The organism is Ramlibacter aurantiacus (assembly GCF_016722895.1).
GTDB lineage: Bacteria > Pseudomonadota > Gammaproteobacteria > Burkholderiales > Burkholderiaceae_C > Ramlibacter > Ramlibacter aurantiacus.
Genome location: NZ_JAEQNA010000007.1, coordinates 109908 through 166807, shown reverse-complemented (window position 1 = coordinate 166807; position 56900 = coordinate 109908). Strand labels below are relative to the sequence as shown.

Annotated in this window: 51 protein-coding genes and 1 other RNA gene (2 of these 52 cut by a window edge); 42 read left to right on the top strand and 10 right to left on the bottom strand. The window is 69.3% G+C overall.

The genetic code is table 11. The features are described from left to right. The 6 genes from JI739_RS17960 to htpX form a co-directional block, all read left to right on the top strand. Positions 1-390: the 3' portion of an amino acid ABC transporter permease gene (locus JI739_RS17960; protein ID WP_201685311.1), read on the top strand. It extends 279 nt beyond the left edge of the window; the window shows 390 of its 669 coding nt (coding positions 280-669); its start codon lies off the left edge, out of view; it ends in the stop codon at positions 388-390. Positions 391-411: 21 nt separating this feature from the next. Beyond that, positions 412-1149 (top strand): amino acid ABC transporter ATP-binding protein, encoded by a 738-nt coding sequence (locus tag JI739_RS17955; RefSeq protein ID WP_201685310.1) that lies wholly within the window; start codon positions 412-414, stop codon positions 1147-1149. An 87-nt stretch (positions 1150-1236) separates the two neighbouring features. Further along, on the top strand, positions 1237-1860 hold the full coding sequence (locus tag JI739_RS17950) for a hypothetical protein (RefSeq protein WP_201685309.1): 624 nt from the start codon (positions 1237-1239) through the stop codon (positions 1858-1860). Positions 1861-1941: 81 nt separating this feature from the next. Next, entirely contained in the window at positions 1942-2985 is a 1044-nt protein-coding gene (gene pyrC / locus JI739_RS17945) for a dihydroorotase (protein ID WP_201685308.1), read from the top strand. Continuing rightward, positions 2970-3713: a DUF3025 domain-containing protein gene (locus JI739_RS17940; RefSeq protein WP_201685307.1), complete on the top strand. Its 744-nt coding sequence runs from the start codon at positions 2970-2972 to the stop codon at positions 3711-3713. The genes pyrC and JI739_RS17940 overlap by 16 nt, the downstream gene beginning before the upstream one ends. Before the next feature lie 63 nt (positions 3714-3776). Then, positions 3777-4643 carry a protease HtpX gene (gene htpX, locus JI739_RS17935; protein ID WP_201685306.1) on the top strand — a complete coding sequence of 289 codons (867 nt, stop codon included), beginning with the start codon at positions 3777-3779 and terminating at the stop codon, positions 4641-4643. A 52-nt stretch (positions 4644-4695) separates the two neighbouring features. On the opposite strand, the gene JI739_RS17930 is transcribed toward htpX, so the two are convergent. Beyond that, positions 4696-6339, bottom strand: a complete 1644-nt coding sequence (locus JI739_RS17930; RefSeq protein ID WP_201685305.1) for an NAD(P)/FAD-dependent oxidoreductase — start codon at positions 6337-6339, stop codon at positions 4696-4698. Positions 6340-6433: 94 nt separating this feature from the next. Next, positions 6434-7135, bottom strand: coding sequence for an RNA pseudouridine synthase (locus JI739_RS17925; RefSeq protein ID WP_201685304.1), 702 nt, complete (start codon positions 7133-7135; stop codon positions 6434-6436). A 55-nt stretch (positions 7136-7190) separates the two neighbouring features. Here JI739_RS17925 and rnpB point away from each other — a divergent pair. Then, positions 7191-7549: RNase P RNA component class A (gene rnpB, locus JI739_RS17920), an RNA gene on the top strand. Between the two features lies 1 nt (position 7550). Here rnpB and JI739_RS17915 read toward each other — a convergent pair. Beyond that, positions 7551-9185 (bottom strand): MBL fold metallo-hydrolase, encoded by a 1635-nt coding sequence (locus tag JI739_RS17915; RefSeq protein ID WP_201685303.1) that lies wholly within the window; start codon positions 9183-9185, stop codon positions 7551-7553. A 39-nt stretch (positions 9186-9224) separates the two neighbouring features. Here JI739_RS17915 and dapF point away from each other — a divergent pair, with 39 nt between their 5' ends. The 26 genes from dapF to JI739_RS17785 all read left to right on the top strand — a co-directional run bounded on the left by dapF (position 9225) and on the right by JI739_RS17785 (position 38226). Further along, positions 9225-10085 (top strand): diaminopimelate epimerase, encoded by an 861-nt coding sequence (gene dapF, locus JI739_RS17910; RefSeq protein ID WP_201685302.1) that lies wholly within the window; start codon positions 9225-9227, stop codon positions 10083-10085. Between the two features lie 20 nt (positions 10086-10105). Then, entirely contained in the window at positions 10106-10783 is a 678-nt protein-coding gene (locus tag JI739_RS17905) for a DUF484 family protein (RefSeq protein WP_236589836.1), read from the top strand. Beyond that, positions 10783-11709, top strand: coding sequence for a tyrosine recombinase XerC (locus tag JI739_RS17900; protein ID WP_201685300.1), 927 nt, complete (start codon positions 10783-10785; stop codon positions 11707-11709). The genes JI739_RS17905 and JI739_RS17900 overlap by 1 nt, the downstream gene beginning before the upstream one ends. Positions 11710-11730: 21 nt before the next feature. Beyond that, entirely contained in the window at positions 11731-12912 is a 1182-nt protein-coding gene (locus tag JI739_RS17895) for a class I SAM-dependent rRNA methyltransferase (RefSeq protein ID WP_201685299.1), read from the top strand. A gap of 112 nt (positions 12913-13024) precedes the next feature. After that, positions 13025-14089, top strand: a complete 1065-nt coding sequence (locus JI739_RS17890; protein ID WP_201685298.1) for a CobW family GTP-binding protein — start codon at positions 13025-13027, stop codon at positions 14087-14089. A 574-nt stretch (positions 14090-14663) separates the two neighbouring features. Next, positions 14664-15386 (top strand): RNA polymerase-binding protein DksA, encoded by a 723-nt coding sequence (gene dksA / locus JI739_RS24870; RefSeq protein ID WP_435531620.1) that lies wholly within the window; start codon positions 14664-14666, stop codon positions 15384-15386. Between the two features lie 59 nt (positions 15387-15445). After that, positions 15446-17248: an STAS domain-containing protein gene (locus JI739_RS17880; protein ID WP_201685297.1), complete on the top strand. Its 1803-nt coding sequence runs from the start codon at positions 15446-15448 to the stop codon at positions 17246-17248. Positions 17249-17313: 65 nt separating this feature from the next. Beyond that, positions 17314-17871, top strand: coding sequence for an ATP-dependent protease subunit HslV (gene hslV, locus JI739_RS17875; protein WP_201685296.1), 558 nt, complete (start codon positions 17314-17316; stop codon positions 17869-17871). Positions 17872-17996: 125 nt separating this feature from the next. Beyond that, positions 17997-19307, top strand: a complete 1311-nt coding sequence (gene hslU / locus JI739_RS17870; RefSeq protein WP_201685295.1) for an ATP-dependent protease ATPase subunit HslU — start codon at positions 17997-17999, stop codon at positions 19305-19307. 304 nt (positions 19308-19611) lie between these two features. Beyond that, on the top strand, positions 19612-20040 hold the full coding sequence (gene mraZ / locus JI739_RS17865; RefSeq protein ID WP_201685439.1) for a division/cell wall cluster transcriptional repressor MraZ: 429 nt from the start codon (positions 19612-19614) through the stop codon (positions 20038-20040). Positions 20041-20051: 11 nt separating this feature from the next. Continuing rightward, on the top strand, positions 20052-20972 hold the full coding sequence (gene rsmH / locus JI739_RS17860; protein ID WP_201685294.1) for a 16S rRNA (cytosine(1402)-N(4))-methyltransferase RsmH: 921 nt from the start codon (positions 20052-20054) through the stop codon (positions 20970-20972). Further along, positions 20969-21265, top strand: coding sequence for a cell division protein FtsL (gene ftsL / locus JI739_RS17855; RefSeq protein ID WP_201685293.1), 297 nt, complete (start codon positions 20969-20971; stop codon positions 21263-21265). Before rsmH ends, ftsL begins: the two co-directional genes overlap by 4 nt. Next, positions 21262-22992, top strand: a complete 1731-nt coding sequence (locus JI739_RS17850) for a peptidoglycan D,D-transpeptidase FtsI family protein (protein WP_201685292.1) — start codon at positions 21262-21264, stop codon at positions 22990-22992. Before ftsL ends, JI739_RS17850 begins: the two co-directional genes overlap by 4 nt. Further along, positions 22992-24473: a UDP-N-acetylmuramoyl-L-alanyl-D-glutamate--2,6-diaminopimelate ligase gene (locus JI739_RS17845; protein WP_201685291.1), complete on the top strand. Its 1482-nt coding sequence runs from the start codon at positions 22992-22994 to the stop codon at positions 24471-24473. The genes JI739_RS17850 and JI739_RS17845 overlap by 1 nt, the downstream gene beginning before the upstream one ends. After that, a complete protein-coding gene (locus JI739_RS17840) occupies positions 24470-25852 on the top strand; it encodes a UDP-N-acetylmuramoyl-tripeptide--D-alanyl-D-alanine ligase (protein WP_201685290.1) in 1383 nt (460 codons plus the stop codon). The genes JI739_RS17845 and JI739_RS17840 overlap by 4 nt, the downstream gene beginning before the upstream one ends. Further along, entirely contained in the window at positions 25852-27030 is a 1179-nt protein-coding gene (gene mraY / locus JI739_RS17835) for a phospho-N-acetylmuramoyl-pentapeptide-transferase (protein ID WP_201685289.1), read from the top strand. The genes JI739_RS17840 and mraY overlap by 1 nt, the downstream gene beginning before the upstream one ends. A gap of 8 nt (positions 27031-27038) precedes the next feature. Continuing rightward, a complete protein-coding gene (murD, locus tag JI739_RS17830; protein ID WP_201685288.1) occupies positions 27039-28604 on the top strand; it encodes a UDP-N-acetylmuramoyl-L-alanine--D-glutamate ligase in 1566 nt (521 codons plus the stop codon). Between the two features lie 65 nt (positions 28605-28669). Next, positions 28670-29860: a putative lipid II flippase FtsW gene (gene ftsW / locus JI739_RS17825; protein WP_236589855.1), complete on the top strand. Its 1191-nt coding sequence runs from the start codon at positions 28670-28672 to the stop codon at positions 29858-29860. Further along, positions 29857-30921 (top strand): undecaprenyldiphospho-muramoylpentapeptide beta-N-acetylglucosaminyltransferase, encoded by a 1065-nt coding sequence (gene murG / locus JI739_RS17820; protein WP_201685286.1) that lies wholly within the window; start codon positions 29857-29859, stop codon positions 30919-30921. Before ftsW ends, murG begins: the two co-directional genes overlap by 4 nt. Continuing rightward, positions 30918-32330: a UDP-N-acetylmuramate--L-alanine ligase gene (gene murC / locus JI739_RS17815; protein WP_201685285.1), complete on the top strand. Its 1413-nt coding sequence runs from the start codon at positions 30918-30920 to the stop codon at positions 32328-32330. Before murG ends, murC begins: the two co-directional genes overlap by 4 nt. 212 nt (positions 32331-32542) lie before the next feature. Further along, complete coding sequence (locus JI739_RS17810; protein WP_201685438.1) at positions 32543-33508, top strand: D-alanine--D-alanine ligase; 966 nt, start codon at positions 32543-32545, stop codon at positions 33506-33508. Between the two features lie 2 nt (positions 33509-33510). Continuing rightward, positions 33511-34308 carry a cell division protein FtsQ/DivIB gene (locus tag JI739_RS17805; protein WP_201685284.1) on the top strand — a complete coding sequence of 266 codons (798 nt, stop codon included), beginning with the start codon at positions 33511-33513 and terminating at the stop codon, positions 34306-34308. A gap of 11 nt (positions 34309-34319) precedes the next feature. Then, entirely contained in the window at positions 34320-35549 is a 1230-nt protein-coding gene (gene ftsA / locus JI739_RS17800; protein ID WP_201685283.1) for a cell division protein FtsA, read from the top strand. Between the two features lie 151 nt (positions 35550-35700). Next, entirely contained in the window at positions 35701-36930 is a 1230-nt protein-coding gene (ftsZ, locus tag JI739_RS17795; RefSeq protein WP_201685282.1) for a cell division protein FtsZ, read from the top strand. Between the two features lie 191 nt (positions 36931-37121). After that, positions 37122-38045, top strand: a complete 924-nt coding sequence (gene lpxC, locus JI739_RS17790) for a UDP-3-O-acyl-N-acetylglucosamine deacetylase (protein WP_201685281.1) — start codon at positions 37122-37124, stop codon at positions 38043-38045. A gap of 4 nt (positions 38046-38049) precedes the next feature. Further along, a complete protein-coding gene (locus JI739_RS17785; protein WP_201685280.1) occupies positions 38050-38226 on the top strand; it encodes a hypothetical protein in 177 nt (58 codons plus the stop codon). Between the two features lie 3 nt (positions 38227-38229). Here JI739_RS17785 and ruvC read toward each other — a convergent pair whose 3' ends face one another. Then, the gene (gene ruvC, locus JI739_RS17780; RefSeq protein WP_201685279.1) at positions 38230-38769 is read right to left on the bottom strand and encodes a crossover junction endodeoxyribonuclease RuvC; all 540 of its coding nucleotides are present in this window, start codon (positions 38767-38769) and stop codon (positions 38230-38232) included. A 67-nt stretch (positions 38770-38836) separates the two neighbouring features. Here ruvC and JI739_RS17775 point away from each other — a divergent pair, with 67 nt between their 5' ends. After that, positions 38837-39244, top strand: a complete 408-nt coding sequence (locus JI739_RS17775; RefSeq protein WP_201685278.1) for a group II truncated hemoglobin — start codon at positions 38837-38839, stop codon at positions 39242-39244. 163 nt (positions 39245-39407) lie between these two features. On the opposite strand, the gene JI739_RS17770 is transcribed toward JI739_RS17775, so the two are convergent. Then, positions 39408-40058, bottom strand: coding sequence for a Smr/MutS family protein (locus tag JI739_RS17770; RefSeq protein ID WP_201685277.1), 651 nt, complete (start codon positions 40056-40058; stop codon positions 39408-39410). A 308-nt stretch (positions 40059-40366) separates the two neighbouring features. Between JI739_RS17770 and ychF the strand changes: the two genes are divergently transcribed. The 4 genes from ychF to JI739_RS17750 all read left to right on the top strand — a co-directional run bounded on the left by ychF (position 40367) and on the right by JI739_RS17750 (position 46647). Then, complete coding sequence (gene ychF / locus JI739_RS17765) at positions 40367-41461, top strand: redox-regulated ATPase YchF (RefSeq protein ID WP_201685276.1); 1095 nt, start codon at positions 40367-40369, stop codon at positions 41459-41461. 270 nt (positions 41462-41731) lie between these two features. Further along, complete coding sequence (locus JI739_RS17760; protein WP_201685275.1) at positions 41732-43420, top strand: hypothetical protein; 1689 nt, start codon at positions 41732-41734, stop codon at positions 43418-43420. Positions 43421-43680: 260 nt separating this feature from the next. Further along, positions 43681-45549: a hypothetical protein gene (locus tag JI739_RS17755; protein WP_201685274.1), complete on the top strand. Its 1869-nt coding sequence runs from the start codon at positions 43681-43683 to the stop codon at positions 45547-45549. A gap of 36 nt (positions 45550-45585) precedes the next feature. Further along, positions 45586-46647 (top strand): serine hydrolase domain-containing protein, encoded by a 1062-nt coding sequence (locus tag JI739_RS17750; RefSeq protein ID WP_201685273.1) that lies wholly within the window; start codon positions 45586-45588, stop codon positions 46645-46647. A gap of 1 nt (position 46648) precedes the next feature. Here JI739_RS17750 and JI739_RS17745 read toward each other — a convergent pair whose 3' ends face one another. Then, positions 46649-46921: a YkvA family protein gene (locus JI739_RS17745; RefSeq protein ID WP_201685272.1), complete on the bottom strand. Its 273-nt coding sequence runs from the start codon at positions 46919-46921 to the stop codon at positions 46649-46651. Between the two features lie 78 nt (positions 46922-46999). Continuing rightward, positions 47000-47956, bottom strand: a complete 957-nt coding sequence (locus JI739_RS17740; RefSeq protein WP_201685271.1) for a Tim44 domain-containing protein — start codon at positions 47954-47956, stop codon at positions 47000-47002. Between the two features lie 148 nt (positions 47957-48104). Here JI739_RS17740 and JI739_RS17735 point away from each other — a divergent pair, with 148 nt between their 5' ends. Beyond that, entirely contained in the window at positions 48105-49001 is an 897-nt protein-coding gene (locus tag JI739_RS17735; RefSeq protein WP_201685270.1) for a LysR family transcriptional regulator, read from the top strand. A 6-nt stretch (positions 49002-49007) separates the two neighbouring features. On the opposite strand, the gene JI739_RS17730 is transcribed toward JI739_RS17735, so the two are convergent. Then, positions 49008-49829: a class I SAM-dependent methyltransferase gene (locus JI739_RS17730; RefSeq protein ID WP_201685269.1), complete on the bottom strand. Its 822-nt coding sequence runs from the start codon at positions 49827-49829 to the stop codon at positions 49008-49010. A gap of 330 nt (positions 49830-50159) precedes the next feature. On the opposite strand from JI739_RS17730, the gene JI739_RS17725 reads away from it, so the two are divergent. Genes JI739_RS17725 through JI739_RS17715 form a run of 3 tightly spaced genes read left to right on the top strand, consistent with a single transcriptional unit; the run spans position 50160 to position 54974 of the window. Beyond that, positions 50160-51947 carry an N-acetylglutaminylglutamine amidotransferase gene (locus tag JI739_RS17725; protein ID WP_201685268.1) on the top strand — a complete coding sequence of 596 codons (1788 nt, stop codon included), beginning with the start codon at positions 50160-50162 and terminating at the stop codon, positions 51945-51947. A gap of 14 nt (positions 51948-51961) precedes the next feature. Then, entirely contained in the window at positions 51962-53734 is a 1773-nt protein-coding gene (ngg, locus tag JI739_RS17720; RefSeq protein WP_236589834.1) for an N-acetylglutaminylglutamine synthetase, read from the top strand. A gap of 7 nt (positions 53735-53741) precedes the next feature. Next, positions 53742-54974, top strand: a complete 1233-nt coding sequence (locus tag JI739_RS17715) for an osmoprotectant NAGGN system M42 family peptidase (protein WP_201685267.1) — start codon at positions 53742-53744, stop codon at positions 54972-54974. A 143-nt stretch (positions 54975-55117) separates the two neighbouring features. Here the strand turns inward: JI739_RS17715 and serA are convergent, their stop codons facing one another. Then, the gene (serA, locus tag JI739_RS17710) at positions 55118-56353 is read right to left on the bottom strand and encodes a phosphoglycerate dehydrogenase (RefSeq protein WP_201685266.1); all 1236 of its coding nucleotides are present in this window, start codon (positions 56351-56353) and stop codon (positions 55118-55120) included. 7 nt (positions 56354-56360) lie between these two features. Beyond that, positions 56361-56900: the 3' portion of an exodeoxyribonuclease III gene (locus JI739_RS17705; protein ID WP_201685265.1), read on the bottom strand. 255 nt of this gene lie beyond the right edge of the window; only the last 540 of its 795 coding nucleotides appear in the window; its start codon lies off the right edge, out of view; it ends in the stop codon at positions 56361-56363.

Here is a 56900-nt window from a genome sequence, read left to right as displayed (position 1 = left end):
TCGGCCATCATCACCTTCATCGCCTTCGAGGCAGCCTACTTCAGCGAAATCATGCGCGCCGGCATCCAGTCGATTCCACGCGGCCAGGTCTATGCGGGGCAGGCCCTGGGCATGAGCTACGGGCAGAACATGCGGCTGGTGATCCTGCCGCAGGCGTTCCGCAACATGTTGCCGGTGCTGCTCACGCAGACCATCATCCTGTTCCAGGACACCTCGCTCGTTTATGCCATCGGCGCGTATGACCTGCTCAAGGGCTTTTCCACCGCCGGCAAGATCTACGGCCGGCCCGAAGAGGCCTACCTGCTCGCGGCCGTGGCTTACTTCGTGATCTGCTATGTCCTGTCATGGTCGGTCAAGCGCCTGCAGGCGCGAATCGCCATCATTCGCTAGAAGTTGCCAGGAGCAACCCTCATGATCGAAATCAACAATGTGTCCAAGTGGTACGGCCCCGTGCAGGTGCTCAACGATTGTTCCGTGAGCATCAGCAAGGGCGACGTGGTGGTCGTCTGCGGTCCATCGGGCTCAGGCAAGTCGACTCTGATCAAGACCGTGAACGGCCTCGAGCCGGTGCAGAAGGGCACCATCACGGTCGATGGCGTGGTGGTCAACGATCCGCAGACCAATTTGCCCAAGCTGCGCAGCCGTGTGGGCATGGTGTTCCAGCACTTCGAGCTGTTCCCCCACCTCTCGGTCACCGAAAACCTCACCTTGGCACAGGTGAAGGTGCTTGGGCGAAGCGCCGATGAAGCGAAGACGCGCGGCCTGAAGATGCTCGATCGCGTGGGCCTGATGGCGCACAAGGACAAGTTTCCGGGCCAGCTCTCCGGTGGCCAGCAGCAGCGCGTGGCGATCGCCCGGGCCTTGTCGATGGACCCGGTGGTCATGCTGTTCGACGAGCCGACCTCGGCCCTCGACCCCGAGATGGTGGGCGAGGTGCTTGACGTGATGGTCGGCCTCGCGCGCGAAGGCATGACCATGATGGTGGTCACGCACGAGATGGGCTTCGCCCGCAAGGTGGCCAACCGCGTCATCTTCATCGACGTCGGCGGCCGCATCCTCGAGGACTGCACCAAGGACGAGTTCTTCGGCAACCCCGAGGCGCGCCAGGCCCGGACCAAGGACTTCCTCAACAAGATCCTGAGCCACTGATCGGCATGGCGACCGCTCTTCAGGGGCGCGAAAGAGTCGAGCCGCGATAGAAAACTAAAGTGTCGCTCCTTTGTTCAGGAGTGACTCATGTCTCGATTCAAGCTTCTCTCGTTGGTCTTCAGCGGCGCGGTTCTCGCGGCTTGCGGCGGTGGCGGTAGTGATAGCCCCGCCGTTGATAGCGGGTCCAGTGCAACTGCCGCTCCTCAGACCACCGCACCCGAAGCCAGTGCCCCGGCCACAACCGCGTCGAGCGATACCGCTGCGCCCACCGCCGAGAAACTTTTCGGTACGTGGGAGCAATGCGAGGTCGAGGGTGGCACCTCAAGCCGTCGGGCCTACTGGTTCGCCAATAACTCGGACAAGTTTGTGACCTTCGCTCTGCTCATAGAGAACTTTTCGAGCGGTGACTGCAGCGGCACGCGGGAGAGCTACTACAGCCATGAAGCTTTTGGTGTCTTGGAGGGCGACAAAAAAGCACAGGACGGTGCCAACGTCGCCAAGCTCCGTCGGACCAAGTTGATCAGCCGAACCGGTGGCCCGCGTGCCAATGGCACCTCAGAGGGGTGGACTATCGGCGGTAAGCCCATGATCGATCCAGACAAGATCATCCTCAGCATTTCCGAAGCCGGTCTGCGGGTCGGTGACCGAGGCAACGCCGACGCCGAAGGCTACTCAGACGAACTGCGCCCGGGCTTCTTCAAGAAGAAGTAATCACGCTCACGCGGCGATTGGCCTCCCAAGCCCCGCCCCGGCGGGGCTTTTTCATTACAGAGCGGGTGCGACAATTCCGCGATGTCCTCCGCTTTCGACACGCTCACGATCACCCGCCCGGACGACTGGCACCTGCATGTGCGCGACGGCGCCGCCATGGCCGCCGTGGTGCCGCACACGGCGGCGCAGTTCGCACGCGCGGTGATCATGCCCAACCTGAAGCCGCCGATCACCACCGCGGCGCAGGCCCTGGCCTACCGCGACCGCATCGTTGCCTGCCTGCCGGCCGGCTCCGATTTCCAGCCGCTGATGACGCTCTACCTGACCGACCGGCTGCCACCCGACGAGATCCGGCGGGCGCGGGAAGCCGGCGTCGCCGCCGTCAAGCTCTACCCGGCAGGCGCCACCACCAACAGCGACGCCGGCGTCACCGACATCCGCCACACCTACCCCACGCTGGAGGCCATGCAGCGCGAGGGCCTGCCACTGCTCGTGCACGGCGAAGTCACCTCGCCCGACATCGACCTGTTCGACCGCGAGGCGGTGTTCATCGACCAGCAACTCATTCCGCTGCGGCGGGAGTTCCCCGGCCTCAGGATCGTGATGGAACACATCACCACCCGCGAGGCCGCGCACTACATCCGCGATGCCGACGCGCTGACTGCCGCCACCATCACCGCGCACCACCTGCTGTTCAACCGCAACGCCATCTTCATGGGTGGCATCCGCCCGCACTACTACTGCCTGCCGGTGCTGAAGCGTGAAACCCATCGGGTGGCGCTGGTCGAGGCTGCAACCTCGGGAAGCGCGAAGTTCTTCCTGGGCACCGACAGCGCGCCGCATCCGGCGCACCTGAAGGAGCATGCGACCGGCTGCGCCGGCTGCTACACCGCGCACGCCGCGATCGAGCTGTACGCCCAAGCCTTCGACGCCGCGGGGGCCCTGGATCGGCTGGAAGCGTTCGCGAGCTTCCATGGCGCCGATTTCTACGGACTGCCGCGCAACTCGGGCACGCTCACCCTGCGCCGCCAGGACTGGACGGTGCCCGGGGCCTATGCGTTCGGCGAGGGTGCTGAACTCAAGCCTCTGTGCGCCGGCGAGACCCTGGCGTGGAAAGCGGACTGATCGACTGGTCCGCGCCCTGGTTCGATCCCTGGCGCGAGGCCGGGGAGCCCGTCGAAGCCCGCATCCAGGCCGGCACCAGCACCTGGCATGCGCTGAATATCCAGGCGGGCGACCGGCCGCCTGTGCGCTTCGTCCCCCAGGAGGAGATGCAAGGCGCCCCCTACGAGCGCTTCATCTTCGAGAGCGGCTGCTGCCCCACCCGCGAGGGCCTGCACGATTTCTTCAACGGGCTGGTGTGGCTGCGGCTGCCGCGCGCGAAGGCCCGGCTCAATGCCCTGCAGGCCGAGCAGATCGCCGCCCGGGGTATCGGACCGGCGCGCGGTCCGGTGCGCGACGCGATCACCCTCTTCGATGAGAACGGTGCGCTGCTGCAGGCGCCGCAGCCGCTTTGGGATGCGCTGCGGCAGCGTCAGTGGCACCGCCTGTTCATCGAGCTGCGGCCGCTCTGGGAGCAGGCCCGCCTGCAGGTCTTCGGCCACGCTTTGCTGGAGAAGCTGGTGTTGCCGCGCAAGGACCTCACGGCCCACGTGTGGTGCAGCGATGCTCCCTTGCGCGATCCGGCGGACACCGATGACTGGCTGCAGCAGCAGTTCACGCAGGCGAGCCTGGCCCGAAAGCCGTTCACGCCGCTGCCGGTGCTGGGTATTCCGGGCTGGTGGCCCGCGAACCGGCACTTTTCCTTTTACGATGACTCGGATGTGTTCAGGCCGGCGCGAAAGCCGGCTTGAAACCGCGGACCTGATCCCCAAGTTCGCGCCGACCCTTCCCTTCCGACGGAGCCTCTGACTCAAATGAAACGCATCTTCCTGTTCGTCGCCACCAACCTGGCCGTGGTGGTCGTGCTGGGAATCGTCGCCAGCCTGCTCGGCGTCAACCGCTATCTCACGGCCAACGGCCTCAACCTGAGTGCGCTGCTGGGCTTCGCGCTGATCATGGGTTTCGGCGGCGCCATCATCTCGCTGCTGTTGTCGAAGACGATCGCCAAGTGGAGCGCAGGGGTGCAGCTCATCGACCAGCCGCGCAATGCCGATGAGCAGTGGATCGTGGACACCGTGAAACGTTTCGCCGACAAGGCTGGCATCGGCATGCCCGAGGTCGGCATCTTCGAGGGGGAGCCCAATGCGTTCGCCACCGGCGCCTTCAAGAACAACGCGCTGGTGGCGGTGTCCACCGGCCTGCTGCAGGGCATGACGCGCGAGGAGGTGGAGGCGGTGATCGGCCACGAGGTGGCCCACATCGCCAACGGCGACATGGTCACCATGACGCTCATCCAGGGCGTGATGAACACCTTCGTGGTCTTCCTCTCGCGCGTGGTGGGTTACCTGGTCGACGGCTTTCTGCGCCGCGATTCCAACAGCTCGGGCCCCGGCATCGGTTACTTCGTCACCACCATCGTGCTGGACATCCTGCTGGGCTTCCTGGCGGCCATCATCGTGGCCTGGTTCTCGCGGCAGCGGGAATTCCGCGCGGACCGGGGCGCCGCCGACCTGATGGGTCGCAAGCAGCCCATGATCAACGCGCTGGCGCGGCTGGGCGGCATGGTCCCGGGCGAGCTGCCCAAGAGCATGCAATCGATGGGCATCACCTCGGGCGTGGGCAAGCTGTTCTCCACGCACCCGCCGATCGAGGAGCGCATCGCCGCGCTGCAGGGCGCCTGAAGCCCGCCAGGCCAGCCCGGAAAGCCGCCGACCAGGCGGCTTTTTTCGTGTGCTATGCCGCGAGCGACCGCGCCACGGCCTCGCCCACCTTGATGCCATCCACACCCGCCGACAGGATGCCCCCGGCATAGCCGGCGCCCTCGCCGGCGGGGTACAGCCCGCGCACGTTCAGGCTCTGGAAATCCTCGCCACGGGTGATGCGCACCGGGGACGAGGTGCGAGTCTCCACCCCGGTGAGCACCGCGTCGTGGCGGTCGAAGCCGCGGATCTTTCGGCCGAAGGCGGGCAGCGCCTCGCGCAGCGCCTCGATGGCATAGGGCGGCAGGCTGGGATGCAGGTCGCCAAGCTTCACGCCGGGCTTGTACGAGGGCAGCACATCGCCGAAGTCGACGGAGGGCCGCCCGGCGATGAAGTCCCCCACCAGCTGGCCCGGAGCGTCGTAGCTGGAGCCGCCGAGCACGAAGGCGCGCGACTCCAGTTCGCGCTGCAGCCGCACGCCGGCGAGCGGATCGGCACCCGGGTAGTCGCGCGGCTCGATGGCCACCACCATGCCCGCGTTGGCATTGCGCTCGTTGCGCGAGTACTGGCTCATGCCGTTGGTCACGACCCGGCCCGGCTCGGAGGTCGCCGCCACCACGGTGCCGCCGGGGCACATGCAGAAGCTGTAGACGGCCCGGCCGTTGCTCGCGTGGTGGACCAGCTTGTAGTCGGCCGCACCCAGTAGCGGGTGGCCCGCGTGGCGCCCCCAGCGGGCCCGGTCGATCATCCCCTGCGGGTGCTCGATGCGAAAGCCGACAGAAAAGGGCTTGGCCTCCAGGTACACGCCGCGCTCGTGCAGCTGCTCGAAGGTATCGCGCGAGCTGTGGCCGAGGGCCAGCACCACATGGTCGGTGCGCAGCTCGTGCGCCTGGCCGCTCGCGAGGTCTTGCACCACCAGGCCGCGCAGCTGGCGTCCCTGGGCGCCGTCATCGATCAGGAAATCGGTCACGCGTTGCTGGAAACGCACCTCGCCGCCCAGGGCGATGATCTGCTCGCGCAGGTTCTCCACCACCTTCACCAGCTTGAAGGTGCCGATGTGGGGGTGGGCCACGTAGAGGATCTCCTCGGGTGCGCCGGCCTGCACGAACTCTGCCATCACCTTGCGCCCCAGGTAGCGTGGGTCCTTGATCTGGCTGTACAGCTTGCCGTCCGAGAAAGTGCCGGCGCCACCCTCGCCGAATTGCACGTTGCTCTCGGGCTGCAGCTCGCGCTTGCGCCACAGCCCCCAGGTGTCCTTGGTGCGCTGGCGCACGGTCTTGCCCCGCTCCAGGACGATCGGCCGCAGGCCCATCTGCGCAAGCACCAGGGCCGCGAAGATGCCGCAGGGGCCGAACCCGATCACCACGGGTCGCGGATCGGGTGCGGAGCTCGCCTGTACCGGCGGGCGCCAGGCCATGTCCGGCGTCGCTGCCACATGCGGCCGACCGGCCAGGCGGGCCAGCAAGCCGGCCTCGGCCGAGGGGTCGGCCAGCTCCACGTCGATGATGAAGACGGCCACAAGCTCGGCCTTGCGGGCGTCGAAGCTGCGCTTGAAAACCTCCACGCGGGTGAGCGCGTTGGCAGGCAGGCCCAGCAAGGCGCTGGCGGCCGCCCGCAGGGCGGGCTCGGGCTGCTCGGCTTGCGACAGCGGCAGCTTGATTTCTGAAAGGCGGATCATGGGTCTTGCGGGCCGTGTTTATCGGGCCAGAGACAGTCGGAAAGGCCGGCATTATCCCGGCGCCGGCTTGCCCCGTCGCGCCGGCCGGATTCGCTCAAAAGCGTTCGTGAGGAAGCAGCGTCCGCCACTGCCCCTGCGGCAGTCCCGCCAGCGGCACCCGCCCCAGTCGCAGGCGGCGCAGCTGCACAAGCTGCAGGCCGACCTGGGCGCACATCCAACCCACATGGACCGGGTCCAGCCCTTTGATGGCCAAGCGCAGGCGCTGCTCGCTTTGCCAGCTCGCGCGGATGGGCGGCAGCGGCTGCCCCCGCAGCACCAGGCCGTGCGAGAGGCGGGCGAGCCCGCCTTCGGCGAGATGCCCGGTCACGTCCACCAGCAGCTCCTGCTCGACGAAGTTGGCGTCCTGGGTGAGCTTGCGCAGCACGCGGCGATCCTGGCTGTACACCGCCAGTCCACCCGCACCGGGCGGCAGGGGCATCAACGGCTGCAACTGGCGCAACTGGCTGGGCGTGACGCGCGGGCCGCTGTCGGATGCCCACCGCTGCTCCGGTGGGGGCAGGACGGGGTCGGCGCCGGCGGGCTGGTGCAGCAGCAGCGTCAGCGGCGCCAGTGCGAGCAGGCTCGCACCGGCATCGAGGCTCACCGCCTGTCCCGGCCGCACGCGCTCCTGCGGCTGGTCCGTGATGACGCCATCGACCCGAACCCAGCCGCCCTCGATGTAGCGCTCGGCATCGGCTCGCGAGCAGGGCACCAGCGCGGCAACGCGCTTGGAAAGGCGAACGGCTTCTTCGGTCATGGGCAGGTGAGTGGGCTGGCAGGCGGTGTGGGGCGGCCGGCGATAATCGCCCCGTGAAGCACGCCAGACCGCCGCTGGTGCAAGCTGAAAAGCCGACGCTTGCGTCGGGCCGAAAGGCCGCACCGGAGGAACGTCCGGACTGCACAGGGCAGCGTAGCAGGTAACACCTGTCCACCGTGAGGTGAGGATCAGAGCAACAGAGACGAGTCGGTGGCATGCCGCAAGGTGGCCGCCGGGTGAAACGGGCAATCTCTACGCGCAGCAATACCAAGTAGGCCAGCGTTGACCTGTGTCCCGGGGAGCTGGCGGGTAGGTAGCACCGAGCCGCTTCGGCGACGAGCGGCCCAGAGGAATGGCGGTCACGTCACGGGCAACCGTGGCGCACAGAATCCGGCGTATCGGCGGGCTTCACAACTCATTCACCCGCAGCGAGGCCTTGCAGCCGCTGCACATGCGCCTGCAGCGAGCGTCGGGCCACCGGCCAAAGGCGTTCGGGTGTGTCGTCGTACACCAGGGGCAGCCAGTCGTCCAGGGTGCCCTCCGGCAAGGCCCGCATGGCTGCGGCCACCTTGGCTTCGCGCTGCAGCCGGTGCCGCTTCAATGTCGCGATCGCCTGCTGCGCAAACCCCAGCACGTGGCCATGCGCCGGCAGGATGAATTCCACGCCCTGCCGTTCGCACAAGGCCGATAGGCGATCCAGCGAGTCGAGGTAGGCGCCCATGTGGCCGTCCGGCGGGTTCACCACCGTCGTGCTGCCGTTGAGGATGTGGTCGCCCGAGAACAGCAGCGCGTCTTCTTCGAGCAGCAGGCAGAGGTGGTTGGCGGCATGGCCAGGCGTGTGGATCGCCTGCAGCGTGTGCGTACGGCCGTTGCCTTCGAGGCACAGGCGTTCGCCGTCGCCGAGGATGCGGTCCGGCTCGAAGGCCGAATGCGGCTCGGCGGTGGGTGCCGACGGCAAGCCCCAGATCGGGGCCGGGCCGGGGCAGCGCGCCTGCAGCGGCCGGGCGGCCGGCGAATGGTCCGGGTGGGAGTGCGTGCAGGCGATCCAGCGGATGTCGCCCTGCGTCGCGGCCAGGATGCGTTCGATATGCGCCGCATCGCTGGGCCCGGGATCGATCACGCCCCAGCCGCAGTCCGCGTCACCGACCAGGTAGGTATTGGTGCCCGGGCCGGTCATCATGCCCCGGTTGCCCGCCGTGAGGCGCAGCAGGTGCCTGAGCAGCGGCACCGGCTTGTCGTGCTGCCAGTCGAGCGCATGCAGGATCTGGCCGTCGGGGCAGACCAGCGCCAGTTCGCCGTAGGCGGCTTCGTGCTCCATGAACCGCGCCTCACGCCCGCCCAGCCAACCCGCACGCGGGCAGCTGGTCCACAAGGGCTGGCCGCTGGCGCAGGCCTGCAGCAGGGAGTCGACACGGTCGAAAGCGGCCAGCCGCTCCAGCGTGCGGATGGTGGGGAAGATCATCGAAAACTGCCCGGCCTGGTGCCGTGCCAGCGCCTCGGCCGGGCGCACCCACAGCGGCTCGAACTGCTCGGCCTCGTCGGCCACCGGCTCCTGCCCCTCGGGCATCCGCGCCACCAGGAACGGCACCTCGAAGCGCTTGGCCATGTCGCGGTCGGTGGTCCAGTGGGCGAGCACGAACACCTCGTCGGCCGCCAGGCGCCAGCCGCGGGTGCGGCACTGCTCGAGCAAGGACGCGTGGCGGTCGAGCCCGGTGAGGTCCGCGCCGCCGACGGGCCGGCCGTCCCCGGTGCGGGCCAGCAGCACGCCCAGCTCCTCGAAGCATTCGCGAATGGCGGCGATCGCCTGGGTCAGGGCCACCCCCTGCTGGCCGTCACGGTGCGTGGCGAGCGCATGCGCGGCGGCGTCGGCCGTATCGATGGCACCGCCGGGAAAGACGTAGGCGCCGGGGGCGAAGCTGGCGGTGGCCGAGCGCCGCGTCATCAGCAGTTCGGGGCCGGCGGACGTGTCACGCATCAGGAGCACGGTGGCCGCGGCGCGCGGCGGCGCCGGTTCTCGCGGGGGGTGCAGCAGTTGGGTGGGGCGGACCATCGGCGGATTATGCGAAGCCAGGGCGGATAATCGCCGCCCATGCGAATCCGCTTCACCAAGATGCAGGGCGCCGGTAACGATTTCGTGGTGCTGGACGAAACCCGCGCACCGCTGAACCTCACCACCGCGCAGTACCGGTGGCTGGCCGACCGGCACTTCGGCGTGGGCGCGGACCAGATCCTCTCGGTGCGGCCGTCGCCCGCACCGGGCATCGACTTCGAATACGTGATCCACAACGCCGACGGCGGCGAGGTGGAGCACTGCGGCAATGGCGCACGTTGCTTCGTGCGCTTCGTGCGCGAGCGCGGCCTCACCGACAAGTCCACGGTGCGCGTGCGCACGGTGAACCAGGTGCTGGAGCTGCGCATGCTGCCCGATGGCCGGGTCACGGTCGACATGGGCGCGCCGGTGTTCGAGCTGCCGCAGGTTCCGTTCGACCCGCGGGGCCTGGACCCGCAAGCGCACGGCGACTGGGCCCGCTGGCCGCTGCCGTTGCCGGACGGGCGGCAGGTGCCGGCCGCGGTGTTGTCCATGGGCAATCCGCATGCGGTGCTGGAAGTCGACGATGCCGAGCGCGCGCCGGTTGCCCAGCTGGGCCCGCTCGTCGAGGCACACCCGGCGTTTCCGCGGCGGGTCAACGTCGGTTTCATGCAGGTGCGTTCCCGCGACGCCATCACGCTGCGGGTGTGGGAGCGCGGCGCCGGCGAAACGCTGGCCTGCGGCACGGGTGCGTGCGCCGCCGTCGTGGCGGGCATCCGCCTGGGCCGGCTCGATTCGCGGGTCGAGGTCCAGACCCGCGGCGGCGTGCTCACGATCGAGTGGCGGGGCATCGGCAGCCCGGTGCTCATGACCGGCCCCGCGGCCACGGTTTTCGAAGGTGAAGTTGAGATACCGCTATGACGAACTTGGGCTCCCCCGACATGAACCCCATCACCGAGGACGACATCGCCAACTACCTGGCGAACACGCCCGACTTCTTCATGCGCCACGCCGAGCTGCTGGCGAGCGTGCAGTTGACCAGCCCGCACGGCAACCGCGCGGTGAGCCTGCAGGAGCGGCAGGCCGAGATGCTGCGCGAAAAGATCAAGGCGCTCGAAGCCCGCATCATGGAAATGGTGCGCAATGGCAACGAGAACATGATCATTGCCGACCGGCTGCAGCGCTGGGCACGCCAGCTGCTGCTGGTGCGCTCCACCGTCGCGCTACCGGCCACCATCGCCGCCGAGATCCGCAGCCAGTTCATGGTGCCCCAGGTGGCGATCAAGGTCTGGGACGTGGATGGCCGCTACGCGCAGGAGCCGTTCGCGATCGAGGTGAGTGATGACGCGCGCACCTTCGCCACCTCGCTCACGCAGCCCTATTGCGGCGTCAATTCCGGCTTCGAGGCCGTGGGCTGGCTCGAGGACCCCTCCATGGCCATGTCGGTGGCGCTGATTCCGTTGCGCGAAGGCGCCGCCACCGGCACCGCCCCCGCGTTCGGCATGCTGGTGCTGGCATCGCCCGACCCCCAGCGTTTTTCCAGCGGCATGGGCACCGATTTCCTCGAGCGCATCGCGGAACTCGCCAGCGCCGCCCTGTCGCGCCTGCGCCTGGAGTGATGGACGCCGGCGCCGCCCTCGTCGAGCGCTACCTGGAGCATGTGCGCGTCGAAAAGCGTCTGGCCGAGCGCACCGTGGAGCTCTACGCGCTCGACCTGCGCAAGCTGCAGGCCGGGGCCGAGGCCGCCGGCGTGCCGCTGCTGCAGGTGCAGGCGGCGCACGTGCGCCGCTGGGTGGCCCAGATGCACGGCGCCGGCCGCAGCGGGCGGGGCATCGCGCTGATCCTGTCCGGTTGGCGTGGCTTCTATACCTGGCTGGGCCGCGAGGGACTGGTGAACGCCAATCCCGTCGTCGACGTGCGTGCGCCGCGTGCGCCGCGGCCGCTGCCCAAGGCCTTGAGCGTCGACGATTCGGTGCGACTGGCCAGCTTCCACCGGGAAGACCAGGATCCCTGGACCGAAGCACGCGATGCCGCCATCGTGGAACTGCTGTACGGCTGCGGCTTGCGCGTGGGTGAACTGGTGGGGCTGGACCTGCAGGCCAGTGCGCAGGCGCGCGGGTGGATCGACCTGGACGCCGCCGACGCCCACGTGCTGGGCAAGGGCGCCAAGCGGCGCAGCGTGCCGGTGGGCGCGCAGGCACTGGCCGCGCTCAAGGCGTGGATCGCCGCACGCGGCCAGGCACTGGAGCCGGCGCTCTTCCTCAACACCCGTGGCCGGCGGCTCTCGGCCCATGGCGTCTGGACGCTGCTGCGCCGGCGCAGCCTGCTGGCCGGCTTGGCGACCCCGGTGCATCCGCACATGCTGAGGCACTCGTTCGCCAGCCATGTGCTGCAGTCCAGCGCCGATCTTCGCGGCGTGCAGGAGCTGTTGGGCCACGCGCACATCGCCACGACCCAGGTCTACACGCGGCTGGATTTCCAGCACCTGGCCCAGGCCTACGACGCGGCCCATCCGCGCGCCCGGCGCAAGGGCGGGGCGGGGTGATCCGCGCATGAGGTCCACGCCATGAAAGTCATTCGCCTGCGCGAGGGCAAGGAGCGCTCGCTGCAGCGCCACCACCCCTGGATCTTCGAGTCCGCCATCGCCAAGGGCGGCGGCGATGCCGGGGAGACCGTGCGCGTCGAGGCGCACGACGGCCGCTTCCTGGCCTGGGCCGCCTTCAGTCCGGCCTCGCGCATCCGGGCCCGCGCCTGGAGCTTCGACGCCGGCCAGCGCATCGATGCGGCGTTCTTCGCCGAGCGCATCGCGCGCGCCGTCCAGGCCCGCCAGTGCCTGGACATCGCCAGTGACGGCTTGCGGCTCGTGCATGGGGAATCCGATGGCCTGCCCGGGCTGGTGGTCGACCGCTACGGCGACACGCTGGTCGCGCAGTTCCTGGCCACCGGGGTCGAGCGCTGGAAGCCGGTGCTGGTCGACGCGCTGCTGGCCGTCACCGGGCTGTCGCGCCTTTACGAGCGCTCCGACGCGAGTACGCGGCAACTCGAAGGGCTGCCGTCGGCCACGGGCTGGCTGCGTGGCTCGGGCGACACCGAGCTGACGATCCACGAACACGACTGGCGCCTCACGCTGGACATCGCCACCGGGCACAAGACCGGGTTCTACCTGGACCAGCGCGACAACCGGCTCAAGTTCAGCCGGCACGTGCGCCGCCTGGGGGCTCGCCGCGTGCTCAACTGCTTCTGTTACACAGGCGGCTTCACGGTGGCTGCTTTGGCCGGGGGTGCCGACGAGGTGTGTTCCATCGACTCGTCCGCCCCGGCCCTGGCGCGGGCCGAGGCCCACGTGAACGGCAACGGCTTCGAGCCGGCACGGGCCGAGTTCCTCGATGCCGACGTCAATGCCAGCCTGCGGCGCTTCATCGACGAAGGCCGTCGCTTCGACGCCATCGTGCTCGACCCGCCCAAGTTCGCCCCGACCGCCGCGCATGCCGAACGCGCCGCGCGCGCCTACAAGGACATCAACCGGCTGGCGCTCAAGCTGCTGGAGCCGGGTGGACTCCTCTTCACCTTTTCCTGCTCGGGCGGCATTCCGTTCGACCTGTTCCACAAGATCGTCGCCTCGGCGGGCATCGACGCCGGGGCCGACGCCTTCGTGGTCGAGCGCCTGGGCGGCGCGCCCGACCACCCCATGACGCTGTTCTTCCCGGAGGGCGAGTACCTCAAGGGACTGGCCCTGCTGCGAAGGTAGCGCGGCATTCGCGGGCGCGGACCGTCGGCAGGCATGGTCTTAGGGCTTGCTCGGGTCCCGCCCTGGGGCAGGACCATTACACTCCCGCACCTTTGAAGTTCCGAGCGCGACCATGAGTCTCATTCCAGCCACCATCCTCACCGGCTTCCTGGGGTCGGGAAAGACCACGCTGCTCAAGCGCGTGCTCAGCGAGTCCCATGGCCACAAGATCGCCGTCATCGAGAACGAATTCGGCGAAGAGAACATCGACAGCGACATCCTGGTCAGCGACACCGAAGAGCAGATCGTCCAGATGAGCAACGGATGCATCTGCTGCACCATCCGCGAGGACCTGCGCGCCACGCTGCAACTGCTGGCCGCCAAGAAGCGCAAGGGCCTGCTGGACTTCGAGCGGGTGGTGATCGAGACCACCGGCCTGGCCGACCCCGGCCCGGTCGCCCAGACCTTCTTCATGGACGATGAGATCGCCGAGACTTTCCTGCTCGACTCGATCCTCACGCTGGTCGATGCCAAGCACGCGGCCCAGCAGCTGAACGACCGGCAGGAAGCGCGGCGGCAAGTGGGCTTCGCCGACCAGATCTTCGTCAGCAAGACCGACCTGGTGCCCGCGGAAGAGACCGAGGCGCTCATGCACCGCCTCAAGCACATGAACCCGCGCGCGCCGCAGATGGCGGTCCACTTCGGCGAGGTGCCGCTGGAGCGGGTGTTCGACCTGCGAGGCTTCAACCTCAACGCCAAGCTCGAGATCGATCCGGACTTCCTCAAGGAAGAAGAGCACGGGCACGAACACCACGACCACGACCACGACCACGAGCACGGCGAGCACTGCTCGCATCCCTCGCATGCGCACGAGGGACATGGCCATCACCACCACCACGACGACGACGTCAAGAGTTTCGTCTTCAAGTCCGACCGGCCGTTCGATCCCGCCCGCCTGGAAGATTTCCTGGGCGCGGTGGTGAACATCTACGGCCCGCGGATGCTGCGCTACAAGGGCGTGCTCTACATGGTCGGGATGGATCGCAAGGTGATCTTCCAGGGGGTGCACCAGCTCATGGGCAGCGACCTGGGGCCGCAGTGGCGCGAGGATGAACCCTTGCAAAGCAAGATGGTCTTCATAGGACTGGACTTGCCCAAGGACATTTTCCTGCAGGGCCTGCAGCAGTGCCTGGTCTGATGAGGCGCCATGCTTGTCTCGCTTGCGCAACTGATGGGAATTCCGTCGCCGCAGCCTGCAGGAAAGGCCGAGCTAGACAGCAAAGCGGGTATAACTCGGCCCGATGCTGGCTGCCCCACCCCGACCACTAGGTCGGCGGGCAGTCTCCGGCGGCCCACGGGGGGCCGCAGCCCCGAGGAGGCAGGAAGTGAAGCCGCAACCCAAGGCCGCCGCAAAGGCGCAGAAACCGGCCCTCAAGGCCAAGCCCGTCAAGACCGCTGCGCGGGCCGGCGCGGCGGCCGGGAAAGTCGCCGCCAGGTCTGCCGTGACCAAGGGGTCAGCCACCGCCCGCACGCCCGCCAAGCCCACGACGGCCAAATCGACGGCCAGATCGACGGGCAAGATCGCTGCCAAAGCGCTCTCGACCCGCACCGTCAAGGCGGCCCCACCTTCGACGGCCAAGTCGCCGGCCAGGAAGACCGCTGCGCCCGCCAAGTCCACACCGCCCCAGTCCGCCAAGAAGTCCCCTCAGCAGAAGATCACTGCGAAAGCCGCCTCCATTCCCACCAAGAAAAAAACAGCGGCACCCCAGCGGGTGCCCTCCGTCGCCAGCCCGGTATCCGCCGCGCCGGCCGTCGCCGCGGTGCCGCAGGCCCGTGTTCCATCCACCCCCGCAGCTGCCGCCATGCCGGCTCGGCCGGCGAATCCCTCCATCCCGCCTCGGTCCACCCGGCCGTCGGCGCGGCTGGCGCAGATCACCGTGCCTTCGATGGCGCAATCGGTCGCCTCCACGGCGCCCAAGGCCAGCTATATCCAGACCCCGAGTTCCCCCGTGCTTAAAACGCCTCCCCCCGCCCAGGTCAAGAAAGACCCCAAGCTCGCCAACAACTGGAAGACCAAGAGCGTCGACGAGCTGACCGATGCCGAAGTTCTGGCCATGCCCGACTCGGAGTACATGAACGAGAAACAGATGGCGTATTTCCGGCGCAAGCTGGAGGTGCTCAAGCGCGACATCCTGGCGAACGCGGGTGAGACGACCGAGCACCTGCGCGAAGACACCGTGATCGTTCCTGATCCGGCCGATCGCGCCACCATCGAGGAAGAGCATGCGCTCGAGCTGCGCACCCGCGACCGGGAGCGCAAGCTGCTCAAGAAGATCGAGCAGTCCATCGTCCGGATCGACAGCGGCGACTACGGCTATTGCGACGAGACCGGCGAGCCGATCGGCGTCGGCAGGCTGCTGGCACGCCCCACCGCCACGCTTTCCCTCGAGGCCCAGCAGCGCCGCGAGCTCAAGCAGAAGATGTTCGGGGACTGACATGGTCCTCCACCCCCGAAGTGTCTTCGCCGACCTGGGCTGAGACCAGGCGCTGCTCCATGGCTGATCCCAAGGGCGACAACCCCAGCCTCTTCGCCAAGGTCATCAAGTTCGTCCGCAGCCCCGCGACGAGCTGGGGCGGGCTCGACCTCCCCGAGGAATCGCAGGACAGCGGCTACAACAAGCAGTTGCTCAAGGAGATGATCGAGCGCAAGCGGCGCAACGACTTCGTGCGCCGCCGTGAGTTCGACGTCCTGCGCAAGCTCCGCCGCAACGAGGCGGTGGTCGGGCACGACGCGGCGGCTCGGCCGTCGTTCTTCCACAGCTCGATGCCCTCGCGGCCGGACGATCGTGCCAGCACGCTCAAGAAGATCGACGAGATCGAGGCGCAGATGTCTCAGCAGTGGTGGAAGACCAAGAGCGTCGACCCCACCGTGACGGACGGCCTCAATACCGGCTCCGCCACGCTGGTGTCGCCGTCTCCCGCCGCGGCTGCGCGCGCTGCCTTCACCCCCTCGGACCGCGAGGCCCTGGCCACTGCGCACCGGCCGCCCAACGGCTTCACGGCCGCCCTGCCGCTGGCATCGCAAGACCTGCGCCCGCCGCTGTCGACCACCAAGCAGACATCGACCGACTGGAACTTCGACACGCTGCCTTCCGGCGGCGACGAGGATCCCGCCGCACCCGCCGTCCCTTCGGCAACCGAATCCTTTCCTTCCTTCAGCGTGATGTCGATGGGCTCGGCCGTGGCCGCTATCGAGGTCGACGAATTCGTCCACGACGCGCAGTTGGAGGACGCGGCCATCCGCTTCGCCCATGGCGACGATGCCGGTGCCGAAGCGGCCCTGCGCGAGCTGCTGCAGTCCGGCGGATCCCGCGAGCAGCACGAAGACACCTGGCTGGCCTTGTTCGACCTGTACCGCGCCACAGGCCAGCAAGGGCGTTTCGACGAGGCAGCGCTCGAATTCGTCAATCGGTTCGGCCGCTCGGCGCCGCAGTGGCTGTCCTTGCCCCAGCTGGCCAGTCGGCCGCCACCGCCTGCCGGCGCGGCCGCGCCGGCAGCCGCCCGCCCGCCCGAATGGGCCTGCCCGCCCGTGCTGGCGCCGCAGACGCTGGTGGCGCTGCAGAACCACCTGGCTCGCGCGACGCAGCCCTGGCGCTTGTCCTGGAGCCGGTTGAACCGGATCGAGCCCCAGGCGCTGGAAGCCCTGACCCGGCTGTTCACCCAATGGGCCTCCCAGGCGGTGCGGCTGCACTTCGTCGATGCCGAGAAGCTCGATGCCCTGCTGCGCCAGCACACGGTGTCCGGCGACCGCAACGCCGGCGCCGGCTGGTGGAAGCTGCGCATGGAGGTGCTGCGGGTCATGCACCGACCCGACGAGTTCGAGCTGGTTGCGCTGGACTACTGCGTCACCTTCGAGGTGTCGCCGCCGTCGTGGGAATCGCCGCGCTGTCACTGCCGAAGCTCCACGGCCGACGGCACGGAAACCGGCGTGATCAGCAGCTTCATCGAAGCCTTCGGCGACTCGTCCGTCTCGGCTTCGCTCGGCTTCGGCGATACCGCCGTGTCCTCGCGCATGCACCGGCCCGTGCGCGCCGAGCTCACCGGCATCCTTCATGGCGACGCCGCGATCGCGCTCGATCGGCTGAGCCAGGTGTTACCGGGCGAACTCCTGGTGATCTCCTGCGCACGGCTGTTGCGTGTCGATTTCGCGGCCGCCGGCAGCCTCTTGAACTGGGCCACGGCCCGGCATTCGGAGGGTTGTTCGCTTCAGTTCACCGACGTCCACCGCCTGCTGGCGCCTTTCTTCGGCGTGGTGGGCATCCCCGCGGCGGCACGTATCGCCGTCCGGCGCGACTAGGCTGCACCGCGGCGTTGAATCGCCGCGGTGCTTGCATTCATCGATCCCATCCCCACATCGCCCCGATGGAACAGTTTCATGGCACGACCATCGTCAGCGTGCGCCGCAGGAATGCGGATGGCAGCTGGCAGGTGGCGATCGGCGGTGACGGCCAGGTCACCTTGGGCAACGTGGTGGTCAAGGGCTCCGCGCGCAAGGTGCGCCGGCTCTACCACGACAAGGTGCTGGCGGGCTTCGCCGGTGCCACCGCGGATGCGTTCACGTTGTTCGAACGCTTCGAGGGCAAGCTGGAAAAGCACCAGGGCCACCTGGTACGCGCCGCCATCGAGCTGACCAAGGATTGGCGTACCGATCGCGTGCTGCGCCGCCTCGAAGCCATGCTGGCGGTCGCCGACAAGGAGGCCTCGCTCATCATCACCGGCAACGGTGACGTGCTCGAGCCCGAGCACGGCATCGTCGCGATCGGCTCCGGCGGGGCATACGCCCAAGCCGCGGCCCGGGCCCTGCTCGAGCACACCGAACTGCCGGCGCGCGACATCGTGAAGAAATCTCTAGAGATCGCCGGCGAGTTGTGCATCTATACGAACATGCATCACACGGTGGAGGAACTGAGTCAGGGGTGAGGGTCTGGGGGCTAGGGTAGGCACCGGGTGGGTGTACATCAACCCCTCGACTCCGGCCCCGCTCCGTCGGTCTTCTCTCCTCCGCTGGCGCCCAGCCTCCAACCCTATTCCCTTCTCTCCGCCCCATGTCCTCCATGACCCCCCAGGAAATCGTTTCCGAACTCGACCGGCACATCGTGGGCCAGCAGCAGGCCAAGCGGGCCGTGGCCATCGCCTTGCGCAACCGCTGGCGGCGCCAGCAGGTGGACGAGAAGCTGCGGCCTGAAATCACGCCCAAGAACATTCTGATGATCGGGCCGACCGGCGTCGGCAAGACCGAGATCGCACGGCGGCTGGCCCGGCTGGCCGATGCGCCGTTCATCAAGGTCGAGGCGACCAAGTTCACCGAAGTCGGCTACGTCGGCAAGGATGTCGATTCCATCATTCGCGACCTCGCCGAGATGGCCGTCAAGGAAACCCGCGTGGCCGAAATGCGCAAGGTGCGCACCCGGGCCGAAGACGCGGCCGAGGAGCGGGTGCTCGACGCCTTGCTGCCGGGCTCCGGCGGCGCGGCGGACAACCCCACCCGGCAGGCGTTTCGCAAGAAGCTGCGCGAGGGCCAGCTCAATGACAAGGAGATCGAGATCGAGCTCGCCGAGTCCAAGCCGCAGCTGGAGATCATGGGGCCGGCAGGCATGGAGGAAATGGCCGAGCAACTGCGCGGGGTGTTCAGCCAGCTCGGCGGCACCCGCCGCAAGTCTCGCAAGTTGAAGATCCATGAGGCCCTGCGCCAGCTCATCGACGAGGAAGCCGCCCGGCTGGTGAACGAGGACGAGATCCGCGCCCAGGCGGTGCACAACGCCGAACAGAACGGCATCGTCTTCATCGACGAGATCGACAAGGTCACTTCGCGCAGTGACGGCGGCAGCACCGCCGATGTCTCGCGCCAGGGCGTGCAGCGCGACCTGCTGCCCCTGGTGGAGGGGACGACCGTGTCCACCAAGTACGGGCCCATCAAGACCGACCACATCCTGTTCATCGCGAGCGGGGCGTTCCACCTGTCCAAGCCCAGCGACCTGATCCCCGAACTGCAGGGTCGCCTGCCGATCCGCGTGGAGCTCACCTCGCTCTCGGTGCAGGACTTCGAGGCCATCCTCACCCAGACCCATGCGTCGCTGGTCAAGCAGTACCAGGCCTTGCTGGCCACCGAAGGCGTGACACTGGAGTTCGCGCCGGATGGGATCACCCGCCTGGCCAGCATCGCCTACGAGGTCAACGAACGCACCGAGAACATCGGCGCGCGGCGCCTGTCCACGGTGATGGAGCGCCTGCTCGACGAGATCAGCTTCGACGCCGCTCACCTGAGCGGCCAGAGCATCACCATCGATGCGGCCTACGTGGACGCCCGCCTGGCTGAACTCAGCCGCGACGAAGACCTCTCCCGCTACATTCTTTGAAGCGGTTGGGCGACCGGCGGACCCCGCCGGCTTCGCCGCCGCCACGGCCGCATCTCCAGCGGCCGCTGTTACCTCTCCTCACGCACTACTTTCAGTGCCACTTCTAAGTGGTTCATCCTGAACGCTATTTTGCGTCCGGGAACTGGAAAAACTCGTCCTAAGTCATTGATTCCATTGGTTTTTTTGGTGACTCGACGATAGGCGCCGCAGAGTTTTCCTGATAAAGTGGGAGTAAGTGCAGTTTGGTGGGAAAAAGTGTCCTTTTCCTGCTGCCTGCGCCCTCTGCAACACAGGAATTTCGGCGGTGTTCCAAGGCGCTTCGTCTCTGAATCTCGATGCCAAGGGGCGGCTTTCCGTGCCGACCCGGCATCGCGACGTCCTGAGCGCCACCGCCGCCAACCAGCTCACCATCACCAAGCACCCGCATGGCTGCCTGATGGTCTTTCCACGACCCGAATGGGAAAAATTCCGCGAGCGTCTCGCGGCCTTGCCGATGTCCGCCCAGTGGTGGAAGAGAATCTTTCTGGGCAACGCCATGGACGTCGAGGTCGACGGTGCCGGGCGCGTGCTGATCTCGCCGGAGCTGCGTGCGGCAGCCGGCATCGAGCGCGAGACCATGCTCCTGGGCATGGGCAACCACTTCGAGCTCTGGGACAAGGCGACGTACGACGCCAAGGAGGCGGAGGCGATGGCCGGTGAGATGCCCGACGTGTTCAAGGACTTCTCTTTCTGACGGCGCAGGCGGTGGACACCTCATGGCATCACACCACCGTCCTGTTGAACGAAGCGATCTCAGCGCTCGTGACCAGGCCGGATGGACTCTACGTGGACGCGACCTTCGGGCGCGGCGGGCATTCGCGCCTGCTGCTGTCCCGGCTGGGGCCGCAGGGACGCGTGCTGGCCTTCGACAAGGATCCCGAGGCGGTCGCTGCCGCGGCGGCCATCGCCGACCCCCGCTTTTCCATCCGGCACCAGGGCTTCGCGCACCTGGCCGACCTGGCGCCGGGCTCTGCGGCCGGCGTGCTGATGGACCTGGGCGTGAGCTCCCCGCAGATCGACAACCCCGGCCGGGGTTTTTCCTTCCGCCACGACGGGCCCCTGGACATGCGCATGGACACCACGCGTGGCCAGAGCGCCCGCGAGTGGCTCGCTCAGGCCGAGCTCGGCCAGATTGCGCAGGTGATTCGTGACTATGGCGAAGAACGGTTTGCTGTACCGATTGCAAAGGCGATTGTGGCTCGCCGACAGGAACGGGGCCCTCTTGCAACCACCGCCGAGCTGGCCCAGCTCGTGGCTGGCGCGGTCAAAACCCGCGAGCCGGGCCAGGACCCTGCAACGCGCACATTTCAGGCTCTTCGGATTTTCGTCAACGCCGAGCTTGAAGAGCTCCAACAGGCGCTAGCAGCGAGTCTGGACGTGCTCGAGCCCCAAGGCCGCCTGGTGGTGATCAGCTTCCACTCGCTGGAGGATCGCATCGTCAAGCAGTTCATCGCCCGCCATTCGCGCGAGGTGGTGGACCGACGCGTGCCCTTTGCGCCGGGGCAGGTCCTGAAGCTGCGCGCGCTGGACCGCGTCAAACCCTCGGCGGCGGAGATCCAGGCCAACGCCCGCTCTCGCAGCGCCATCATGCGCGTGGCCGAACGCACGGGAGCGGGTGCCGCATGACGCGCCTGAACCTGGTCCTCCTGCTGGCCGTGGTGGTCAGTGCCCTGTACCTCGTGCGCGTGCAGTACGACTCGCGGCGCCTCTACACCGAGATCGAGCGCGCCCGCAACGAGGCCCGCAAGCTCGACACCGACCGTGAGCGGCTGGTGGCGGAAAAGCGTGGCCAGGCCACGCCGCTGCGGGTGGAGCGGCTGGCCAAGGAGCAACTGCAGATGCGCCCGTCCGGCCCGGGCATCACGCAGTACGTGTCCCGGGGCCCGGGCAACGTCGCCCACGCAGGAGCGCGGCCATGACGCGAAGCGTGCTCTACACCTCCAGCCCCTTGCTGGCGAGCAAGACGCCGGTCTGGCGCAGCAAGTTCATCGTCGCCGGCATCGCCGTCGCCTTCGTGGTCCTGGCCGGCCGCGCGGCCTGGGTGCAGGTGTTCGGCAACGCGTTTTTCCAGCGCCAGGGCGAGGTCCGCTTTGCCCGCACCCTGGAGCTGCCGGCCAACCGCGGCCGCATCCTCGACCGCAACGGGCTGCTGCTGGCCACCAGCGTGCCGGCCACCAGCATCTGGGCCATCCCCGAAGACGTCGATGCCGACCGCGCGCAGCTGGGCAAATTGGCCGAGCTGCTGCAGATGCCGCTGGCCGAGCTCGAGAAAAAGCTCGCCGACGAGGAAAAGACCTTCGTCTGGATCAAGCGCCAGCTCGACGAGCCGATCGGCCAGCAGATCGCGGCCCTGGGCATCAAGGGCATCTACCAACGCAAGGAATACAAGCGCCAGTACCCGGAGGGCGAGGCGGCGGCGCACGTGGTGGGCTTCACCGACGTGGAGGACCAGGGCCAGGAGGGCATGGAGCTGACCTTCAACAAGGACCTGGCCGGCCGCCCCGGCTCGCGCCGCGTCATCAAGGACCGCCTCGGCCGCATCATCGAGGACGTGCGCGAGCAGGTGCCACCGGTCGACGGGCGCGACCTGCAGCTGTCCATCGACAGCAAGGTGCAGTTCTTCGCCTACCAGAAGCTGCGCGACGCGGTGGCGCAGCACAAGGCCAAGGCGGGCAGCGTGGTGGTGCTCGACGTACAGACCGGCGAGGTGCTGGCCCTGGCCAACTACCCCAGCTACTCACCCGACAAGCGGGTCAACCTCTCGGGCGCCCAGTTGCGCAACCGCGCCCTCACCGACACCTTCGAGCCCGGCTCCACCATGAAGCCGCTGATGGCGGCGCTGGCGCTGCAACGCGGCATCGTGCGGCCCGACACGCTGATCCAGACCGCGCCCGGCCGCCTCACCATGGGCGGGGCCACCATCAGCGATTCGCATCCCTACGGCCTGCTCACCGTGGCCCAGGTGATCCAGAAATCGAGCAACGTCGGCACCGTCAAGATCGCGATGCAGATGCAGCCGCGCGACATGTGGGAGACCTACAGCCAGGTCGGCTTCGGCCAGCGCCCGCAGGTGCCTTTCCCCGGGGCGGTCAGTGGCCGGCTCCGGGCCTACAAGACCTGGCGGCCGATCGAGCAGGCCACCATGAGCTACGGCTACGGCCTGTCGGTGAGCCTGTTCCAGCTGGCGCGCGCCTACAGCGTGTTCGCCCGCGACGGTGAGCTGATCCCGGTCACGCTGCTCAAGACCGACCAGCCGACCGCCGGCGTGCGCGTCTTCGATGCCCAGCACGCCGGCGCGGTGCGCCAGATGCTGCACATGGCCGCGGGGCCTGGCGGCACCGCGCCGCAGGCGCAGACCATGGGCTACTCCGTGGGCGGCAAGACCGGCACCGCGCGCAAGCAGGAGGGCAAGGGTTACGCCGCCGGCAAGTACCGCGGCTTCTTCGTCGGCCTGGCCCCGGTCGAGAAGCCCCGCATCGTGGTCGCCGTGATGATCGACGAGCCCAGCGCCGGCAGCTATTTCGGCGGCACCGTCGCGGCGCCGGTCTTCAGCACCACGGTGCAGCAGACGCTGCGCATGATGGGCGTGCAGCCCGACATGAGCGTCAAGCCCCAGGTGGTGGTGGCGGTGGAGGAGTCGTTCTGATGGCGCCGCGCCTGCAAGACCCCCGCGAGGCCGCGGCCTGGCTGGCCGCGCGCAGCCGCGGCGCGCTGCGCACCGACAGCCGCCAGGTCGGCCCCGGCGATGCCTTCATCGCCTGGCCCGGCGCGGCCACCGACGGCCGGCGCTTCGTCGGCCCGGCGCTGGCGCAGGGCGCGGCCGCCTGCCTGGTCGAAGCCGACGGTGCCGAGGCCTTCGGCTTCGAGGATGACGCGGTCGCCTGCTACGCCGGCCTCAAGGCGGGCTGCGGAGAGATCGCCGATGTGTTCTATGGCCAGCCCAGCGAGCGGCTGGCGGTGCTGGCCGTCACCGGCACCAATGGCAAGACCTCCACCACCTGGTGGCTGGCGCAGGCGCTGTCGGCCGCGCGGCCCGAGGCTCCCTGCGGCGTGGTCGGCACGCTGGGCATCGGACGCCCGCCGCAGGTGGAAAGCAATGGCCTGACCACGCCCGACCCGGTTCTGCTGCAGGCGGCCTTCCGTCGCTTCGTGGACCAGGGCCTGGGTGCCTGCGCGATCGAAGCCTCGTCCATCGGGCTGGCCGAGCACCGCCTGGCCGGCACCCGCATCCGCGTGGCGGTGTTCACCAACTTCACCCGCGACCACCTCGACTACCACGGCAGCATGGAGGCCTACCGCGCGGCCAAGCTGCGCCTGTTCGCCTGGCCGGGCCTGCAAGCCGCAGTGGTCAACGTCGACGACGCGTGCGGTGCCGAGCTGGCCGACTCGCTCGCGGGCAGCCACCTCGAGCTCTGGACCACCTCCTGCGGGGGCGAGGCCCGCCTGCGCGCCCAGGACATCCGGCACCACGAGCAGGGGCTGGCCTTCACCGTCGTCGAGGGCGGACAGGCCGAGCCGCTGGCCACCCGCCTGATCGGCCACTACAACGTGCACAACCTCCTGGCCGTGATCGGCAGCCTGCGTGCCGTGGGCGTGCCGCTGGCCCAGGCCGTGCGGGCCTGCGACGGATTGCTGCCGGTGCCCGGGCGCATGGAATGCCTGCGCGCCCCGGGCCAGCCGCTGGTGGCAATCGACTATGCCCACACGCCCGACGCGCTCGACCAGGCGCTGGCGGCGCTGCGCCCGCTGGCCAGCGCACGCGGTGGCGAACTGTGGTGCGTGTTCGGTTGCGGCGGCGACCGCGATGCCACCAAGCGCCCGCTCATGGGCGCGGTGGCCGAGAAGAACGCCGACCACGTGATCGTCACCAGCGACAACCCGCGCAGCGAAAAGCCCGAGGCCATCATCAGCCAGGTGTTGCTGGGGCTGTCGCAGCGCCAGGCGGTGGCCGTCGAGGCCGACCGCGCGTTCGCCATCCGCAAGGCCGTCGAGCAGGCCGCCCCGCAGGACGTCATCCTGCTGGCCGGCAAGGGCCACGAGGACTACCAGGACATCGCCGGCACCAAGCACCCGTTCGACGACCGCGTCCATGCGCGCCAGGCGCTGCAGCGGAGGGCCGCCGCATGATGCTTTCGCTGCGACAGGCGATGTCCTGGCTGCCCGGCGCGAGGCTGGTCGGAAACGGGGCCGCGGCCGTCGGTCGGGTCCACACCGACACCCGCAGCCTGCAGGCCGGCGACCTCTTCGTCGCGCTGCGCGGCGAGCGCTTCGATGCCAACGACCTGCTGCCCCTGGCGATCGCCGCCGGTGCCTGCGCCGTGCTGGCGCATCGCGGCCGCATTCCCGCCGGCGCCGACGGCATCGAGGTCGACGACACCCGGCTCGCGCTGGGACAGCTGGCCGCCGGCTGGCGCGCCCGTTTTCACGGACCGCTGGTCGCGGTCACCGGCAGCAACGGCAAGACCACGGTCACGCAGATGATCGCGGCCATCCTGCGGGCCTGGCAGGGCGACGCGGCCCTGGCCACGCAGGGCAACTTCAACAACGAGATCGGCCTGCCGCTCACGCTGCTGCGCCTGCGCGATGCGCATCGCGTGGCCGTGCTGGAACTGGGCATGAACCACCCGGGCGAGATCGCCTACCTCGCCGGCATCGCGCGGCCCACCGTGGGCCTGGTGAACAACGCCCAGCGCGAGCACCAGGAATTCATGGCCACGGTCGAAGCCGTGGCGCGCGAGAACGGTTCCGTCTTCGGATCGCTGGCGCCCGGGGGCACCGCGGTCTTCCCCCACGACAGCGAATGGGCGGGGCTGTGGCGGCAGATGGCCGCGCCCCGACGCTGCCTCACTTTCGGTGCCGAGGCCGGCGCCGACATCGTTCTGGCCGGGTCTGAATGGCACCAGGGTCGCTGGGAGGTGGGGGCTCGCACGCCCTGCGGACCCGTGCGATTCCCCCTCCATATCGCCGGCCGCCACAACGTGCTCAACGCGCTGGCGGCCGTCGCCTGCGCCGTCGCCGCGGGCGTGCCGCTGGATGCCGTCGCGCGCGGCCTGGCGGCCTTCGAGCCGGTCAAGGGCCGCTCGCGCGCCATCGCCGTGCCGCTGGGCGGCCGCACCCTCACGCTGGTGGACGACACCTACAACGCCAACCCCGACTCGGTGCGGGCGGCCATCGACGTGCTCGCCGAGCTGCCCGGCCCCCAGTTGCTGGTGCTCGGCGACATGGGCGAGGTCGGTACCCAGGGGCCGCAGTTCCATGCCGAGGTCGGCCACTACGCCCGCGAGCGCGGCATCCCGCACCTGTTCACGCTGGGCGAGCAGTCCGGCGCGATGGGCGGGCGCCATTTCGACGACATCGAGCAGCTGGTCGCCGCCGCCCGCGGCTGCCTGCCCCGCGTGCAGAGCGTCCTGGTCAAGGGCTCGCGCTTCATGAGGATGGAGCGCGTGGTCGAGGCCCTGGTCGCGGCGGCCGCGCAAGAACAACAACAACAACGAGGAGGCGCCTGATGCTCCTGAGCCTGGCCATCTGGCTGCAAACCCTCTCCCCGGAATTCGGCTTCCTGCGCGTGTTCCAGTACATCACCTTCCGCGCGGTGATGGCCGCCATGACTGCGCTGCTCATCGGCATCAGCGCCGGTCCCTGGGTCATCCGCCGCCTCACCGAACTGAAGATCGGCCAGCCCGTGCGCGACTACGCCATGCAGACGCACCTGGTCAAGAGCGGCACGCCCACCATGGGCGGCGTGCTGATCCTGCTGTCGATCGCCATCTCCACCCTGCTGTGGTTCGACCTGGGCAACCGCTTCGTGTGGATCGTGCTGATCGTGACCATCGGCTTCGGCATGATCGGCTGGGCCGACGACTGGCGCAAAGTCGTGCGCAAGGACCCGGAAGGCATGCGCTCGCGCGAAAAGTACTTCTGGCAGTCGGTGATCGGGCTGATCGCCGCCGTCTACCTCGTCTTCAGCATTTCGGAAAGCTCCAACACCAAGGTGGTGGAGCTGTTCTTCTCCTGGGTGAAGTCCGGCTTCGACGTCGACCTGCCGCCAAAGGCGGGCCTGCTGGTGCCCTTCTTCAAGGAGGTGAGCTACCCGCTGGGCGTGTTCGGCTTCGTGATCCTCACCTACCTGGTGATCGTCGGTTCGAGCAACGCGGTGAACCTCACCGACGGCCTCGACGGCCTGGCCATCATGCCGGTGGTCATGGTCGGCTCGGCCCTGGGCGTGTTCGCCTACATCACCGGCAACGCGGTGTACTCGCGCTACCTGCTGTTCCCCTTCATTCCGGGCGCGGGCGAACTGCTGATCTTCTGCGCCGCCCTGGCCGGCGCGGGGCTGGCCTTCCTCTGGTTCAACACCTACCCGGCGCAGGTCTTCATGGGTGACGTCGGCGCCCTGGCCCTGGGCGGCGCGCTCGGCACCATCGCCATCATCGTGCGCCAGGAGATCGTGCTGGCCATCATGGGCGGCGTCTTCGTCGTCGAGGCGCTGTCGGTGATGCTGCAGGTGAGCTACTTCAAGTACACCAAGCGGCGCTTCGGCGAAGGCCGGCGCATCCTCAAGATGGCGCCGCTGCACCACCACTTCGAGAAGAGCGGCTGGAAGGAAACGCAGGTCGTGGTCCGCTTCTGGATCATCACCATGCTGCTGTGCCTGGTGGGGCTGTCCACCCTGAAGCTGCGTTGAGCAAGGCGATGGACACCACCTCCGATCCGCGCCGCGTCCTGATCCTCGGCCTCGGCAGCTCCGGCCTGGCCATGTCGCGCTGGTGCGCGCGCCACGGCGCCCGCGTCACGGTGGCCGACACCCGTGCAGCCCCGCCGCAGCTCGCGCTGCTGCGCCACGACGTGCCGCAGGCCCGCTTCGTCGCCGGTCCTTTCGCCCCCGAGCTGCTCGAGGACGGCGTGCAGGCGGTCTATCGCAGCCCGGGCCTGTCGCCGCAGCAGCTCGGCCCCGTGCCCGACCTGGCGCACGCCGCCGGCATCCCGGTGGGCGGCGAACTCGACCTGTTCGCCCAGGCGCTGGCGCAGCTGAAGGCCGACACCGGCTACGCGCCCGACGTGATCGCGGTCACCGGCACCAACGGCAAGACCACCGTCACCTCGCTGACCGGCCAGCTGGTCGAGCGCAGCGGCCGCACCGTGGCGGTGGCCGGCAACATCGGCCCGACCCTGCTCGACACGCTGGCGGCCCGGCTCGAGGCGCAGGCGCTGCCGCAGGCCTGGGTGCTGGAGCTGTCCAGTTTCCAGCTCGACGGGGTGCATGGGTTCGAGCCCACCGCGGCCACGGTCCTCAACCTGAGCCAGGACCACCTCGACTGGCATGGCGACATGCCCGCCTACGCCGCCGCCAAGGCGCGCATCTTCGGCCGCCAGGGGCTGATGGTGCTCAATCGCGAAGACCCGCTGGTCATGGCCATGCGCCCGGCGCCGGTGCGGCTCAAGGGCGGTCGCATCGAAGAGCGCGACGCCGTCACCTTCGGCGGCGACCTGCCGCAGCGGCCCGGCGACTTCGGCATCGAAACCGTCAACGGCATGGCCTGGCTGGTGCGGGCCATGGAAGCGGACGAAACCGTGCGCAAGACCCGGCGCCGCGCCGCGGCGCAGCCGGCCGAAGGGGCCACGGCCGCGCCTGTCGCGGACGCCGACGAGCTGCACCTGCAGCGGCTCATGCCGGCCGACGCGCTGCGCATCCGCGGGCGCCACAACGCCATCAACGCGTTGGCCGCGCTGGCCCTGGCCACGGGTTGCGGCTGCCCGCTCGCGCCCATGCTCTACGGCCTGCGTGAGTACCGGGGCGAGCCGCACCGGGTCGAACCCATCGGGCAGGTGCACGACGTCGAGTACTTCGACGACAGCAAGGGCACCAACGTCGGCGCGACGGTCGCCGCGCTGCAGGGCCTGGGCGCCGACCGCAGGCTGGTCGTGATCCTGGGTGGTGACGGCAAGGGCCAGGAGTTCGGGGCGCTGGCTGACCCGGTGGCGCGCCATGCGCGCGCGGCCGTGCTGATCGGCCGGGACGCGCCCCGCATCCGCGCGGCGCTCGAAGGCGCGGGCGTCACCCTGATCGACGCCGGCACCATGGACGAGGCCGTGCGCCTGGCGACCGAGCGCGCCCACGCGGGCGACGCCGTGTTGATGTCTCCGGCCTGTGCGAGCTTCGACATGTTCGACAACTACGAGCACCGGGCGCGGGTGTTCCGCGAGGCCGTGCGGCGCCTGGCCGACGAGGCCGGCGTGCTGCTGGAAGGAAGCGAATGAAGCTGCTGCCCGCCGCCTTCACCGACCGGCTGGCCCGCCTCGTGGCGGGCTCGCCCGAGGCCGGCATGCAACTGCCGGTGCGCCTGTCGGGCTACAGCCGGCAGTCCGCCGCGCCGGCGCGGCTGCCGGTGGTCGACCAGGCGCTGGTCTGGGTGGCCGTGGGCCTGTTGCTGCTCGGGCTGGTGATGGTCTATTCGGCCTCGATCGCCATGCCCGACAACCCGCGGTTCGCGCGCTACAGCCCGCTGCACTTCTTCATTCGCCACCTGATCGCGCTGGGTACGGGCTTCATCGCGGCGCTGCTGGCCTTCCAGATCCCGGTGGCCACCTGGGAGCGCCGTGCACCCTGGCTGTTCGTCGGCTCGCTGCTGCTGCTGATCATGGTGCTGGTGCCCGGCATCGGCAGCGTGGTCAACGGCGCCCGCCGCTGGATCTCGCTGGGCTTCATGACCTTCCAGCCCAGCGAGCTGGCCAAGCTGGCGGTGGTGATGTACGCGGCCAACTACATGGTGCGCAAGATGGAGGTCAAGGAGCGCTTCTTCCGTGCCGTGCTGCCGATGGCCGTGGCGGTCGCGGTGGTGGGTTCGCTGCTGCTCGCCGAGCCCGACATGGGCGCCTTCCTGGTGATCGCGGTCATCGCCATGGGCATCCTGTTCCTGGGGGGTGTCAACGCGCGGATGTTCTTCCTGATCGCCACCGTCCTGGTGATCGCCTTCGCCGTGATGATCGCCTTGTCCGACTGGCGGCGCGAGCGCATCTTTGCCTACCTCGATCCCTGGAGCGAGAAGCACGCGCTGGGCAAGGGCTACCAGCTGTCGCACGCGCTCATCGCCATCGGCCGGGGCGAGATCTTCGGCGTGGGCCTGGGTGGCAGCGTCGAGAAGCTGCACTGGCTGCCCGAGGCCCACACCGACTTCCTGTTCGCGGTCATCGGCGAGGAGTTCGGCTTCATCGGCATCCTGTGCCTGATCGTGACCTTCTTCTGGCTCACGCGCCGCATCATGCACATCGGCCGGCAGGCCATCGCCATGGACCGGCTGTTCGCCGGCCTGGTGGCGCAGGGCATCGGCATCTGGATCGGCTTCCAGGCCTTCATCAACATGGGCGTGAACCTGGGCGCGCTGCCGACCAAGGGCCTGACCCTGCCGCTCATGAGCTATGGGGGTTCGGCGATCCTGATGAACCTGGTGGCGCTGGCGGTGGTCTTGAGGATTGACTACGAGAACCGCGTCCTCATGAGAGGAGGGCGCGCATGAGCACCGCCCTCGTCATGGCCGGCGGCACCGGCGGCCACATCTTCCCCGGCCTGGCGGTGGCCGAGGCGCTGCGCGCCAAGGGCTGGCGCGTGCACTGGCTGGGCGCGCCCGACAGCATGGAAAGCCGCCTGGTGCCGCCGCGCGGCTTCGACTTCGAGGCCGTCGATTTCTCCGGCGTGCGCGGCAAGGGCGCGCTCACGCTGGCGATGCTGCCGCTGCGGCTGCAGCGGGCCTTCTGGCAAAGCGTGAAGGTGGTGCGCCGCATCCGCCCCGACGTGGTGGTGGGGCTGGGCGGCTACATCGCTTTCCCGGGCGGGATGATGGGTGTGCTCCTGGGCAAGCCGCTGGTGCTGCACGAGCAGAACTCGCGCGCCGGCATGGTCAACAAGGTGCTGGCCAGCGTCGCCGACCGCGTCTTCACCGCCTTCCCCGATGCCTTGCCCAAAGGGCAGTGGGTGGGCAACCCGCTGCGCGAATCCTTCCTGCGGCAGCCGGCGCCCGCCGATCGGCTGGGCGCGCGAAGCGGGCCGCTGCGCCTGCTGGTGGTGGGCGGCAGCCTGGGCGCCAAGGCGCTCAACGAGGTCGTGCCCAAGGCGCTGGCGCTGCTGCCCGAATCGCACCGGCCGCTGGTGCGGCACCAGAGCGGCGAGAAGCAGCTCGAGGAGCTGCGCGCCAACTACCAGGCCGCCGGGGTGAAGGCCGACCTGGTGCCCTTCATCGACGACATGGCCACGGCCTTCGCCGAAGCCGACCTGGTGGTCTGCCGCGCCGGCGCCAGCACCGTGACCGAGATCGCCGCCGTCGGCGCGGCCGCGGTGTTCGTGCCCTTCCCGCATGCCGTGGACGACCACCAGAGCACCAACGCTCGCTTCCTGGTGGACGCGGGCGGCGGCTGGCTGGTGCAGCAGGCCGACCTGAGCCCCGAATGGCTGGCCCAGCTGCTCACCCGGGTCAACCGGGCCGAACTGATACAGAAAGCCCAGGCCGCGAAGGCGCTGGAAAAGACAGGCGCGACCGCCGCGATCGTGGCCGCCTGCGAGGAATTGGCGAGCAAGCAATGAAGCACGCGATCAGGCACATCCATTTCGTCGGAGTCGGTGGTTCCGGCATGTCCGGCATCGCCGAGGTGCTGTGCAACCTCGGCTACGAGATCTCGGGCTCCGACCTGGCCGACAGCGCCACGCTGAGCCGGCTGCGCGAGCTGGGCATCCGCACCTGCGTCGGCCACGACGAGAAGCACATCGACGGTGCCGACGCGGTGGTCACCTCCACCGCCGTGCAGGCCGACAACCCCGAGGTGGTGGCGGCACGCCGGCGCAAGATTCCCGTGGTGCCGCGCGCGATTATGCTGGCCGAGCTGATGCGCCTGAAGCAGGGCATCGCCATCGCCGGCACCCACGGCAAGACCACCACCACCAGCCTGGTGGCCAGCGTGCTGGCCGAGGGCGGCCTGGACCCCACCTTCGTCATCGGCGGCCGCCTCAACAGCGCGGGCGCCAACGCCAAGCTGGGCGCGGGCGACTACATCGTGGTCGAGGCCGACGAGTCCGACGCCTCGTTCCTGAACCTCATGCCGGTGATGTCGGTGGTGACCAACATCGACGCCGACCACATGGAGACCTACGGCCACGACTTCGGCCGGCTCAAGGGCGCCTTCCTGGATTTCCTGCACCGCATGCCGTTCTACGGCACGGCCATCCTGTGCGTGGACGACCCGGTGGTGCGCGACATCGTGCCCGAGGTGCAGTGCCCGATCACCAGCTACGGCGTCAGCGAGGACGCCCAGGTGCGAGCCGTGGACATCCGCGCCGTCGGGCCGCAGATGCACTTCACGGCGCAGCGCCGCAACGGCGTCACGCTGCCCGACCTGCCGGTGCGCCTGAACCTGGCGGGCCACCACAACGTGCTCAACGCCCTGTCGGCCATCGCCGTGGCGGTGGAGCTGAACATCCCCGACGCGGCCGTGCTCAAGGCGCTGTCCGAATTCCGCGGCGTCGGCCGGCGCTTCCAGGGTTATGGCGAGCTGCCGGTGCGCCAGGCCAACGGCGGCGGGCGCTTCACGGTCATCGAGGACTATGGCCACCACCCGGTGGAGGTCGCCGCCACGCTGGCGGCCGCCCGCGGCGCCTACCCCGGGCGGCGCCTGGTGCTGGCCTTCCAGCCGCACCGCTACACCCGCACGCGCGACTGCTTCGAGGATTTCGTCAAGGTGATGGGCCACGCCGACGCGGTGCTGCTGGCCGAGGTGTATGCCGCCGGCGAAGCGCCGATCGTGGCCGCCGATGGCCGCTCGCTGGCGCGCGCCGTGCGCGTGGCCGGCAAGGTGGAGCCGGTGTTCGTGGACGACATCGGCGGCATGCCCGAGGCCATTTTCGACATGGCCCGGGACGGCGACGTGGTGATGTGCATGGGTGCCGGTTCGATCGGCGGTGTGCCGGCGCGGCTGGTGGAGCTGGGAGGTGGGGCATGAGCGCGAAATTGGACGCGTGGGCACTCGCTGGGCTTCGACAGGCTCAGCCCGAACGGAGAGAGGCTCAGGCTGGACGGAGTGAAGCTCAGGCTGGACGGAGTGAAGCTCAGGCTGGACGGGGAGGGCTTTCCTTCGTTCACCCCGAGCCTCCCCCCTCCGTTCGCCCTGAGCTCGTCGAAGGGCCCGCGCCAACCCACTCCCAGGAACGAGCCATCGACCCCAAGTCCTTCGGCAAAGTCGCCGTCCTCATGGGCGGCCGCAGCGCCGAGCGCGAGGTGTCCCTCATGTCCGGCGCCGGCGTGCTCAAGGCGCTGCAGGGCCAGGGCGTCGACGCCCATGCCTTCGACCCCGCCGAGCGCGACCTGTCCGAACTCAAGCGCAAGGGCTTCAAGCGTGCCTTCATCGCGCTGCACGGCCGCTTCGGCGAGGACGGCACCGTGCAGGGCGCGCTGGAGCTGCTCGGCATCCCCTACACCGGGCCCGGCGTGCTCTCCTCGGCCATCGCCATCGACAAGGTCATGACCAAGCGCGTGTGGCTTGCCGAGGGCCTGTCCACGCCGCGCTACGTGCTGCTGCGCAAAGGCGCCTACACGCCCGAGCAGGTGGCGGCGGTGCCGCGTGAATTGGGCCTGCCGTTGATCGTCAAGCCCGCGCGCGAAGGCTCGTCCATCGGCTTGGCCAAGGTCACCCAGGCCAAGGCCATGGCGCAGGCCGTGGAAGCCGCCGCGGCCCTCGACTGCGACGTGCTGTGCGAGCAGTTCATCGCCGGCGACGAGGTCACCTGCCCGGTCCTCGGCAGCGGCGACTCGGCCCAGGCGCTGCCGGTGATCCGCATCGTCGCCCCCGAGGGCAACTACGACTACCAGAACAAGTACTTCACCGACGACACCAAGTACCTGGTGCCCTGCGGCCTGCCCGAAGGCGAGGAGGCCGCCATCCAGGCGCTGGTGCTCAAGGCCTACCAGGTGCTCGGTTGCCGCGGCTGGAGCCGCGCCGACGTGATGATCGACGCGGCCACGCGCACGCCCTACCTGCTGGAGATCAACACCTCGCCGGGCATGACCGGCCATTCGCTGGTGCCCATGTCGGCGGCCGCCGCCGGCATCGGCTACGAGGCGTTGTGCCTGCGGCTGCTGGCCGCCGCCCGCCTGGACCCCGAACCCAACCGGGCAGGCTGACCATGGCACGAAAGCCCGCCCCCATCCCCGCGCCGCTGGACGTCCGGCTCATGAACTTCAGCGCCACGCTGCTGTTCGTGGCCTGCGCCGTGCTGGCCGTCGGGGCTCTGGGCGCCTGGGCGCTGCGGCACCCGGCGTTGTCGCTGGCCCGCATCACGGTCGAGGGAGACCTCGCCCATAGCAGCCCGGCCACCCTGCGCGCCAACGTGGCGCCGCGCCTGGCCGGCAACTTCGTCACCGTCGACCTGGCCCAGGTGCGCACCGCCTTCGAGGACATCCCGTGGGTGCGCCAGGCCGAGGTGCGCCGCGTCTTTCCCAACGTGCTGCGGGTGCGGCTGCACGAGCACCAGGCCGTGGCGCTGTGGGGCGCCGACGGCGACACCACCCTGGTCAACAGCCATGGCGAGGTGTTCGAGGCCAATCCGGGCGACGTCGAGCACGACGGCCTGCCGCGGCTGGCGGGGCCGCTGGACCAGTCCGCGCAGCTGCTGTCCACCTGGCGCGAGCTGGCGCCGCTGTTCGAGCAGGTCGACCTGCGCGTCGAGCAGCTCACGCTCACCACCCGGGGCAGCTGGCAGGCGGTCTTGGATAGCGGCGCGCGCGTCGAGTTCGGGCGCGGCACGCCCCAGGAGGTGCTGGCCCGGGCGCAGCGCTTCGTGAACACGCTCACCGAGGCGGCGGGCCGCTACGGCCGCCGCCCCGAGGCGCTGGTGGCGGCGGACCTGCGCCATGCCGATGGGTACGCGATCCGGTTGAGGGGCGTGAGCACCGTCGGTGCCGACGCGCAGCAGAAAAAGTAGACGAGGACACGATGGCAAAGGAATACAAGGACCTGGTAGTTGGCCTCGACATCGGCACCGCCAAGGTCATGGCGGTGGTCGCCGAGGTCATGCCGGGGGGCGAGCTGAAGCTGGCGGGGCTGGGCGTGGCGCCCTCCAGCGGCCTCAAGCGGGGTGTGGTGGTCAACATCGACGCCACGGTGCAGAGCATCCAGCAGGCGCTGAAAGAGGCCGAGCTGATGGCGGACTGCAAGATCACGCGGGTCTACACCGGCATCACCGGCAGCCACATCCGCGGCATCAACTCCAGCGGCATGGTGGCGGTGAAGGACAAGGAGGTCACGCCGGCCGACGTGGCCCGCGTGGTCGAGACCGCCCGCGCCATCAACATCTCCACCGACCAGCGCCTGCTGCTGGTCGAGCCGCAGGAGTTCGTGATCGACGGGCAGGACGTCAAGGAGCCGATCGGCATGAGCGGCATCCGGCTCGAGGCCAAGGTCCACATCGTCACCGGCGCGCAGAGCGCGGCCGAGAACATCGTCAAGTGCGTGCGCCGCTGCGGCCTCGAGGTGGAGCAGCTGATGCTCAATCCGCTGGCCTCCAGCTACGCGGTGCTGACCGAGGACGAGAAGGAGCTGGGCGTGGCGGTGGTCGACATCGGCGCCGGCACCACCGACGTGGCCATCTTCACCGGCGGCGCGATCCGGCACACGGCCGTGATCCCCATCGCCGGCGACCTGATCACCAGCGACATCGCGATGGCGCTGCGCACGCCCACCAAGGACGCCGAGGACATCAAGGTCGAGGCCGGCTATGCCAAGCAGCTGCTGGCCGACCCCGAGCAGCAGGTCGAGGTGCCCGGGCTGGGCGACCGTGGCCCGCGCATGCTCTCGCGCCAGGCCCTGGCGGGCGTGATCGAGCCGCGTATCGAGGAGATCTTCTCGCTGGTGCAGCAGGTGATCCGCGAGTCGGGCTTCGAGGAGGTGCTGTCCTCCGGCATCGTGCTCACCGGCGGCAGCGCCGTGATGCCCGGCATGGTCGAACTGGGCGAGGACATCTTCCTCAAGCCGGTGCGCCGCGGCGTGCCCAAGTACATCGGCGCGCTGTCCGACATGGTGGCCCAGCCGCGCGCGTCGACGGTGATGGGGCAGCTCGAAGAGGCTCGCCTGGCACGCCTGCGCGGCCACAAGGTCGCCCAGAAGAACGGCTCCATGAAGACCGCCTTCGGCCGCTTCAAGGATTTCATCGTGGGGAACTTCTGACCATGGATCCCCGCAAGACCTGGCTCGCGCGCGGAAGCCCGCCAAGACCCATCGAGCGATGGCGGTCCGCCGGTCCACCCTCTCGCGCGTCCCACACCCGTTTCCCGGCATTTTTCAATTGGCAACTGCAGTCCTTTCGAGGAGTCGACAAATGAGCATCGAGATGATCGAGACCGAAGAATTCAACCTGGGCACCCAGATCAAGGTGATCGGCGTGGGTGGCGGCGGCGGCAACGCCGTCGAGCACATGATCGATCGCCAGGTGCAGGGGGTGGAGTTCATCAACGCCAACACCGACGCGCAGGCCCTGGCCCGCACGGCGGCCCACAAGACCATCCAGCTGGGCAACAGCGGCCTGGGCGCGGGCAGCAAGCCCGAGAAGGGCCGCGAGGCGGCCGAGGCCGCGGTCGACCAGATCCGCCAGTCCATCCAGGGCGCGCACATGCTGTTCATCACCGCCGGCATGGGCGGCGGCACCGGCACCGGCGCGGCGCCGGTAATTGCGCGAGTGGCCAAGGAGATGGGCATCCTCACCGTGGGCGTGGTGACCAAGCCCTTCGACTGGGAAGGCGGCCGTCGCATGACCAACGCCGACCAGGGCCTGGCCGAACTCGAGGCCAATGTCGATTCGCTGATCGTGGTGCTCAACGAGAAGCTGCTCGAAGTGCTGGGTGACGACATCACCCAGGACGAGGCCTTCGCGCACGCCAACGACGTGCTGAAGAACGCCGTGGGCGGCATCGCCGAGATCATCAACGTGCCCGGCCATGTGAACGTCGACTTCGAGGACGTGCGCACCGTGATGGGCGAGCCCGGCAAGGCCATGATGGGCACGGCCGTGGCGTCGGGCCCGGACCGCGCGCGCATCGCCGCCGAACAGGCCGTGGCCTGCCCGCTGCTCGAAGGCATCGACCTGTCGGGCGCCAAGGGCGTGCTGGTGCTGATCACCGCGGCCAAGGGCAGCCTGAAGCTGTCGGAGTCGAAGCTGGCGATGAACACCATCCGCGCCTACGCCTCGCCGGACGCGCACGTGATCTACGGCACCGCCTACGACGACGAGCTGGAGGACCAGGTGCGCGTCACGGTGGTGGCCACCGGCCTGTCGCGCCATGGCCAGCAGCGCCGCACGGCGCCGCCGCTGCAGGTGCTGCGCACCGGCACCCACGACGTCGGCTTCAGCGTGCCCACCCTGGGCGAGATGAGCGGCGGACGGGCCATGCCGGCTGCGGCCACCATGGGCACGGGCCAGGTCGGCGGACTGTCGGTGCCCAGCGTATGGCGGACCAACCGCACCACGGCAGCGGCCAAGGTCGATGCGCTGTCCTCCGGCGGCATGGACGATTTCGAGATCCCCGCCTTCCTTCGCAAACAAGCTGATTGAGGGGTGTCAAGCTACTGCGCAGCCCGATCTGAGGCCTGCGGTGCTCGCCGTACGGATGTACGGCTGCGCTCCTCGGCCTCACCTCGGGCTGCTCGCTACGCTTGCCATCCCATCAATCACCGCCCGGCTATCGCGGCGATGAAGCCCGCCTTTGGCGGGCCTGGTGGTGCCGCCCCTAAAATCGCGCGCCTATGCTGCAGCAACGCACCCTCAAGACCCTCACCCGCGCCGTCGGCGTGGGGCTGCACAGCGGGCAGCGGGTCGAGCTGACGCTGCGGCCGGCGGCGCCGGATACGGGGATCGTGTTCCGGCGGGTGGACCTGCCGCTGCCGGTGGACATTCCGGTGTCGGCGCATGCGGTGACCGACACGCGCATGGCGTCCACCATCTCCAGCGGCTCGGCCAAGGTGCATACGGTGGAACACCTGATGTCGGCCTGCGCCGGGCTGGGCATCGACAACCTCTACATCGACATCACTGCCGAGGAAGTGCCCATCCTCGACGGTTCGGCCTCGTCCTATGTGTTCCTGCTTCAAAGCGCAGGCATCGAATTGCAGAAGGCCCCGCGGCGCTTCATTCGCGTGATCGCGCCGGTCGAGGTGCGCGAAGGGGAGGGCGAGCAGGTCAAGTGGGCAAGGCTCGATCCGTACCACGGCTACAAGCTCAGCTTCGAGATCGATTTTTCGCACCGGGTGGTCGACTCCACCGGCCAGCGGCACGAGTTCGACCTCGGCCGTGATTCGTACACCCGCGACATCGCCCGCGCGCGCACCTTCGGCTTCACCAAGGACGTGGAGATGATGCGCGCCAACGGCCTGGCCTTGGGCGGCGGGCTGGACAACGCGGTGGTGATGGACGACTGGCGCGTACTCAATTCAGACGGCCTTCGCTACGACGACGAGTTCGTCAAGCACAAGATCCTCGATGCCATCGGCGACCTGTACCTGGTGGGCAAGCCGCTCATCGCCGCGTACTCGGCCTTCCGCTCCGGCCATGCCCTGAACAACCGCCTGCTGCGCGAGCTGCTGGAGCGGCGCGAGGCCTGGGAGTTGGTGAGCTTCGAGGACGAGCGCCAGGCGCCGTCGGGCTTCGCCGTACCGGCCCGCGCCTGGTAGCCGCGTGGTCGCATTCCGTGTCCTGCTGTTGCTGCTGCTGGGATCGGCCGGCCTGCTGTTCGGCGCGTACGCGCTGACCGGCCGCATCCGCTACAAGCAGCTGGGCCTGAAGATTCTCAGGTGGACCCTGGTCGGCGCGTTCGGCTTCTTTGCCGTCCTGGCCGTGCAACGGTTCTTCTGATTTTCAGAACGTTCGACCGGCGCGGTACATGCCGGTGGTTCGACGCTCGCTCCCGGCGAGCCGCGCCAGCGCCTGCCCGGCGTGGGCATGGGTGATCGCCAGGCCCAGGGCATCGGCCGCGTCGGTGCCGGGCAGGCCCGGCAGCTTGAGCAGGCGCCGCACCATCTCCTGCACCTCGGGCTTGCCGGCCCGACCGTGCCCGGCCACGGCCCGCTTCATTTGCAGCGCCGTGTATTCCGCGATCTCGAGTTCACCGGTCACCAGCGCCGTCACGCAGGCGCCGCGCGCCTGGCCCAGCAGCAGCGTGGATTGGGGGTTGGTGTTGACGAACACGATCTCGACCGCCGCGGCTTCGGGCTCATAGCGGCGGCGGACCTCGGCGATGCCCTCGAACAAGGTCTTGAGCCGCGCCGGCAGGTCGCCGCGCGGCAGGTGGGTCGTGCGGATCGTCCCGCTGGCGACGTAGCCGAGCGACGCGCCGTCGGCGTCGATCACGCCGAATCCGGTGGTTTGCAGGCCGGGATCGATGCCGAGGATGCGCATGCGGAAAGAATGGTCTTGGTACTGCCGAGGTGCCCGCATTGTGCAGCCCGTGCGGGACAATCCCGCCATGCAAATCCAGGAGAAACCGCCGTTCGACACACCTTTCGAGTGGATCGGCGGCGAAGACAAGGTGCGGGCGCTGGTCGAGCGCTTCTACGACCTCATGGACCTCGAGCCCGGCTATGCCGACCTGCGCGCCAGCCACGGCAGCGACCTCGGTTCGGCCCGGCAGAAGCTGTTCTGGTTCCTGTGCGGCTGGCTGGGCGGCCCCAGCCATTACACCGAGCGCTTCGGCCACCCGCGCTTGCGCATGCGGCACATGCCGTTTTCGATCGGCATCAGGGAGCGTGACCAGTGGGTCGCTTGCATGGACCAGGCCATGGCCGAGACCGGCGTCGATCCGGCGCTGCGGCAGCGCCTGCGCGACTCGTTCATGAACACGGCCGACTGGATGCGCAACCGGCAGGGAGGCTGAGAAGCTGTGAACGAATCCGACACGCCCGCTCCGACCCCCACGACGGGGCCACTCGGCGTTGCAAATGCTCGCCATAGCCCGAGCTATGGCTGCGCTTTGCGCTTTGATTGGCCCCGTCGTGGCGGCCTTCTCGGACGCGCCGAATTCGTTCACAGCTTCTGAGTCATCCCACCGCGCTGGCCGGCCTGAGCAGCACCACGAGCGCGCCGGCTCCGCCTTCGGCAGGACGGGCCTGCACGAAAGCCATCACCTCCTGCTTTTGCACCAGCCAGCTGTGCACCTTGCCTTTGAGCACCGGCGCCTTGCCCGGCGAACCCAGGCCCTTGCCGTGCACCACGCGCACGCAGCGCAGGCCGTGACGGTGCGCTTCACGGATGAAGCCCGACAGCGCCTCGCGCGCGGCCTCGCGGCGCAGCCCATGCAGGTCGATCTCGCGCTGGATGCTCCAGTCGCCGCGCCGCAGCTTGCGTGTCACATCCGGGCCCACGCCGGGGCGGCGGAAGCTCAGCGTGTCGTCCACCTCCAGCAGGGTGGAGACATCGAACTCGTCGCTGATGGCCTCGCGCAGGACCCGCTGCTCGTCGAGCTGCTGCTGGGTGGGGACCGGCGGCGGTGGCTCGGGCGCCAGCATCACGCGGCCGTGCGGCCGGGCCAGCGGCTGCACCGGGCCCGCCGCGCGCTGGAAGAGGTTCTTCTCGGCCTGCGCCCGCTGCCGGGCCTGGCGCTCGGCTTCCTGTTCGGTGGCGATCCGTGCACGGTCCTCGGCGAGCTTGCGCTGCATGGCCTGCAGGTCTTGCAGGGACCTGGCTTTCATGGGGCATCTCCTGGGAACCCGCGATGCTAGCCCACTGCATCGCCGAAAGAGCACCCCCATGCTGCGCGATACGGGCGCACTGCGGCCTTGCAAATCCTCGCGATACCAGGGCGGTATCGCTGCGGTTTGCGCCTTGCATTGCATCCCGTCTCGCTTCACCTGGGGGTGCCATTCCAGCGATTCAGCGGACTACCCAGCCCTGATCGGCACGGGGCCGGCCGATACAATCGGCGGCTTCCTCCATCCCCGGCGCCCCCGGCTTCCACCTCGCGCACGCCGGCCGCGCCTTCCAAGCCCCGAGCCATCCCATGAGCCTCCAATGCGGCATCGTCGGCTTGCCCAATGTCGGCAAGTCCACCCTCTTCAATGCGTTGACCAAGGCGGGCATCGCCGCCGAGAACTACCCCTTCTGCACCATCGACCCGAACACCGGCGTGGTGGAGGTGCCGGACCCGCGGCTGGCCCAGCTGGCCGGGATCGTGAAGCCCGAGCGGGTGGTGCCGGCCATCGTCGAGTTCGTCGACATCGCGGGGCTGGTGGCCGGTGCGAGCAAGGGTGAAGGCCTGGGCAACCAGTTCCTGGCGCACATCCGCGAGACCGACGCCATCGTCAACGTGGTCCGATGCTTCGAAGACCCGAACGTGATCCACGTGGCGGGCAAGGTCGATCCCGTGGCCGACATCGAGGTGATCCAGACCGAGCTGTGCCTGGCCGACCTGGGCACGGTCGACAAGGCCCTGCAGCGCTACACCAAGGCCGCCAAGAGTGGCAACGACAAGGAAGCCGCCAAGCTGGTGCCGCTGCTGGGGCGGGTGCAGGCGGCGCTGAACGAAGGACGTCCGGTGCGCACGATGGAGCTGAGCACCGAGGAGCAAGCCCTGCTCAAGCCGCTGTGCCTGATCACCGCCAAGCGCGCCATGTTCGTGGCCAACGTGGCCGAGGACGGCTTCGACAACAACCCGCTGCTGGAGCGCCTGGAGGCGTACGCGGCCACGCAGAACGCCCCCGTGGTGGCCATCTGCGCCAAGATGGAAGCCGACATGGCCGACATGAGCGACGAGGACAAGGCCCTGTTCCTGTCCGAGATCGGCCAGACCGAGCCGGGCCTGAACCGCCTGATCCGCGCTGCCTTCCGGCTGCTGGGCCTGCAGACCTACTTCACGGCTGGCGAGAAGGAAGTGCGCGCCTGGACCATCCCCATCGGGGCCACGGCGCCGCAGGCGGCCGGCGTGATCCACGGCGATTTCGAGCGCGGCTTCATCCGTGCTCAGACCATCGCCTTCGACGACTACGTGCGCCTGGGCGGTGAGCAGGCGGCCAAGGACGCCGGCAAGATGCGCAGCGAAGGCAAGGAGTACGTCGTCAAGGACGGCGACGTGCTGAACTTCCTGTTCAACGTGTAGCCGCCCAGCTCGCCAGGGCGCGTTCCCCCGTGTTGCCGGTGTCGGGGAACCGCTGGCCCGCCCAAGGTGACCCATGGCCTTGCGCGCAACCGCCCGCGCAGGAGCGAGACACCCATGCACGCATCAGCCCCCCAGCGCGGGGCCCCCTCGGCTTCACGTGCCGCCTTGCCGGCGGTCGCGGCCGCCGATCATGTGGCGGTTCCGGTGAGGCCGGTGCGAGAACCCCAGCCACCGAGCCAACTCGGACTTCCCCTGCACGGCCGGTCTGTCATGGCCTTTTGCGGAACCACGATGGGCGTGGCGGCGCCCATCATCGCTTCGGTCGCGCTCCACGTGGGCGCTCACCTGGCGGGCCAGTTCCTCAGCGCGCGCCGGCGGGAGACGCCACTCGTCGAACACCCGAGCGGCCGGTCGGGTGCCGAGCAGTTGCAGGACATCGCTGGACCAGCGAGCCGGCATTCGCTTTCGTCAACGGGTCTCGTCGACGTCTTCGGCCGCATCCACCTGCTGGCCCAGAGGCAGCGCGACGCGGGCACCCCCTTGGCGGTGCCTGATCTGCTCGCCAGCTTGAGCCAGGTGATCGGCGCCCAGTTGCGATGGAGCGGTTGTGCCAACGAAAGGCGTGAGCTGCTCGTCGTTGCGCTGGGTCACGCTTCGCTGGGGTTGACGGGCGCGCAGCGACTGTCCGTGCTCACTCAGGCGCTGCCTCACGCGCTGCCTTATCTCTGCGCCGATCACGTCGCCAACCTGGCCGGTGCGATGAACCTGCTGACCCAGTCGTTGCACCACGAAGCGGGGATTCGCCAGGCGCTGGATGCCGCCCGCCTGGACCTGCTGGCCCCGCGCATGGCCGCTGCGGCGCCCACCCTGCAGCGGGTCTTCCGGCTGACCCGGCCAGTCGCCGCCGACGCCGCGGTGGGCCACCTGTGTGCCTGCCTGAAGCGGCTCACGGTCGATGCACGGGTGGCTCGAGTTGCGGTGGAGATCTGCCGCCGATTGCTGGATGAGGCGGGGCAGGTCGCGTTTGCCGAGCGGGCGCGGGCCATGGGTCGCTTGCTTGCATCGGCGCAGCATGTTGGCGCCGGTGGCCGCCCCGTCCTGCTCGACGCACTGGTCGCAGCGCACCGTGAGGGCGGCGCACTGGCGCCTGGCTGGGCCGACGTCTATGTCCAGCAGCCCATGCCGCTGGACAGCTTGCTCGTGCTCGAGCCGTACCTCACCCGGTCGGTGGCGACCGAGGGTGCCATTCGGGCGTGCCTGCAGGCCCCGGGCAAGCTCGAGCACCGCCACGTCGATGGCCTGCGCCGCGTCCTGGGAGCCGAGCCGCCGGTGACGCGGGCCCAGCGCTACGTCGAGCTGGCGCGGGGGCTGAGCCGGCATCGTGAGACGCCCGCCGGTGTGTTCACCGACGGCCTGGCTGCCCCGATGGAGACGCGGCTGTTGATCGATGCGGTGGCGGAACACGCAGGAACGTCCGAAGCAGCAAGACAAGAGGCGGTCGGCTTGATTCCCCGGCTGCTTCAGCTGCCGCAACGGCAAACCACACCCGAGCTGGTCAAGCAGGCCGGACGCGCCTTGATCGGCCTGATGGGCGGCGGCGTGGGCCCGATAGCTGGACCCGACGCGATCGACACGCTGGCCGAGGTGCTGACTGACGCGCTGGTGTCGGCCATGACCTGGATCAGCCGCGCCGACAAGCCTGCGCGGGAAAAGGCGCCGCGCATCCTGCACCCCTGGATGGGCCGTGAGATCGGTGGCCTGGGCACGCTGCTGCAGGACGCCGGCCTCACGCCCGAACACCTGGGCGAATCGGGCGTCTCGAGCTGGCCGACGCTGGCCGACCTGGACCAGGCGCGGAGGCGAACACCCGCGGGCGGTGCCCCGGCGGCGGGTCGTCCGGCGCGGCCGGGCGCCGACTGGGCACCGTTCGCCGGCGATGGCAAACACGCGCTCGGATAACGCGCCGACAGGCAAGGCTGGATATTTCTTCGGAACCGCCGCCGGCTGGTGGCGACACAGCGTCTCGCGCGCAGCTCGCCGCGCATATCACCGAGGCGCTCATGGATTCGAGATTGACCCCCTATGTCAGGCAGCAAGCCGTGCGGGATGCCCCGGCTGCCGCGGCACCCCCGCACGTGGCGGTGCCGATTCGACCGCCTCCTGAGCCGGTGCCCCCAGGGCAGAACCGCCTGCACCTGAGCGACCGACGTGTCGTGTGCATGACCGCCTGGACCGTGCTATCAGTGTTGCCCATCTTGGTTGGCGCTGCGGCGAGGGCGACGGGTGCGCTCGATGAGGACGATGTGTTGTCAACTGTCGTCACTGCGGCTATCCCCCTTGGGCCCGTCAGCCTCTGCTGTGGACTGCTTTATGAAAAGTACCGGGCTCGCCGGCTGCAGGCCGACTTGGCGGGGCGATTGCGGCAACAGTCGGGCGACCTGCAGTTGAACGGGATCGTGCAACAGGCCACTGGGCACGCTTTGACTCCCGAGGGCCTGGATGACGTGTTCGAACGCATTCATCTGCTGGTGCGCAGACAGGCAGACTTCGAAACCCCCCTGGACGCGACGAACCTGATCGACATGCTGAGCCAGGTCGTGTCGACTCAGTTGCGCCTGAACGGGTGTGACGATGACATGCGGGCGAAGTTGATCGATGGACTGGACCCTCAATCGCTGGGCCTGACCGGCGCACAGGCGCTGTCGGTGCTGCGCAAGGCACTGCCGCGGGCGCTTTCGTGGATGAGAAACCCCCAACACGTCGACAACCTGGTTCGGGTGATGCGTGCGCTTCGCCGCGCGCAGCCGGGCGAGGACCTGCGCGAGGAGCTGGGGACGGCCTTCATGGCTCTGCTCACGCCGGGCACGGCCACCGCCGCCTCGACCCTGCGTCTGGTCTTCCGGCTGACACGTCCCGTGGAGGTGGAGGCGGCCCTCGCCCACCTGGAGCGCTGCCTGGGGCTGATCACGGTCGATGAGCGGACGGCCCGTGAGGCCATCGCAATTTACCGGGCCGTGCTGCTGGACCAGGAGGGACAAGAGGATGTGGTCGCGGCAGGCATGCAAGCCATCGTGAGACTGATCGAGTCGGTGCAGCACGTCGGGCCCGGTGGCCCGAGCGCTCTGCTGGCCGAACTCGCGCACCCGCGCAATGACGGGGTGGGACCGGCTGCTGCGGGCGCCTCGCCGCTGCGACGCGCCTTCATCGCGATGCCTTGCGACCCCACGCCGCGGGACACGCAACGCGTGATCGACGCCGAGCGGCGCCGGGGGGGAGACCTGGGCGGCGCACGCGGATGGGCCGACGCCTTTGCTTGGCGAACCCTGCCGCTGGACAGCTTGTTGGTGCTCGAGCCGCACCTGAGCTTGCCGGTCGCGGCTCAAGGTGCGGTCGCAGCGTGTCTGCATGCGCCGCGGGTGCTCCAGCCCAGGCAGATCGGCGAGATCCGGCGCATCCTGGGAGCCGAGCCGCTGACGCGGCGGGCCCGGCTCTATGTCCAGCTGGCGCACGGCCTGAGCCAACATCGTGAGACGCCAGCCCGGGTGTTCGCCGATGGCCTCACCGGCCCCCTGGAGACGCGTCTGTTGATCCATGCGGTCGCGCAATCCGGAGGGCACTCCGAAGAGGCGCGAGAGGAGGCCATCGGCTTGATCCCCCGCTTGCTGCAGCTCCCGCAGCAACGCACCACGCCAGAGCTGGTGAGGCACGGTGCACGTGCGTTGCTGGACCTGATGAGAGGCCATGAGCAGCCGTGGGGCGGCGATCCCGTGGAGAGGCTGGGTGAGTTGCTCGCTTCGGCCATGACCTGGATCAGCCGCGCGGACGTGCCGCCAGCGCAGCAGGCGTCTCATGCGCCCCGCATTCCGTTCCCCTGGATGGGGGGCGAGATCCGAGTGGCCACGCTGCTGGATGCTGCCGGCATGTCACCCGCTGATTTAAACGAGTTCGAGGGCGCGAGTTGGGCGAGGTTGGCGGATCCGCGTCCGCCCCGCGCACAGACCAGCCAGGCTGCCGCCGCGGCACCGAGCCCGCTTGATTCGTGGCGGTGGAGGGCGGATTTCGCGGATGGCAAGCACAGCCTCGGATGACGCCGGCCGCCCGCGTGGCTGGCTATCCTCGGGCCCATGTCCCAAGCTTTCGACGACGCCATCCAGTTCGCCCTCGCGCATGAGGTTCCGTGGCCCCGCGATCCCGCCGTCGATCCGGCGCGCTGGGGCGTGCACCATGAGGACCCACCACCGTACAACCGCTTGCGCGGGCCGGTGCACGCGCGCGGCGGCGTCTCCGGCGTGGTGTGGCGCGCCGGCCAGGAGCTGGCGAGCTGGGGCGAACCGGAGCGGGCCGACCTCACCTTCAGTGTCGCCAAGAGTTATCTCGCGCTGCTGGCCGGCGTGGCTCATGGCCGCGGCCTCTTGCCCGATCCCGACGAGCCGGTGGGCCAGCGGCTGTCGGGCATCGGTTTCGACAGCGCACACAACCGCACCATCACCTGGACCCATCTGCTGGCACAGACCAGCGAGTGGCAGGGCGAGTGCTTCGGCCTGCCCGATCACGTGGAACACCACCGCCAGGTGGCGCACGACCCCAAGCCGCCGGCCGGCCGCAAGGGCGAACCGCGCGGCCTGCAGCCACCGGGCAGCTACTGGGAATACAACGACGTGCGGATCAACCAGCTTTCGCTGGCGTTGCTGCACCTGTTCCGCCAGCCGCTGGCGCAGGTGTTCCAGGAGGCCATCCTCGAGCCCCTGGGTGGCGGGACCGATTGGCGCTGGGCGCCATATGACGACGCCTGGGTCGAGATCGACGGCCGGCGCATGCCCTCGGTGCCTGGGGGCAGCCACTGGGGCGGCGGCGTCTCCATCGGCGCGCGGGACCAGGCCCGCATCGGGCAGCTGGTGCTGGACCAGGGGCGCTTCGGCGGCCGTGAACTGGTGCCGGCGTCATGGATTGCCCGGATGAGCCAGCCCGGCACCATCGCGCCGTTTTACGGTTGGCTGCTATGGCTCAACCGCGATGGCCGCCTGTTTGCCGCGGCCAGCCCGCAGAGCGTGTTCATGGTGGGCGCGGGTGGCCACTACGTGTGGGTCGATCCCGCGCACCAGGCCGTGGTGGTGGTGCGCTGGATCGATCCGGCACGGGTGCACGGTTTCGTCAACCGCGTGGCCAAGGCGCTGGACAGCGCCTGACTCAGCGCCCGCTGCGCTGGGCGTCGCGGACGATCTCGGCCGGCAGCTGGTTCAGCAGCCAGCGGATCGCCAGCGGCACCAGCACCAGGTCGTCCACCACCCCGATGAAGGGCAGCACGTCCGGAACCAGGTCGATCGGGGACAGCAGGTAAAGCGCGATCAGCCCCGTGCCGATCTTGAGCCAGCCGGGAGCCGCCGGATGGCGCAGCGCGAACCACAGCCGCCGCGCGTCACCGCGCACCAGCGTCCACAGCAGGGTCACTCGTTTCCACATGGCTTGCCTTTCCGATCTTGCGGACTAGGACGCGGCGGGACTTCGTGAGTTCCGCCGCTTACCGGTGCTTTCGAGGGCTCAGGCCTGCTGGATGCCGGCGACCACCCAGCCGCCGCTGCCCTGGGCCGGCTTGGTCAGGTGCCAGATCTCGTCCAGGTCCTCGGGCACGGCGCCGGCCTGCTCGCGCACGCTGCCGGTGAAGCGCACGCTGACCACCCACTGGCCGCGTTCCTGGGCCACGTCGAGCACCTGCGCATCGAGGCCGAACACCTGGGTCTGCTGCGGCGCGCTGCCGCGCTCGTGCAGGTCGGCGCGCACCTGTTCGAACATCTCGGGCGTGAGGTACTCGCGCAGCCGCGAAAGGTCACCCGCATCGTTGGCGGCCTGCAGCGCCATGAAGTGCGTCTTCGCGTTGCGCACGAAGCCTTCCACGTCGAAGTCGGCCGGGATCTGTCCCGTGGGCGTGGTCGACACCCCGGTCACGCGCGAGCCGATGCCGCCGCCGATGCGCGAACCGATCGTCGAGCCCTCGCTGGACTGGCGGTAGGTCGCGTGATCCGGACGACCGCCGAAGCCGCCCGCGCCGGCACCCGCGCCAGCCATCGCCGGCCGGGCGCCGCCCTGGCGCTTGCGCATCACCAGGCCGATCACCACCAGCACCGCCACGCCCAGCAGCACGATCATGAGGATGTTGGCCAACGCCTCGCCGAAGCCGAAGTAGGAGGCCAGGGCCGCCAGGCCCAGCACCCCGGCCATGGCGGCGATCGGTCCCATCATCCCGCGGCGCGCGCCTGCTGCGGCCGCCGGCGCTGCAGCGGCTGCGGCCGGCGCCGCACTGGCCGCGGTCGCGGGCGCTGCGCCGGGCTGGCCGGCCGGTGTCTGCGCCGGCGTGTTGGTGGGCGGCTTGGCCGGCGCTGCCACCTGTTGCCGCTGCATGCCGCTGGAGCGGGCGCCGCCGAGACGCTTGGCCTCGGCGTCCATGGCGACCATCCCGAGGGCCAGAACCACCGTGAACAGGCCTAGAGCTTTTCTCATGAAAGTGTCCTTCCAACACGTGACAAAGGTAGACGGAGACTAAGGGCAGAAGGCCCCAGGAAAAAGCAGAACATCCCTGCAATCAACTCAGGGAAAACCGAACCTGAGCGGCTTTCAAGCGGGTTGCGTGCGGGCACACTGCGGCCCCATGGCCTCTCCGATCAATTTCCGGCACCTGTATTACTTCTGGGTTGTGGCCAAGGAGGGCGGCATGGCCCGGGCAGCCGAACGGCTGGGCATGGCGGTGCAGACCGTCAGCGCCCAGGTGCGCTCGCTGGAGCAGACATTAGGGCATTCGCTGTTCCGGCCTGCCGGGCGTGGTATTGCGCTGACGGACGCCGGCATCGTCGCCATGGCCCACGCCGACCAGATCTTCCAGCTCGGCGAGCAATTGCCCGCTGCCGTGCGCGAGGCCGCCACCGGCCAGGGCCTGCGGCTCGCCGTGGGCATCGCCGATGGGTTGCCCAAGCTCGTCGTGCGGCACCTGCTGCAGCCGGCGCTGGAGGACCCGCGCGTGCGCCTGCTGTGCCTGGAGGACAACATCGAGGGGCTGCTGAGTGATCTGGCGCTGCACCGGCTGGACGTGGTGCTCTCGGACCGTTCGGCGCCCGCCAACCCGAATCTGCGGCTGTACAGCCACCGGCTGGGTGAAGCCCCATTGGCCTGGTATGCGCCCGCGTCGCTCGCCGGCCGGCATGCCGGCCCCTTCCCCGATTGCCTGGCGCAGATGCCGGTGCTGCTGCCCACCGGGCAAGTGGCGGTGCGGGCGCGGCTGGACCAGTGGCTGGAGCGGAGCAACCTGCGGCCCAGGGTTGCCGGCGAGTTCGAGGACAGCGCGCTGCTGGCGGCATTCGGGCGCAGCGGCATGGGTGCCTTTCCGGCGTCGCGCTGGTCGCACGAGGAGCTGATGCACGAGCCGGGGCTGCGGCTGCTGGGCGAGTGCCCGGACGTGGTCGAGCACTTCTACCTGATCTCGGCCGAGCGTCGCATCCAGCACCCGCTCGTGCAGCGGTTGCTGCAGGTCTCGCGCGACGGGGCGGCTTGAGCCGCCTTATCCGTCCACCTGCACCGTCACCCGCAGGAAGGTGGCCGGGATGACCGTGCGCCCTGGGTCAGGGCTCCGGTTCTGGCTCTCGAACAGGGCCTCGAGGTCGCGGCGCAGGTCTTCTTCGCGGCCGGCCTTCGCCGCGGCTTCGAAAGCATTCATGGTCGGCCCGTAGTAACGCCGGAACAGGTCGACGTAGGCTGGCGGCGGCCCCGGGTACCGGAAGGTGTAGGTGTCGCGCTGGAAGGCGACCGCCTCCCGCGCCACGCCGGCCGCGCCGAAGCGCTCGAGCACCTGGTCTTCCACGCCCCAGGTCATCGGGCTGACGAAGCCTTCGGGCGGAGGCGGCGAATAGGACGCGCTGATCCGCAGCAGTTGCGCCACCAGGGTCGGGTCGTTGGGGATCCAGTTGCCCATCACGATGCGGCCGCCCGGCCGGGTGACGCGCACCATCTCGCGGGCCACGTCATGCGGCCGCGGCGCGAACATGGCGCCGAAGATGCTCACCACCCAGTCGAAGCGGCCGCTCTCCAGGGGCTGCAGGTTCGACGCGTCGCCCTGCTGGAACCGCAGGCGTTCGGAGAGCTGGGCCTCGGCGGCGCGGCGGTTTCCGGCGGCCACCAGGTTGCTGGCGATGTCCACGCCCAGCACCTGGGCGCCGGCCTGCGCCGCCGGCAGGGCGGTGGTGCCGTCGCCGCAGCCGAGGTCCAGCACCCGGGCACCCGCACGGATGCCGATGTCGCGGACCAGGGCTTCGCCGCTCTCGCGCATGGCCGCGGCGATGCGGGTGAAATCGCCTTTCTCCCAAAGTGCCTGGTTGGGGTTCATGGCGTGGGCTCCGTGCAGCGGTTCGAGGACCTGCCATTTCAAACCGCGGCGACAGGCGCCGCAAGAGGAACCTGCGGCCGCGCTGACGCTGGCGGTGGCGTGCGCGCCGCGTGCGCCGGATGCGTCTGGTTACAGCAGCAAGTCGCGGACGCCTCAGCCGCCTACGATGGCCGCATCATCACGTTGACGCCGATGCCGCGGCCCTTCGCGGCACGGGCGGGCAGGCCGCCAGGGGCCGCCTCCCGTTCCACGGCACGCCGTGCCCCAGCCCGATGGCCGAGCCGGCCCGCTCGGGTGTGCGACGACCCACCTCATGAGGAGTGCAAAGCCATGTGTGGCCTGGCAGGAGAACTTCGTTTCGACGGCGGATTCGCCGATGTCCGGACCGTGATCGACATGACCGAGTCCCAGTCGCGCCGTGGGCCCGACGGGGAAGGGGTCTTCAGCCTCGGTGGCCGCTGCTTCGGCCACCGCCGGCTCAGCGTCATGGACCTGAGCCTGCGCGCGCACCAGCCCTTCGTCGACAACGCGCTCGGACTGGGCATCGTCTTCAACGGTGCGATCTACAACCACCACGAGCTGCGGCGCGAACTGGCCGCCAAGGGCCACGCCTTCAGTTCGACCGGCGACACCGAGGTGATCCTGAAGGCCTGGAAAGAGTGGGGGCCGCGCTGCCTGCACCGCTTCCACGGCATGTTCGCCTTCGCGCTGTGGGAGCGTGACAGCGGCATCACGCACCTGGCGCGCGACCGGCTCGGGATCAAGCCGCTCTACTACACCGCCGATGCCAAGCGCCTGCGCTTCGCGTCCGCCCTGCCCGCGCTGCTGGTGGGGGAGGGCGTGGACACCCAGCTGGACCCGCAGGCCCTGCACCACTACCTCAGTTTCCATGCGGTGGTGCCGGCGCCGCTGACCATCCTGCGCGGGGTCCGCAAGCTCGCCCCGGGCAGCCTGGTGACCGTGTACCCCGACGGCCGCCTGGAGCAGGCGCGCTGGTGGACGCTGTCATTCCAGCGCAGTGCCGAGGACGAGCGCCGCAGCTTCGACGACTGGAAGGCGCAGGTGCTCGATGCGCTGCGGGTCTCGGTCAAGCGCCGGCTGGTGTCCGACCTGCCGGTGGGCGTGCTGCTCTCGGGCGGACTCGACTCCAGCCTCATCACCGGCCTGCTGACCGAAGCCGGCACTTCCGACCTGCGCACCTACTCGATCGGCTTCGAGGCGGTGGACGAGGAGGCGGGCGACGAATTTCACTACTCGGACCTGGTGGCACGCCACTACGGGACGGTGCACCAGAAGATGCAGATCCCGGGCGACCTGTTGCTGCAGACCCTGCCCGAGGCCATCGGCGCGATGGCCGAGCCGATGGTGAGCCACGACGCGGTGGCCTTCTACCTGCTGTCGCAGGCGGTCTCGCGCCATAGCCGCGTGGTGCAAAGCGGCCAGGGCGCCGACGAGGTGTTCGGCGGCTACCACTGGTACCCGCCCATGGCCGCCATCGACGACCCCGGCCCGGCTGCCGCGGCCGCCGCTTACCGGCGCGTGTTCTTCGACCGCAGCCATGAGGAAATGCGCGAGCTGCTGATGCCGCACTGGGTCAGCGAGGACTGGAGCAGCCAGCTGGTACAGGCGCACTTCGCCGAACCGGGCGCCGACAGCGCCATCGACCGGGCCTTGCGGATCGACACCACCGTGATGCTCGTGGACGACCCGGTCAAGCGCGTCGACAACATGACCATGGCCTTCGGCCTGGAGGCGCGGGTGCCCTTCCTCGATCACGAGCTGGTGGAGCTGGCCGCGCGCATCCCGGCGCGCCACAAGATCGCCGAAGGCGGCAAGCACGTGCTGAAGGAGGCCGCGCGCCAGGTGATCCCGGCTGAAGTGATCGACCGGCCCAAGGGCTACTTCCCCGTGCCGGCGCTGAAGTACCTGCGTGGCGACTTCCTCGGCTACGTGCGCGACATCCTGGGCTCACAGGCCGCGCGCGACCGCGGCATCTTCCGGCGCGAAGCCATCGATCGCATGTTCGACCAGCCCGATTCGCACATCACCCCGCTGCGCGGCTCCAAGCTGTGGCAGGCCGCCCTGCTGGAAGCCTGGCTGCAGACCCACCGAATTTGAAGGAACGATCTCCCATGTCCGCCGAAGCATTCGAGCCCACGTCGCACGGCGTCGGTCCGCTGGCCCACGCCGCGCCGGTCGCGACGACGTCCGCCACGCAGCCGCAGCCGCAGGCCGCCGGCACCGGCACCGGCACCGGCAGTGGCCCGGGCCGGCCCTTCATGATCGACTGCGGCTGGGGCCGGCTGCTGTACGCGCCGAGCTTCGCCTCGGCCAAGGACCTGGTGCAGGCCCTGCGCGAGGAGCAGCCGGGGCGGCGCGACATCGCGCTTTACGTGGAGGCGCCGCAACTGGTGCTGGCCGAAGCGCCGAGCGAGCTGTTCCTCGATCCGTCGTTCATCTTCCGCCGGCCGCTGCAGGCCCGGGACGCCGCCATGGAGCCCGAGGCCGCGGGCGTGTCGGTGCGGCCGCTGAGCACGCGGGCCGACATCGCGGCCATCAACCGGCTCTATGCCATGCGCCGCATGGTGCCGCTGGACCCGGTCGTCGTGTGGGCGCAGCGGCACAGCGAAGGCCTCACCTACCTGGTGGCCGAAGACGAGCGCACCGGTGAGGTGATCGGTTCGGCTCTGGGCGTGGACCACGTGGCGGCCTTCGGCGATGCCGCCGGGGGCAGCAGCCTGTGGTGCCTGGTGGTGGACCCGCAGACGCGGGTGTCGGGCACCGGCGAATCCCTCACCCGGTACCTCATCGCGCACTTCGCCCGGCGCGGCCGCCACTTCCTCGACCTCTCGGTGCTGCATGACAACGAGCAGGCGATCGGGCTTTACCGCAAGCTGGGTTTCGAGCAGGTGCCCGGCTTCGCCGTCAAGCACAAGAACCTGATCAACGAGCGCCTGTTCACCAGTACCGCCGAAGTCGACGGCCTGAACCCCTACGCGCGCCTCATCGTGGACGAGGCGCGACGCCGCGGCATCAGCGTGGAGGTGATCGATGCCGCCGCCGGCATCTTCAAGCTGCGTCACTTCGGCCACGAGATGCTGTGCCGCGAATCGCTGACCGAGCTCACCGGCGGCGTCGCCATGACCTGGTGCCAGGACAAGGTGCTGACCCTCAGGCGCCTGGCCTCGGCCGGCCTGCGCGTGCCGCACCAGTGCACCGCCGGCGACCCTCAGGCCAATGCGGAGTTCCTGCGCCAGTGCGGCTCGGTGGTGGTCAAGCCCGCGATGGGCGAGCAGGGGCGCGGCATCAGCGTGGACGTGCGCGACGAGGCGCACCTGGCCGAGGCCGTTGAGCGGGCCGCCCGGGAGGGCGGGCACGTGGTGATCGAGGAGTTCTGCGCTGGACAGGACCTGCGCATCATCGTGATCGGCTACAAGGTGGTCGCCGCGGCCATCCGCCGCCCCGCCGAGATCGTGGGCGATGGCCGCTCCAGCGTGGCCGAGCTGATCGAGCGCCAGAGTGCGCGCCGGGCCGCCGCCACGGGTGGCGAGAGCCGGATCCCGGTCGATGCCGAAACCGAGCGCGTGCTCACCGGCCAGGGGCTGACCCTGGAGTCGGTGCTGGAGGAAGGTCGTGCGGTGCAGGTACGCAAGACCGCCAACCTGCATACCGGCGGCACCATCCACGACGTCACCGCGCAGCTGCATCCGGCGCTGCGCGAAGCCGCCGAGACCGCGGCGCGGGCCCTGCGCATCCCGGTGGTGGGCCTGGACTTCCTGGTGCCCTCGCCGGAGGAGCCGGACTACGTCGTCATCGAAGCCAACGAGCGGCCGGGCCTGGCCAACCACGAGCCGCAACCGACCGCGCAACGGTTCGTCGACCTGCTGTTTCCTTTCTCCGCCTGAATTCGCCGTGACCCGCAAGCTCGACATCGACCTCGACTACCTGCGCACCACGCTGCTGGAGCTGCTGGCCATTCCCAGCCCCGCGGGCCTGACCGATGAAATCGTCCACTACACCGGCGGACAGCTCGATCGCATGGACGTGGCCTACGAGCTCACCCGCCGCGGCACCATCCGCGGCATCTTGCGCCGCACCTTGCCCAAGAGCCGCACGCCGACCCCGTCGTGCGCCATCGTCGCCCACCTGGACACGCTCGGGGCCATGGTGCGGGCGATCAAGCCGTCGGGGCGCTTGTCGCTGATGCCCATCGGCACCTGGTCCAGCCGCTGGGCCGAGGGTGGCCGCGTCACGCTCTTCACGGACACCGGCCGCTACCGCGGTTCGGTCCTGCCGCTCAAGGCCTCGGGCCATGTCTACAACGAGGAGATCGACAGCCAGCCAGTTCGCTGGGACCAGCTGGAGCTGCGCGTGGACCACGACATCGGGTCCGCCGCCGACGTGGCCGCGCTGGGCATCCAGGTGGGTGACTTCGTCGCCTTCGACGCCAATCCTGAAGTCCTGGACAACGGCTACATCGTCTCGCGCTACCTGGACAACAAGGCCGGGGTCGCGGCGGTGCTGGCGGCGATCAAGGCGGTGAAGGACGCCGGGGTCGATGTCCCGATGGACTGCCACCCGGTGTTCACCCTGTCCGAGGAAGTCGGCTCCGGTGCCCGCGCCGTGATCGAGGAAGACGTGAGCGAGGTGATCGGTGTCGACATCGGCCCCGTCGCCCCGGGGCAGGGCGCGCGCGAGTTCGGCGTGACCGTGCCGATGATGGATTCGGCCGGCCCGCACGACTACCACCTCACGCGCCGCCTGCTGCGCATGTGCGCCGAGCACGACATCCCCAGCCATCGCGACGTGTTCCCCTTCTATCACTCCGATGCGGGCTCCGCGGTGAGCGCCGGCGCCGACGTGCGCACCGCGCTGCTGTGCTTCGGGACCGATGCGACCCACGGCTACGAGCGCACCCACATCGAGGCGCTCAAGCACCTGGCCGAGCTGCTGGCGCTCTACATCCAGTGCGGCCCCACGCTTCCCGAAGACCGCAACCGGCGCCGCGACTCGGTGCAAAACTTCTCGCACCAGCTCGACTCAGAGCAGCTCGCGCCGGTGCCGCCGACGGTGCTGCCCGAGGTTGGCGAGCTGATCGACCTGCCGCCGCCAGAAGCGGAGCCGGATTCGGCGAACAGCGGGTGAGGGGTCGAACACCGGGCAAGACGCTCCGGGCCCAGCCTTCGCGAGCCGGGCTAGCACCGCTACGCCGCCGCCAAGCGGCCGGCCCCGCCAGTGCCACCGAGGAACCGGCTTCGCCGGGCCTCTGGTGCCGCCCCCCCCCGGGCTTAGTACAACACCCGGCAACGGATGGTCCCCGGCACGCCGCACAGCTCGTCCAGCGCGACGCGGCTCGAGTCGCTGTCGACGTCGATCACCACGTAGCCCACCTCGTCGTTCGTGCGCAGGTACTGCGCGGCGATGTTGATGCCGGCCTTGGAGAAGCGCTCGTTCACCTGGGCCATCACGCCGGGAATGTTGCGGTGGATGTGCAGCAGGCGCGAGCGGCCGGCGTGCCCGGGCAGGGACACCTCCGGGAAGTTCACCGCGGTGACGGTGGAGCCGTTGTCCGAATAGCGCACCAGCTTGGCGGCGACCTCCCGGCCGATGTTCTCCTGCGCCTCGGCGGTCGAGCCGCCGATGTGCGGCGTGAGTAGCACGTTCTCGAAGGCGACCAGCGGCGATTCGAAGCGCGCGTCGTTGCCCTGCGGCTCCACCGGGAACACGTCGATGGCCGCGCCGGCCAGGTGGCCGCGCTGCAGCGCATCGGCCAGCGCCTCGATGTCGACGACCGTGCCGCGCGAGGCGTTGATCAGGTGGCTGCCCGGCTTCATGCGGGCCAGTTGGGCGGCGCCGATCATGTCCTTCGTCTCTGGGGTTTCGGGAACGTGCAGGGTGACCACGTCGGCCGCCTGCAGCAAGGCGTCCAGCGAGGGCAGTTGCCGGGCATTGCCCAGCGGCAGCTTGGCTTCGATGTCGACGAACACCACCTGCATGCCCAGGTGCTCGGCCAGCACGCCGATCTGGGTGCCGATGTGGCCATAGCCCACGATGCCCAGCGTCTTGCCGCGCACCTCGTAGGAGCCAGCGGCGCTCTTGACCCAGCCATTGCGATGCAGCACCGCGTTCTTGTGCGGGATGCCGCGCATCAGCATGATGATCTCGGCCAGCACCAGTTCGGCCACGCTGCGGGTGTTGGAGAAGGGGGCGTTGAACACCGGCACGCCGCGGCGCAGGGCCGCCTGCAGGTCGATCTGGTTGGTGCCGATGCAGAAGGCGCCGATGGCGGTGAGCTTGCCGGCCTTCTCCAGCACGTCGGCGGTGAGCTGGGTGCGCGAGCGGATGCCCAGGAAGTGCGCATCGGCGATCAGCTCGACCAGCTCGGGACCCACCAGCGCCTTGGGCGCCGTCACGACTTGCGTGTAGCCGTGGTCCTTGAGTGTCTGGACGGCGGAGTCGTGGATGCCCTCGAGCAGGACGAACTTGATCTTTTCCTTGGGAACGGAGAGTCGGGCGGTGGTCATCCGGCGATTACATCCCAGTTGACGAAGGCTCGGTCGCGGTGAGGTCGATCCACACCGGCGCATGGTCGCTGGGCTTGTCGCGGCCGCGCGCGTGGGCGTCGACCTCGGCCTTTGCCAGCGCCGGTGCGAGGTCGGGGCTCAGCAGCAGGAAGTCCATGCGAAAGCCCGCATTGCGCCGGAACGCGAAGGCATCCTTCCAGAAGGTGTAGATGCGCTCGTTCGGGTGCAGCATGCGGGTGGCATCGGTCCAGCCCTGGGCCAGCAGGCGTGCGTAGGCGTCGCGGGTCTGCGGCTGCACCACCGCATCGAAGCGCCAGGCGCCCACGTTGTAGATGTCGGCGTCGGTGGGCACGACGTTGAAGTCGCCCGCAAGGATGGTGGGCCGGCCGGCGTCCATCAGCCTGCGGGCGTGCAGGATCAGCCGCTCGAACCAGGCCAGCTTGTAGTCGAACCTGGGGCCGGGTTGCGGATTGCCGTTGGGCAGGTAGACCGAGGCCACGGTGAGCCCGCCGACTTCGGCCTCGAGGTAGCGCGCCTGCCGGTCGTC

Bases quoted from the DNA above. Each gene is read 5' to 3' on its own strand.
- JI739_RS17955 (WP_201685310.1), top strand. From the start codon at position 412: ATGATCGAAATCAACAATGTGTCCAAGTGGTACGGCCCCGTGCAGGTG.
- JI739_RS17950 (WP_201685309.1), top strand. From the start codon at position 1,237: ATGTCTCGATTCAAGCTTCTCTCGTTGGTCTTCAGCGGCGCGGTTCTC.
- pyrC (WP_201685308.1), top strand. From the start codon at position 1,942: ATGTCCTCCGCTTTCGACACGCTCACGATCACCCGCCCGGACGACTGG.
- htpX (WP_201685306.1), top strand. From the start codon at position 3,777: ATGAAACGCATCTTCCTGTTCGTCGCCACCAACCTGGCCGTGGTGGTC.
- JI739_RS17930 (WP_201685305.1), bottom strand. From the start codon at position 6,339: ATGATCCGCCTTTCAGAAATCAAGCTGCCGCTGTCGCAAGCCGAGCAG.
- JI739_RS17925 (WP_201685304.1), bottom strand. From the start codon at position 7,135: ATGACCGAAGAAGCCGTTCGCCTTTCCAAGCGCGTTGCCGCGCTGGTG.
- JI739_RS17915 (WP_201685303.1), bottom strand. From the start codon at position 9,185: ATGGTCCGCCCCACCCAACTGCTGCACCCCCCGCGAGAACCGGCGCCG.
- dapF (WP_201685302.1), top strand. From the start codon at position 9,225: ATGCGAATCCGCTTCACCAAGATGCAGGGCGCCGGTAACGATTTCGTG.
- JI739_RS17905 (WP_236589836.1), top strand. From the start codon at position 10,106: ATGAACCCCATCACCGAGGACGACATCGCCAACTACCTGGCGAACACG.
- JI739_RS17900 (WP_201685300.1), top strand. From the start codon at position 10,783: ATGGACGCCGGCGCCGCCCTCGTCGAGCGCTACCTGGAGCATGTGCGC.
- JI739_RS17895 (WP_201685299.1), top strand. From the start codon at position 11,731: ATGAAAGTCATTCGCCTGCGCGAGGGCAAGGAGCGCTCGCTGCAGCGC.
- JI739_RS17890 (WP_201685298.1), top strand. From the start codon at position 13,025: ATGAGTCTCATTCCAGCCACCATCCTCACCGGCTTCCTGGGGTCGGGA.
- JI739_RS17880 (WP_201685297.1), top strand. From the start codon at position 15,446: ATGGCTGATCCCAAGGGCGACAACCCCAGCCTCTTCGCCAAGGTCATC.
- hslV (WP_201685296.1), top strand. From the start codon at position 17,314: ATGGAACAGTTTCATGGCACGACCATCGTCAGCGTGCGCCGCAGGAAT.
- hslU (WP_201685295.1), top strand. From the start codon at position 17,997: ATGTCCTCCATGACCCCCCAGGAAATCGTTTCCGAACTCGACCGGCAC.
- ftsL (WP_201685293.1), top strand. From the start codon at position 20,969: ATGACGCGCCTGAACCTGGTCCTCCTGCTGGCCGTGGTGGTCAGTGCC.
- JI739_RS17850 (WP_201685292.1), top strand. From the start codon at position 21,262: ATGACGCGAAGCGTGCTCTACACCTCCAGCCCCTTGCTGGCGAGCAAG.
- JI739_RS17845 (WP_201685291.1), top strand. From the start codon at position 22,992: ATGGCGCCGCGCCTGCAAGACCCCCGCGAGGCCGCGGCCTGGCTGGCC.
- JI739_RS17840 (WP_201685290.1), top strand. From the start codon at position 24,470: ATGATGCTTTCGCTGCGACAGGCGATGTCCTGGCTGCCCGGCGCGAGG.
- mraY (WP_201685289.1), top strand. From the start codon at position 25,852: ATGCTCCTGAGCCTGGCCATCTGGCTGCAAACCCTCTCCCCGGAATTC.
- murD (WP_201685288.1), top strand. From the start codon at position 27,039: ATGGACACCACCTCCGATCCGCGCCGCGTCCTGATCCTCGGCCTCGGC.
- ftsW (WP_236589855.1), top strand. From the start codon at position 28,670: ATGCAACTGCCGGTGCGCCTGTCGGGCTACAGCCGGCAGTCCGCCGCG.
- murG (WP_201685286.1), top strand. From the start codon at position 29,857: ATGAGCACCGCCCTCGTCATGGCCGGCGGCACCGGCGGCCACATCTTC.
- murC (WP_201685285.1), top strand. From the start codon at position 30,918: ATGAAGCACGCGATCAGGCACATCCATTTCGTCGGAGTCGGTGGTTCC.
- JI739_RS17805 (WP_201685284.1), top strand. From the start codon at position 33,511: ATGGCACGAAAGCCCGCCCCCATCCCCGCGCCGCTGGACGTCCGGCTC.
- ftsA (WP_201685283.1), top strand. From the start codon at position 34,320: ATGGCAAAGGAATACAAGGACCTGGTAGTTGGCCTCGACATCGGCACC.
- ftsZ (WP_201685282.1), top strand. From the start codon at position 35,701: ATGAGCATCGAGATGATCGAGACCGAAGAATTCAACCTGGGCACCCAG.
- lpxC (WP_201685281.1), top strand. From the start codon at position 37,122: ATGCTGCAGCAACGCACCCTCAAGACCCTCACCCGCGCCGTCGGCGTG.
- ruvC (WP_201685279.1), bottom strand. From the start codon at position 38,769: ATGCGCATCCTCGGCATCGATCCCGGCCTGCAAACCACCGGATTCGGC.
- JI739_RS17775 (WP_201685278.1), top strand. From the start codon at position 38,837: ATGCAAATCCAGGAGAAACCGCCGTTCGACACACCTTTCGAGTGGATC.
- JI739_RS17770 (WP_201685277.1), bottom strand. From the start codon at position 40,058: ATGAAAGCCAGGTCCCTGCAAGACCTGCAGGCCATGCAGCGCAAGCTC.
- ychF (WP_201685276.1), top strand. From the start codon at position 40,367: ATGAGCCTCCAATGCGGCATCGTCGGCTTGCCCAATGTCGGCAAGTCC.
- JI739_RS17760 (WP_201685275.1), top strand. From the start codon at position 41,732: ATGGCCTTTTGCGGAACCACGATGGGCGTGGCGGCGCCCATCATCGCT.
- JI739_RS17755 (WP_201685274.1), top strand. From the start codon at position 43,681: ATGACCGCCTGGACCGTGCTATCAGTGTTGCCCATCTTGGTTGGCGCT.
- JI739_RS17750 (WP_201685273.1), top strand. From the start codon at position 45,586: ATGTCCCAAGCTTTCGACGACGCCATCCAGTTCGCCCTCGCGCATGAG.
- JI739_RS17745 (WP_201685272.1), bottom strand. From the start codon at position 46,921: ATGTGGAAACGAGTGACCCTGCTGTGGACGCTGGTGCGCGGTGACGCG.
- JI739_RS17740 (WP_201685271.1), bottom strand. From the start codon at position 47,956: ATGAGAAAAGCTCTAGGCCTGTTCACGGTGGTTCTGGCCCTCGGGATG.
- JI739_RS17735 (WP_201685270.1), top strand. From the start codon at position 48,105: ATGGCCTCTCCGATCAATTTCCGGCACCTGTATTACTTCTGGGTTGTG.
- JI739_RS17730 (WP_201685269.1), bottom strand. From the start codon at position 49,829: ATGAACCCCAACCAGGCACTTTGGGAGAAAGGCGATTTCACCCGCATC.
- JI739_RS17725 (WP_201685268.1), top strand. From the start codon at position 50,160: ATGTGTGGCCTGGCAGGAGAACTTCGTTTCGACGGCGGATTCGCCGAT.
- ngg (WP_236589834.1), top strand. From the start codon at position 51,962: ATGTCCGCCGAAGCATTCGAGCCCACGTCGCACGGCGTCGGTCCGCTG.
- serA (WP_201685266.1), bottom strand. From the start codon at position 56,353: ATGACCACCGCCCGACTCTCCGTTCCCAAGGAAAAGATCAAGTTCGTC.